Origin of the sequence: Moraxella lacunata (assembly GCF_900453205.1) — a bacterium.
In the GTDB taxonomy this organism is placed as follows: domain Bacteria; phylum Pseudomonadota; class Gammaproteobacteria; order Pseudomonadales; family Moraxellaceae; genus Moraxella; species Moraxella lacunata_B.
Map to the genome: position 1 here is coordinate 1 of NZ_UGQU01000004.1, position 54,917 is coordinate 54,917.

The window sequence follows — 54,917 nt, forward strand, 5'->3', positions numbered from 1 at the left end:
ACAAGGTAGCCGTAGGGAACCTGCGGCTGGATCACCTCCTTAACGAATTATCTGATTAGCAAGAATTCACAACAAGTTGTTCTTAGTAAAGTAAGTTAAATTGGGTCTATAGCTCAGTTGTTAGAGCACCGCCTTGATAAGGCGGGGGTCATAAGTTCAAGTCTTATTAGACCCCACCATACTTTTGGGGTTATAGCTCAGTTGGTAGAGCGCCTGCCTTGCACGCAGGAGGTCAGGAGTTCGACTCTCCTTAACTCCACCACTTACAATAAATTAGAACTAAGCAATCAAATTAAACAGCATACAATTAGATTTCTTAATTCTACTTTATGTAGATAACTTACAATTAACTGATGAAGTTAATTACATTATTTAACAACGTAACTATGAGTCTGGGTTAATTATTTAATTCCAACAAATAATTAACCATGGTGTTTGTACCCAATACAAACACCTAAAGTAAAGAGAACTGAATCAAGCGTAAACATAGGTGAATCGTTACACATTACCCTTATGACACCAAGACTACTTGGGGTTGTATGGTCAAGTAATGAAGTGCACATGGTGGATGCCTTGGCAGTCAGAGGCGATGAAAGACGTGATAGCCTGCGATAAGCGTCGGTGAGGTGGCAATATCCTGTGACCCGGCGATTTCTGAATGGGGAAACCCAGCCAACATAAGTTGGCTATCCTAACCTTTGGTTAGGAGGCAAACCGGGAGAAGTGAAACATCTCAGTACCCCGAGGAAAAGACATCAATTGAGATTCCCCAAGTAGCGGCGAGCGAACGGGGAGGAGCCGATCGAATTTACAGTAGCAAAATGGCGTGGGAAAGCCAACCATAGTAGGTGATAGTCCTGTATGCGAAACTGTTTATGAGACATATTAAGTAGGGCGAGACACGTGAAATCTTGTCTGAAGATGGGGGGACCATCCTCCAAGGCTAAATACTCCTGACTGACCGATAGTGAACCAGTACCGTGAGGGAAAGGCGAAAAGAACCCCTGTTAGGGGAGTGAAATAGAACCTGAAACCGTGTGCATACAAGCAGTCGGAGCGGACTTGTTCCGTGACGGCGTACCTTTTGTATAATGGGTCAGCGACTTATATTCTGTAGCAAGGTTAACCGTTTAGGGGAGCCGTAGGGAAACCGAGTCTTAATAGGGCGATTAAGTTGCAGGGTATAGACCCGAAACCGAGTGATCTATCCATGAGCAGGTTGAAAGTGCCGTAACAGGCACCGGAGGACCGAACCCACTGTCGTTGAAAAGCCAGGGGATGACTTGTGGATAGGGGTGAAAGGCTAATCAAACTCGGTGATAGCTGGTTCTCCCCGAAAGCTATTTAGGTAGCGCCTCGGACGAATACCATTGGGGGTAGAGCACTGTTTCGGCTAGGGGGTCATCCCGACTTACCAAACCGATGCAAACTCCGAATACCGATGAGTACTATCCGGGAGACAGACGGCGGGTGCTAACGTCCGTCGTCAAGAGGGAAACAACCCAGACCGCCAGCTAAGGCCCCAAATTCCTAGTTAAGTGGGAAACGATGTGGGAAGGCACAGACAGCTAGGAGGTTGGCTTAGAAGCAGCCACCCTTTAAAGAAAGCGTAATAGCTCACTAGTCGAGTCGGCCTGCGCGGAAGATGTAACGGGGCTCAAACTAGGAGCCGAAGCTGCGGATTTAATTGTTTCAATTAAGTGGTAGGGGAGCGTTGTGTAAGCCTGTGAAGGTGTATCGTAAGGTATGCTGGAGGTATCACAAGAGCGAATGCTGACGTGAGTAACGACAAAACGGGTGAAAAGCCCGTTCGCCGGAAGACCAAGGGTTCCAGTCCAACGTTAATCGGGGCTGGGTGAGTCGACCCCTAAGGCGAGGCCGAAAGGCGTAGTCGATGGGAAATCGGTTAATATTCCGATACTTGTTTATGATGCGATGGAGGGACGGAGAAGGTTATGTCAGCCTGGCGTTGGTTGTCCAGGTGGAAGGATGTAGGTAGGTTTAGTAGGCAAATCCGCTAGACTATTACTGAGATCTGATAGCAAGCTGTACATGTACAGCGAAGTGGCAAATACCCTGCTTCCAGGAAAAGCTTCTAAGCGATAGTCATAAAGAAATCGTACCCGAAACCGACACAGGTGGTCAGGTAGAGAATACCAAGGCGCTTGAGAGAACTCTGCTGAAGGAACTAGGCAAAATGGTACCGTAACTTCGGGAGAAGGTACGCTGCCGATGGTGATAAGACTTGCTCTTTGAGCTGTTGGCAGTCGCAGATACCAGGCTGCTGCAACTGTTTATTAAAAACACAGCACTCTGCAAACACGAAAGTGGACGTATAGGGTGTGATGCCTGCCCGGTGCTGGAAGGTTAATTGATGGGGTTAGCGTAAGCGAAGCTCTTGATCGAAGCCCCAGTAAACGGCGGCCGTAACTATAACGGTCCTAAGGTAGCGAAATTCCTTGTCGGGTAAGTTCCGACCTGCACGAATGGCATAATGATGGCAGCGCTGTCTCCAGCAGAGACTCAGTGAAATCGAAATCGCAGTGAAGATGCTGTGTACCCGCGGCTAGACGGAAAGACCCCGTGAACCTTTACTACAGCTTTACATTGAACTTTGACCTAACTTGTGTAGGATAGGTGGGAGGCTTTGAAGTGGTGACGCCAGTTGCCATGGAGCCAACCTTGAAATACCACCCTGGTTATGTTGGGGTTCTAACTTAGATATAACAGTATCAAGGACAATGTATGGTGGGTAGTTTGACTGGGGCGGTCTCCTCCTAAAGAGTAACGGAGGAGTACGAAGGTGCGCTCAGAACGGTCGGAAATCGTTCAAAGAGTATAAAGGCAAAAGCGCGCTTAACTGCGAGACCCACAAGTCGAGCAGGTACGAAAGTAGGTCTTAGTGATCCGGTGGTTCTGTATGGAAGGGCCATCGCTCAACGGATAAAAGGTACTCTGGGGATAACAGGCTGATACCGCCCAAGAGTTCATATCGACGGCGGTGTTTGGCACCTCGATGTCGGCTCATCTCATCCTGGGGCTGAAGCAGGTCCCAAGGGTATGGCTGTTCGCCATTTAAAGAGGTACGCGAGCTGGGTTTAGAACGTCGTGAGACAGTTCGGTCCCTATCTACCGTGGGCGTTGGAAATTTGAGAGGATCTGCTCCTAGTACGAGAGGACCAGAGTGGACGAACCTCTGGTGTTCCGGTTGTTTCGCCAGAAGCATCGCCGGGTAGCTATGTTCGGATGGGATAACCGCTGAAAGCATCTAAGCGGGAAGCCCACCTCAAGATAAGATTTCCCTAAAGAGCCGTTGTAGACTACGACGTTGATAGGTTGGGTGTGGAAGCACAGCGATGTGTGTAGCTAACCAATACTAATTGCTCGTTTGGCTTGACCATACAACACCCAAGTGGTTTAAATCACTTTAAGTGTTGTATTGTAAAGTGTAATGATAACCTTAATCTTGATTTAGTAAAAACTTTAAAAAATGAAATTAAAATAAAACAGACTCATAACAGCGTTGTTAATCCTTTTACGCTGACGACAATAGCAAGATGGAACCACCTGATCCCTTCCCGAACTCAGAAGTGAAACGTCTTAGCGCCGATGGTAGTGTGGTTCGCCCATGTGAGAGTAGGTCATCGTCAGCACCTTATTTAGCCCCCTCTGTCGGATGATGGAGGGGGTTTTGGTTTTTAAAATCCTTGAATTTGTGTATAATAGCTTGACTTAACTTTACTTATAATTATTTATGTGAGTAACTTGCTTGTGCGTAGGGTGATATTAATGGGTGGGCAAAAGGCGTTTACGTTGATTGAGTTAATGGTGGTCGTGGTTGTGATTGGTGTGATTGGTATGATTGCTTATCCTAGTGTGATGCGGGTTTTGCGGGGGATGGAAGATGATCGATGAACGAAAAAATAAATATCTGATTATCGGACAGGGCGACATCGGTAAGGAAGTTGCCGAAATGTTATCCCATGTAGGGCATGATGTGGCGGGGTTAGCACGCACTGCCAAGAGTTATGATAAGCCTATTCGATTTTGGCAACAAGACGCAAGAACGCTCACTCAAGATGAACTTGCTCCATTTAGCCATATCGCCATTATCATCACACCAAACCGTGAGATGACCGATAGAGTACAAGCCTATCGTGAGAGTTATTTGGCAGTGTGTGAGCATATCGCAGGACTTAATCTGCCAAACCTCCATCGTGTGCTATTTGTCTCGTCTACATCTGTATATGGCGAGAATGCAGGCGAATGGGTGGATATCGATACGCCAACACACCCCAGTACGGATACTGCCTGTGTGTTATTACAAGCTGAGCAAGTGTTACAGCATACCTTTGGCGAGCGGTGTGCGATAGTCAGACCGTCTGGTATTTACCACAGTGAGAGTGTGCGGATGAACCGTCTTGCTCAGTCTGCCCATATCAATGGCGTGCCGTCCGCCCATTATACCAATCGCATTCATCGTGATGATTTGATACAAGTGATTTGTCAGGTATTAACTCTGAGTGCCGTCAAGCCTGTGTATTTGGTAAGTGATTGTAAGCCTGTTACCAGTCTTGAAGTGATAAACTTTTTGTGTCAAAAATATGAGTATCTCCCGCCAAAGATTATTCACACTACGCCCACGGGCAAACGCATTCGGGGTAATGTGGATGATTGGCTTGTCTTTAAGGATTATCAGATGGGTTATGGGTGTTAGTTAATTGATGGGATGTATAAAAAGGAGTGAATGTTATCACTCCTTTTTTGTGGTTCTATAATATCAATGGCTATTAACAGGCACTAAGCTCGTCGTCCCATCAGAATTTTGTATGCGACGATAAACGACACCGCCATGAGAAACATTACCATAAGAACTTTGACTAACCGACCCCCGAGAGATACTAAATGATGAGTTTGGGCTTTGGGGCAGGTTTAGGCTGTCTTGGCGGATTTGTACTGTGCCTGTTTGATTGCCGTAATTCACACTTTGTGCGGGGCTGGACACGGGCGGATGGGTTGGGCTGACATTGCCAGTATTGCCCATGATGAGACGATAGAACTTTTGTCCTGCACGTCCGTCAGTAGGCACGCCCATTTTACGCTGATAATCCCTGATGGCAATGCGAGTGTTGTCACCGATAATGCCATCAACGTTGCCAATGTTATAGCCGTTATTAATGAGTGCTTGCTGAATTTCTTTGGCTTCGCGACGACTGATGCCAGGGTCATCGGTCGGCCAAGGGGTGGCAAAATTAACATTGGTGTCGTTATTTTCAATCAAGGTAGAAAGATGAGCGATGGCAAGGGCATAGCTTTCAGAAGCATTATAAGAATAGAACGTATCAAAGTTCTTACCCACTAAGAAAGCTGGTCCTTGTCGCCCAGCAGGTAGCAGTAGTCCTGCTGATGCCATGTTGTTCGGTAGGGGACGACCGTCAGGTAGGGTAATACCCATGTTTTGCCAATGACTGATGGATTTTTTGTTGGTGCGACCACTTGACCCTGAATAGCCATTTAGTTTGACTTCATAACCCCAAGGCTCGCCAGAGCGATAGCCTTTTTTGGCAAGAAAGTTGGCAGTGCTTGCCAAAGCGTCCGCCTTGGAATTGACAAGGTCTTTGCGTCCGTCATTATCAAAATCTACCGCCAATTCCAAAAAGGTACTCGGCATGAACTGAGTCTGACCAAATGCTCCTGCCCATGAGCCTGTCATGTCCTGTGGGCGAATGTCGCCATTTTGGACGATGCGTAAGGCACTGGCATATTCGCCACGAAAATATGATTGGCGACGGTCAAAGCAAGACAGCGTGGCAAGGCTGGTAAACAAATCCTTTTTGCCAAGGGTCTGCCCAAAATTACTCTCAACACCCCACACGCCAAGCACATGTTCGGGCTTGACCCCGTAGCGGTTTTCAATGCGTCTTAGTACGTCCGCCATCTCCTGTTTGGCACGCAGACCATCCGCCACACGCTCGCTATCAACCAGTGAGGCGTGATAATCCCATGCGTCTTTTTTGAATTCAGGCTGATAGTTGAGTGAGCGAATCACCGTTGGGTCAGGGCTACTCGGTCGGTACTGCTCAAAGGTGCTGGCGACACCACGAAAGTTACTGCTGTTTTTTAGGGTGTTTAGACATTGGTCAAAATGGCTTTGGGATAGGGTGGGTAGGTCATTGGCATGGACAGTGCTGATGGTTGTCAAAGCAATAATGCTAAGTGCTAGGGGTTTAAAATAGGTCATAGGAGTATCCGATAAATTTTGGGTTTGGAAGTTATTAGGGCGTGTTGAGCATTGATAGAATTTTTTTAAAATCAAGATGAAAATTTGACAATCTTAATCAATTTTTGCATGAAAATGGCTATCCGACCACTTAATCGTGTAAATTTTCAAGATTTTACCTTAATTTCTTTAAATTAAGTGGTCGAATTGTTTTTCATCGTCAAAATCCTTGTTGATATTTCAATATCAACTGCGGACTTTTCCTTGAAAAAATGGGTGATTTTTCATTTTTCATTGTAAATACCGAAATTCAACACGCCTCAGACATCTTTATGAGATAAACTAAAATAAACCCTTGTACTTATAAATACTGGGGTTGAAATTTTAAAAAATCCGCAAAAATTGGGGTTTGAAAAGAAATCTATTTTAAAAAACAAATATAATACGACATTAGCCTATCATAACCGATTTTGTCATGATAAAAAAGTGTTTTTTGGTAACTGGGATTACTTACTCTTTGTGGTTTATTTTTATGTTGAAAAATATCGCCATTTTGTGATTTTCATTACATATACCAAAGGTAGGCAAGCCCTAAAAATTAATCATCAATGGGTGATACCCTTAAGATGACTTGTCCAAAAACTCATCGCCTGTTACCACAAGCTCTTCATGTTGCACAGTGCCGCTGATCGTTTTGCTGATATTTCGGCTGTATTTGTGTAGGTTGATCTCTTCGGCGACATGAGTCTCTTTGCTTAGCTTTGCTACTTCTTTGCTGATTAAAATCTCCACAGGCTCGCTCATGGGCGTGCCATTGATGAGTACAGCGGCAGGCGTGTCATCATCTGCCATGGCTGTATCTGCCAGTGCCATTAAATTATCATTAACAATCCGAATGCTAAGATACTCTTCGGTCAGCTCCACAGGGACATTGACCGTCTTGGTGCGGACGACTTTTTCAAGGATAACTTTGCCTACTTGCATTTTTTGGGTATCAACAACCAACCGCTCAGCAAGTAACTCTAGGGTTTGTGGATTATCAAATGTGGTGACGTCATCACGCTTATCTTTAGGGTTTGACATACATTGTCCTTAATTTTAACGAGTTTGTAGATTTTTAAGTTTTGGTTTAAAAGTTGAAAATTGGGCATGGCGGTTATTCTAATACATGTCAATTTAGCAAAGATAAATTTAAAAAATTCATTGAGTAAACATGAATCTAACCATCAAAACACCAATCAATAACGCCAAAACCCAAAAAAGCCAGAGCATTGCCCTGACTTTTTGGTGGTGGTCGGGTTACAGACCACGAGCACGGCGAACTTCATCGGCGGTAATGCCTTCATAGTTAATCACGTTGCCTTCACGATCAACTATGTTACCTAGGTCGTCCACGTTTAGCTCTTCACGCTGAATGGTTTCCAAAATGGTCTCGGTGCGAGTGCCAGTGGTCTTGCCTAGCGTTACTTCTTCGGTAACAAAGGTGTCTTTGCTCACATTAGCACGCTCTGCTTCTAGCTCAACGCTTACGGTGGCAACCCCAGCATCATCACCGATACGGCGGTCAGTTGGGCGGTTTACGGCAGTACGCTCAATGTGGGCGTGCTCTTCTTGTAGTTCAACTTCAACACGTTGCTCTTCGCTCACCACACGCTTGCCGATACTTGCCACGCCAGAGACGATGCGGTCTTTGTTCACAGACAGACGCTCTTCGAGCAACTCTAGAGTGTTGGGTGCGGTGTAGTGGTTTTCGGTCAGCTCAACACGGCTCTCAGCAGGCAGTGTCTCGGCAGCGAAGAACTCACGGTCTTTGGCATATTGTTCTTGGTAGTTATAGACATAATCACGGTCGTAAGCTTCCATAACTTCTGCTTGGTCTTTGGTTAGGCTGTCAAAGTACACATCATCGCCAACAATGCGAGATAGACCTGCTGGGATAAGCACTTCTTTTGAGCTGAACCAACCACCGACATCAACGATAAGATAACGCACACGTCCTGTTTCTACCTCTACAAGGGCATCTTCTACTTTACCGATTTTCTCTTCGCCAAGGCCATAAGCGGTTTTCCCTGCTGGGTTGTAGTAGTCTGCACCCAATACTTCACGCTCGGTGGCTTCGATGTCTTGTAAACGAACTAAACGGCTCATATATTTCTCCTAAGTGATATCAATAAATGCCTTATGGCAACTTACAAGTGCTTCATGTGCTTGACTTGATGAGTGTATTGTAGGGATGTTTTGACATGAAAAATAGGATAAGTTGGTAAAAAATAGGGGTTTTTCACGTGTGTTTGGTTCGCCAAATGTAAGACTTAGTAACTTCATGTAAACTGTGAAAAATTGTGTTGTCTTGTGTTATGGCTGGGTAATTTTTCATCAAATGATCATTCAATTTTCCTAAAAAATGGTAGATTATTTTTTAAATTATATTTAATAATTACATTAAATTATCTTAATATAGATGAAAACTAACATAACTTATTGATTTTTATAAAAATAAAATAATTAGGGCGTGCCTGCCTTTGGTATTTGCAATGAAAAGTGAGAAAATTAGCCATTTTTCATGCAAAAATTGACTAAAATGTTAAATTTTCATCTTACTTTGTAAAAATGTTATCAATGGCAGGCACGCCCTAATCATATCAATAAAAACACCGATGATGAGTGCATTGACATTAAAAATCGCCAAATTGCCAAAAATCGGCTATACTAACCTCATCAATAACCACCAAAAACCAAACAACAAGAGAGAAAACCATGAGCCAACGCTTACAACGCCTAGCCGACCAGATTCAGCGTACTTTGTCAGTACTTATCCGTGATGAGATTAACGACCCACGTCTGACGGGGTTTGTTACCATTTCTAGTGTTAAAGTTAGCCCTGATTTGGGTTATGCCGATGTTTATGTAACCATTTTGGAGCCGTCCAAAAACGGCGACACGGACGGTGGCATGAACATTGACGCCCATCGTGAGAGCTTAGAAGTTTTAAAAAACGCCTCGGGCTTTTTGCGTACCGAGCTGTCCGCCACCATGAAAACCCGCACCACGCCACGCCTACGTTTTCACTATGATGAAGTTACCGCTCACGGCAACCACATGATGAATCTGGTGAATGAAGCGATGAAAAAGACGGGCGAGAGTAGCTCTGATGACGTGGATAACAGCTAATGGCAAAACAAATCGTTTCTGGGGTGCTACTCTTAGATAAGCCAAGCGGCATCAGTTCGCATTCGGCTCTTGCCCAAGCCAAACGCCTGTTTATGTCATCAGATTTTGACAGCAAAAAAGCAGGTCATACAGGCACGCTTGACCCCATGGCGACAGGGCTTTTGCCGATTTGTTTAGGGGATGCGACCAAATTTAGCTCCTTTGGGCTAGACGCCGATAAGGGCTACACCGCCATTATCAAACTTGGCGAGCAGACCGACACAGGCGACAAAGAAGGGCAAATCATCGCCCAAAAAAATGTGCCAACCTTTGACGAGCAGGGGCTTGATGAATTGGCTTGCGATTTATTGGGCGAACAACAACAAACCCCGCCCATGTACTCCGCCCTAAAAAAAGACGGCAAAAAACTCTACGAATACGCCCGAGACGGCATTGAGATAGAGCGAGCTCCACGCCCCATTGTCATTCATCATTTGGCTTTAAATAAATTAAGCAATGATGAAATCGCCCTTGATGTCATCTGCTCCAAAGGTACTTATGTGCGAGTGCTGGGCGAGACGGTAGCCGAGCGTCTTGGCACGGTGGGGCATTTGACCGCTTTGCACCGCACCAGTACGGGCGGATTTGACGTGGCAGGGGCGATAAGCCTTGATGATTTGGCGAATTTGTCATTTGATGAGCGATTTGGCAAGCTATTACCCGTTGATGTTCTGCTTAATCATTTACCTATTATTAAACTCACCACAGACGAAACGGCACGCATAAAAATGGGGCAACGGCTAAATATCAAAGACCGCCTTGATGATGTACACTTTACTGATGAGACTGTACAAATTCGGCTATATCATGATGATGAGTTTGTCGGGCTTGGGCAAGTGGCGATGAGTGGGCGACTGCAACCTGTCAAAGTGGTGCAGGTCTAAAATATGGCTTTGGGGGTGGTGGTAAGGTGCATACCACGCACCAAGATTTGCTATTCTCAATCTTATATCAGTAATGGATTTATCAAGAGCGAATTACAATTCGCCCTTACAACCTAAAAATTACTTAATAATCAATAATTTAAAATATTTAATTTGAGATTGAAGAAGTATTTATCAACCTAAATGGTGCGTGTTACGCACCCTACGCCCAAAACTGTATGGCGGGGATTTTTAATGCTTTTTTAAAATTTTTATGCTATAATGGCAAAATTGCCTTATCTATGGGGATAGGGCTTAGGCAAACCTTAGCAATGCAATGTTTGCCTGTATGTATCCGCATTGCGTATTTTAAGGATTAGTTATGCTAACCAACCAACAACGTGAAGAGATTATCGCCAAATTCAAACGTGGCGAAAACGACACTGGTAGCCCAGAAGTGCAAGTGGCTCTATTGACTGCTCGTATCAACGACCTACAAGACCACTTCAAAGCCCACAAAGCTGACCATCACAGTCGCCGTGGTCTTATCCGTATGGTAAACCAACGCCGTAAATTGCTAGACTACCTAAAAGGTAAAGATCTAGACCGCTACACCGCTCTTATCGGTGAGCTTGGGCTACGCCGTTAATTTCAAATTAGGCTGTCTAATTTTGTCAAAAACGGTGTGCGTTTGCGTGCCGTTTTTGTTGTTTTAAGTTTATAAATTATTGATAAGGGTGAGATTTAGAACTCTAAGAGATGTTTTTTTAACGTTATAAACTGATGATTTTTTGGACGGATTTGTAGGGGTAAATTGCAACTTGCCCTGTGATAAAGTATTGATTTTGGTTAAAGTTAAATAAATTTTCCCATGCAATTTTTAAATATCCAAAAAAAACATCTCTTAGGGCTTTAAATCATCTTATCAATGACAAACCCAATCATTTAAGGAAAACCTATGTTTAACATCATTCGTCAAGAATTTCAATATGGCAATCAGCAAGTTGTCCTAGAAACAGGGCGTGTCGCTCGCCAAGCCAATAGCGTGCTTGTGCATATGGGTGATGTGTCGGTACTGGTGGCGGTTGTGGTGCGTCCCGAAGCCGTGGCAGGGCAAAACTTTTTCCCATTGACCGTAAACTACCAAGAAAAAATGTACGCTTCGGGTAAAATCCCAGGGGGCTATGGCAAGCGTGAAGGTCGTGCGTCAGAATTTGAAACTTTGACTTCTCGTCTGATTGACCGTCCAATCCGTCCGCTGTTCCCAGAAGGCTATTATAACGAAATCCAAGTAACGGCAACCGTCATCTCATCAGGCAAAACCCAAGATGCCGACATTGCAGCGATGATTGGTGCGTCTGCGGCATTGGCAATCTCTCCTGCTCCGTTTAGCGGTCCTATCGGGGCGGCTCGTGTGGGCTTTATCGGTAACGAGTATATTCTAAACCCAAGCCTTGCCCAGATGAAAGACAGCTCGCTTGACCTAGTGGTGGCGGGTACCAAATCAGCCGTACTGATGGTAGAATCCGAAGCAGACGAGCTATCAGAAGACCAAATGCTGGGTGCGGTGCTGTACGGACACGCCCAACAGCAGATTGTCATTGACAACATCAATGCGTTTGCGGCAGCGGTAGGCAATGCCAAAGCCGAATTTGTCGCCCCTGCCATTAACGAAGAGCTAAACGCCCAACTAAAAGAGCAGTTCACCGCCAAAGTCAGCGAGGCGTACACCATTACTGTCAAGCAAGACCGCTATGCTCGCCTAGATGAGCTTGCCACAGAAGCTTTGGCACTGGCAGGCGATGAGAGTGCAGAAGATTATGCCGATAAAGTCGCCCAAATCAAAGAGCTGTTTGAAACTTTAAAATACCGCACCGTGCGTGATAATATCCTATCAGGCAAGCCCCGTATTGACGGACGTGATTTGGAGACCGTGCGAGCACTCGATATCCAAGTGGGCGTGTTGCCTTATACGCATGGTTCTGCCTTGTTTACCCGTGGCGAGACCCAAGCCCTTGTAACCACCACGTTAGGCACGAGCCGTGATGTGAACTTGGTGGATACGCTGTCAGGCACCAAGCAAGACCACTTTATGTTACATTATAATTTCCCACATTACTCGGTGGGCGAGACAGGTCGTGAAGGTGGCCCAAAACGCCGTGAAATCGGGCATGGTCGTCTGGCTCGCCGTGGCGTGCAAGCGGTATTGCCTAAGGCGGAGCGTTTCCCTTATACCATTCGTGTGGTGTCTGACATCACAGAATCCAACGGTTCAAGCTCTATGGCGAGCGTGTGCGGTGCGTCATTGTCGCTTATGGACGCAGGCGTTCCACTAAAAGCCCCTGTGGCAGGTATCGCCATGGGATTGGTCAAAGAAGGCGAGCGTTTTGCGGTGCTGTCGGACATTTTGGGTGATGAAGACCATTTGGGCGATATGGACTTTAAAGTGGCAGGTTCGGTCAATGGTATCACCGCCCTACAAATGGACATCAAGATTGAAGGCATTACCGCCGACATCATGGAGCAAGCCCTAAAACAAGCGCATGCAGGGCGTATTCATATCCTAAATGCCATGAATGAAGTCATTGCCACATCTCGCACCGAGATTAACGCTCACGCTCCAAACTATGCCACCATTGAGATTAACCCTGAAAAAATCCGTGATGTGATTGGTAAGGGTGGGGCAACCATTCGTGCCTTGACCGAAGAGACAGGGGCGACTGTGGACATTGACGACAACGGTACAATCCGTATCTTTGGCGAGTCAAAGGCGTCTACCCGTGCCGCCATCGCCAAGATTGAAGCCATTACCGCCGAAGTAGAAGTGGGTAAGGTCTATACAGGGACGGTGGCTCGCATTGTGGAGTTTGGGGCATTTGTTACCATTTTACCAGGTACGGACGGCTTGGTGCATATCAGCCAAATCTCTGATGAGCGTGTTGAGAATGTAACCGACTACCTAGCCGAAGGGCAAACTGTCAAAGTTCAAGTCCAAGACATCGACAATCGTGGACGCATTAAGCTGACCATGAAAGGCATTGAGCAGTAATTGCTTGACTGGTGTAAAACCGCTCCAAATGGGGCGGTTTTTGTTGTTGGGGATTTTGAATTACAAATATCTTTTCAAGTTACCCCTTGCTTTATTTTCTAACGCTTGATAAAAATAATTGGTTAAATAAATTCGCTCCTTGTTATAAAATCCTTTTAACACCGATTTTCTTTTAACATGATAAATAAAACGATTGACCCACGCATATTCTTGATAGATTTGATGATTATATTCATCAAATCTATCAAAATCACTTCCCAATATCGCCAAATCAATATCCAATAAATAATCCAAATCTGCCTTATCATCGCCCGTTAAAGGATTGATATGGTCTTTGGTGGCAAGAATATAACGCTCAGTAATGCCAATATCTGTATCGGACAACATGCCTTGTAATTCATCCTTCATTATGACCGAGCTGTCGTATTCATTGGTGGGGCTTTTGGGATTATAAATTACGTCATGATAAAAAAGGGCAATGGCAACCAAATCGGGACGATATAAATTATCCTTTATTTCATCAAACCACATAAAACATTCAGATAAATGGGTGAGATTATGATAATGACGGTGGGGCTGTTGGTAGTGGGTGATGAGATTATCAAAAAGGGTTTGATGACCGTGAGAAAATATAAATTGCCAATGGGAATTTAGATAATTTATCATATCATACACCAAAAACTAAGCCGTTTGATGAAGCAAACGACTTAGTATAGCATAATTACGCTTGAGTACCGTACACTTTACGAATCACTCGCTTAAAGTAAGCAAAGGCATCATCTGCCCCTTTCATGGCAGATTGTTTATCATCATCACTTAAAGGCAAGGCATTGATTTTGGCTTTGGTGGCACGCCAATGAGGCATACGTCCGTCTGCATGGGCTGCTAGATGAGACGCACCGAATTCATCGGACAGGTCAATTTTGCCTGCTTCTTTGTATAAAATCGCCGCCCCCACGTTTGAGCCTTCTACGCAGTAGAGCCAGCCGATGGCTTCACTGTCGGTAAAGGTGGGGGTTTCTACGTCCCTGTCAAAAGGGGTGGCTTCTAGGTCTTTCATGTCGGATTTGACACGGTCAAGACGGGCAAGCTGTGCCAAGCCGTCAATTTGACTGGCTAGCTTTTCATTATGATAAATGGGGTTTACGGTGCTGTGAAACTCATACTGGGCTTGCAAAAATTTGCGGTAGTTGTCATGACTGGCAAAAGGCTCCATGCTCATGACAAGGTTGTCCACGGCATCGTGGGTGGTGCGTGAATGCTCTTTTAGGGCTTCGGTTAGGGTAAGTTCGCTCATAAATCACCTGTGTGAAACACATATTAAAAACCGATATAAAATAACCTATTTTTATCAATTTGTAAAGAAAAAAATAATAATCATTTATGTTTACAAACATGCCTTATTTATGCTATGCTGTATCGCCCTATAAAGGTGGGCGATTTTTATTTTCAATATTTTAAATCTCACCCTGACTGCCAAAGTGCTATAATAGGGCTTTTATGGCAAGATGAGCCTGCCTACCGTCTTGTCGATAGCAGGTACAAGCCTGCCTTGATTGTTGTATTGCCATGTCCGACCACACTGACCCTGATTATACCGACCCCAGCCATACCCCATCATCACAACTGCCCAAACACGGCATGCATCAGAATGTCTTGTTACGTTGGGCGTTTTTTATCATGGGGTTTATTTTTGTGGGGCTTGGGATTTTGGGGGCGATACTGCCCGGTATGCCGACCACGGTATTTATCCTGCTGGCAGGTTACTGCTGGGCGAAAAGCTCACGGCGGTTTCATGGCTGGCTCATCAGGCACAAGATTTTTGGTAAAATGCTCATCGACTGGGAAGAGCGACGTGCCATGCCACGCTTTGCCAAATATTTGGCGTGGGGCATGATGACGGCATCCAGTGCGTTTTTGTTTTGGCGACTGCCTGCCGATAAGCTGTGGGTGGCGGTGCTGACAAGCATACTTTGTTTGGTGACTGCCATTTGGATGTATCGCTTGCCTGATGCGTGAGAGTATTATCCTTGTTTTAATAATTGAACAATTTCTTCAAGCATTTGGATTTGTTTGTCTTTTTCTTTTAATAGGGTATTTAGGTGTTCTATTTCTTTTACTAAAACTTCATTGTTTGTACTTTGATAATAATTTGTCCCAGAACTATTGCAACCATTATTTTCATTCATATGAAATACCACACTTTTACTATCATTATTCATCAATTCAATGATATCAATATTAAAAATCTGTGCGATATTTTGTAATTTATCCAAATTTAATTTGGTTTCGCCACGCTCTATTTTAGCATAACCACTTGGCGACATATTCATACGCTCTGCCATTTCTTCTTGCGACCAATGATTTTCTTCTCGTAATTGACGTAATTTTTCGTTGATTTTCATGGGGCTATCCTACATAAAAATATCTGCTCAAAATGGACAGAAAATTACCCAATAAGTGTTGGTAAAAGGGTTTATAGTTGTGTATTCTATATCAAATACTTTATTTTGTCATCAACTTTATATAAGGAAAAGTGTATGTTTTCACTGAAAAAACTTGCCAAAGTCGCTGTACCCACTGTATTGGCTCTTACCATGTCATCTCAGGCGTTTGCATTGGATGATAACCAATGCAAGGCATTGAGCGGAGCGAGCATGGTTGTCATGATGAAATATCAGCAAGGTCTTAGCTTAAAACAAGCCAAAGCTGAAATTAGCAAAGAGTTCCCAGGGGATGATGATGCGTTTGCCATGATTTTATCAATCGTTTATACGACAGATGAATATCCTGTTGAGAAAACCAAAGAGAAAAAAGATGAGGCTGTTAGAAAATTTGGAAAGCAAATGTATGAAATGTGTACAAATAGCTAAAAGGCTTTCATATATTGCTTTTGGTTTTTTTGCTCTTGGGTTTTTACAAAATGCTAGGGCAAATGACGTGGTTGAACTTTGTGAAACTCTTCAAAATAGTTCTGAAAATATCTTAACAAATAGACATTTGGGTGATAGTTATCAAGACCAAAGTAAACGTTATTCAGGTCTGAATAGTGTCAAATCTTACCCATTTGTTCAAAATTATATGAAATCTATTTTGGATAGAGCTTATCAAAAGCAAATCCCCAAAAGTCCATCGCAACAATTAGACCAAGTTATTGCTTTTGGTGAAGAAATTTATAAAGAATGCTTACCGAAAATGCAAGCCTTTAAAGCACAATTGGAAAATCAACCCAAAAGAGTTATTAACGTTGAAGGGCGTGGCGTTTGTGGTTTGGCGAACAGTTGTTTGGTTAAAAAAATAACCATCACACCGCCAAACAGCACAGTACAGGCAAGCAGTTCTGGTAAATATGCAACCTTAACAACCGTTAGCGGTGGCGGTATTCCTGCGGGCAACTATGGCTATACCATTTATTTTGATAACAAGGTATGTTCGGGCAATGTCTATCTTGATGGCACAAAGTCCAACGTCCAAATCAATGTATATAGCGACAGTTGCAATCAGTCGTCCGTTTCAGCTTATTGATTGATTGCACCCAAAACACCAAACAGTTGTTTGGTGTTTTTTGTTGGTCTAACAATTTGTCTAAGTCCACCACCTTGCCCCGCCCCCATTTTATGCTATAATAAAACCTTATCATCGATAAGGAAATCATCAAGGAAGTTATCATGGACAGATTTAACTTCAACTTTGCCCCCTACAATACCCTAAACCCCGCCGAACAAAAACTTTTGCAAAAACAAGTGCAAATCGTCTTTTTTGACGACAACACCCCCATCATCAAGGCAGGCGAGCCGATGGACGCTCTGTATGTCGTCATCAAAGGCGTGGTCAAAGAACTTGGTGATGATGGCGAAGTGGTGGCACTGTATCGCACCAATGACAGCTTTGAGGCTCGTGCTTTGTTTGAAGCGACTTCCGCCCACAGCTTTATTTCTGCCGAGCAGTCTTTGGTGTATGCCATTCCTAAGTCTCTGATTTTACAATTAATTGGCTCAAATGTCCGCTTTGGAGCATACTTTTATACGGGCATTGCCGAACGCTTTAACAGCCTTGCCCCCCACGATGGGCAGGACATCTCTGGGCTATTTCACGCCAAAGTCGCTGACGCTTACCACCACAGCACCCTAAGTGCAGAAGGCACACTGACCCTTGCCGAGCTTGCCCGCCTGATGCGTGATAACAAAAGCAAATCGGTGCTGGTCAATTATGACAACAAAATCGGACTGATTACCGAATCGGCGTTTCGTGATGTCATCGCCACAGGAGCAAGCACAGACGCACCCATTCACACTTATGCCAATTTTAATATCATTGGCATTGATGGCGAAGATTTTTTGTTCAACGCCTTACTCACGATGATGAGCCACCGCATTCAGCGTTTGGCGGTCAAAGATGGCGGACGCATTGTGGGTCTTTTGGAGCAGATGGACATTTTGGCGTATTTGTCCAGCCACAGTCATTTGGTCGCCGAACGCCTACACCGTGCCGATACTTTGTCCGAGCTTGCCCAAATCGCCCAGCAAATGACCGATTCGGTATCGTCTTTGCAAGCAGGCGGTATGAGTGCGGTGCAACTTGCCAAACTCATGCAAGTCTTAAACGGGCAACTCTTTGAAAAGGCGTGGGGGCTGATTGCACCGCCCGAGATGGTTGCCAAAACTTGCCTGATTGTGATGGGTTCAGAAGGACGGGGCGAGCAGGTATTAAAAACCGACCAAGACAACGCCCTAATTGCCGATGACGATGTGGACATGACCGCCTTGCATGAATATGCCGTCAAGTTCTCCGAGACGCTTGCCAAATTTGGCTATCCGCCTTGCCAAGGCGGGATTATGGTATCCAACGCCAAATGGTGTCAGACCATCAGCGACTTTAAACGCACGGTCGCCCATTGGTGTAAAAGTGCCGATGGCGAGAGCCTTATGGATATGGCGATATTTTTGGACGCACGAGCGGTGGCAGGCAAGGCGGATTTGCTTGATGGAGTTAAACGCCATCTGAACGCCCATTTGGATAAAGACGTGGGCATGCAGATGAATTTTGCCCGTGCGATTATGCAGTTTGACGAACACAATCGGGGCTTTTTTGCCAAGATTTTGGGTAAGGGCGAAACGCACAAAATGGACATCAAAAAAATGGGGCTATTCCCTGTGGTGCATGGCGTGCGTGCGTTGGCACTAAAAGCCCGCCTTGATGAAACTTCCACCTTTGACCGCCTAATTACCCTTAAAAATCAAGGGGTTATCAGCGAACAACTTGCCAAAGACACGGCAGATGCATTGGCGTATTTGATGAATTTACGCCTAAAAGCAGGGCTGTTTTATGTGCGAAATGGCGAGCCGATTAGCCCCAATCAGGTGGATACCGAACTGCTTTCTACCTTGGAGCGGGATTTGTTAAAAGATGCGTTGGCGGTGGTTAAGCGCTTTAAACACGAAGTCAAATCGCAGTTTGGACTGCATAATGTGTGATGATAAATTGACATAAGCACTCATCTAAATACAACACATAGGCAGGGCGGGCTATTATCCATCCTAACCATGCCTTGAGAATAACATCTTTAACATCATTTCTTTTAACGTTATTCCTTGGGCTGTATTACCACCGGCAACACCAAACCACGCCCGAACTCATCGGCAAAGACATAATCAAACTTATCCGCCACGACATCGGGGGTGGTCGTGATAACAAGCGTCATGTCCGCCCCATCGGTGAGCTGATGGGCGATGTATTTGCCGTCTCTTAATTGGTCTAGGATTTTGCTTAGCACTTCGGGGCTTGCCATGGCGATGACCATGCTGTGTTGGGCTTGTTTGTCCGTGATGTTATAGGCTTTGGCATAGTTTTTGACCGCCATGCTGTCAAGGGCGAGCGGATATTCATACGTTGCCGTGTCTGCCTTAGGCGAGTCGGTGAGAATGTGGGTCTTGTCAAGGGCGATTTTGCCATCAGCGGTGGTTAGTGGCTGTACATCAGGCAGGACAGATGGGTCGGATGTGCTAAGCTCACTGGCAAGGGTTTGTAGGTCGTGGGGGTTCTCGGGGGTGGACGGCTTGCTCGGTTGCTCGGCAGACGACCGACTTGTGGCAGGGGCAAAGTTATGCTCAGTGGCGGATTTGTCGCAGGCACTCAAGGCAAGCATGGCAATGAAAAGGAAGGTGTATTTCATGATAATCCTTAGGAATTAAAGCGTGATTTTGGTGCTTGATTTGACAAAATTCATGATAAATTGGCTGTTAAAATGGGCGACATTATTCTCGGCAGTTAGCACCGCTCGGGTAAAGGCGTGGTAGGCTTGCATGGACGGGCTATGTACCATGAGAGCAAAATCATAATCGCCTGAAATCTCATAACACGCCACAATCTCGCTGTGGTGCTGACTGATGCGTTCAAAACGCTGTTGCATGGACACGCTAGACTGTGTCATTTTTACCAGTACGATGACGCTTAGGGTTTGACCGACTTTAACAGGGTCGATGATGGCGACTTGTTTGGTGATGATTTTGTCTTGGCAAAGCTGACCGATACGCCGTTGTACGGTGGCAGGCGATGTGCCTGTATGCTCGGCAAGGGTTTTAAGTGGTAGGGTGCAGTCGTCTTGGAGTAGGTTTAGTAGGGTTTTGTCGGTGTCATCTAGGTTTTGGGTCATGGTTGGCAAGCAAAATTTTTGATAAATTTTATCAAAAATAGCCAATTTTTGCAAAAATTAATCATCATGATGATAAAATATAAAAATTTTTATCAAACAAACCTTTTATAATACGTCATCTTTTATTAATGTATCAGCCAAGCCATGAACCTTGCTCTACCTGCCCAATTTGCCCTACCCAAAAACACCTTTGCCTTAGGCGTAATTCTTGCCATTTTATCCAATGTCATGTTTGCCATGGTCTATGCCTATGGCAAATGGCTACCGCCTCTGACAGGGACGGCGGTGTTTTTGTGGCGAATGGTCATGATGTGGGGGTGTTTGGTGGCACTCATCAGCGTGCTTGGCAAATGGGACGCTGTACTGGGCGGATTGTCTCGGGTCAAGGGGATTTGGGGCTGGGTGTGGCTACTCGCCCCCACGCCAATTTTCGCCAGTCAGTTGTGGCTGTTTGTCTATGCACCCCTAAACGGTCATGGCGTGGCGGTGTCTATGGGCTATTTCTTGTTTCCGCTGGTGATGGTGCTGGTTGGCTTTGTCATGGGTGAGAGACTGACTCGTTTGCAGTGGCTGGCGGTGGCGTGTGCAGGCGTGGGCGTGGGCATGGAGATTATGCGGACAGGGCAGGTCAGCTGGGCGACGTTTTAGGTGTGTTTGACCTATCCGATTTTTTATGTGATGAGACGGCGACAAAATATCCCTGCCTTGACGGGGCTGTTTGTGGATTTGAGCATCATCGCCCCCATTTGCCTTGTGGCGTTGTGTTTTCATGCGTCTGCGATGTCGGCGGTCATCGGCTCGCCCATGATGATATTAAAAGTCATTGGCTTGGGGCTTATCAGCGTGTTATCACAACAGGCGAACCTAGAAGCCAACCGCTTATTGCCCACGTCCTTGTTTGGATTGCTTGGTTATCTTGAACCTGCATTGCTGTTTATCCTTGCCATTACGGTGCTCGGAGGGGTGTTTGAATGGCAGATGCTGACAAGTTTTGGGCTGATTTGGGTGGGGATTATTTGTTTGTTGACACAGGGTGTGGCGAAGCGGTGGGGGCGGTAACATCAGGCTAAATGTGTTTAATCAGTACCTTGGAATTTCGCCCGTTTTGCCACTGTTTAAACCGCTCACAAGGTAGCTCGTTTGGGGCGGTTTCGCTAAATCCATGTTCAATAAACCAATGCAAGGTGCGTGTGGTCAGGGCAAACAGACGGGATTTGCCCCTGCGTTTGGCACTTTGTTCGGCAAATTTTAAAAGGTTTGCCCCACGCTCGCCACTGCGATAGTCGCCATGCATGGCAACGCTGGCAATCTCCACACTACTCTCATCTAGCTCGTGCATGGCGATACAGCCGATGATTTTACCGTCTCGCTCCATGACGCTAAATTCATCTATCATCTCTTCTAGGCGTTCACGACTGCGGGCGATGAGTATGCCTTGCTCTTCTAGGGGGCGAATGATTGCCATGATGCCGATGATATCAAGAGCGGTGGCTTGCCTAATGTGGTCGTAGTCGCTTTGGCTTATCATCGTGCCACGCCCGTCTGTCGTGAACAGCTCGCCCAGTAAGGCATCATCTTTGTCAAAGTCAATGAGCTGAACACGCCCCACGCCATGCTGGCAGGCGTGAATGGCATGCGTGAGTGTGGGGGCGAGCGTGGATGTTTCGATAAGCTCTTGGGCTTCTGTGGCGGTCAGCTCCTTGATGAGAGAGCCGTGCGAGTCGGTCAGGCTTTTGTCCAAGATGATGAGCTTGTCCGCCACCAGCGATGTGGCGATGTGCGTGGCGACATCTAAGGCATCAAGGTTAAACAAATCGCCCGTTGCCGAAAAGCCGATGGAGTTGACGATGACGATGTGATGATTGTCAAGGCTGTGTTTGATGGCTTTGGTGTCGATACGGCGGACTTCGCCCGTCTGCATAAAGTCCACGCCATGACGCACGCCGAAGGGTTTGGCATTGACAAAGTTGCCTGTTACTGTGCTGATTTTTGCCCCAAACAGGGGAGTGTTGGCAAGCCCTTTGGAAAACTCGCCTTGGATTTTTAGGGTGAGCTGTCCGACCACCGCCAAAATGGTCGGCATGGCAGATGTGGGGGTAACACGCACGCCATGGCAAAAGGGTGTGTCATTGGACAGTCTCGCCTGTGCTAGGGCGTCATTTATCTGCACCCTTGCCCCATGCACCAGCACCAAGCGAATGCCCAAACTGTGCAACAGTGCCAAATCCTGCACCAACGTGGCAAAGCTGTCATGGGCGAGTGCTTCACCAGTCATCATGACGACAAAGGTCTTGCCCCTGTGGGTATTGATGTAGGGCAGAGAGTGGCGAAACCAATGGATGGGGTTTGGGTGAGTCATGGCGTGCTGTTGTGATGTGTTTGGCAAATTTTACCATAAAATCACATCAAAACTGTCAAATTATTATCGCTCATTTTTTATCTTTGCCTTTTGCTGTTTTTGCCATGCCATAAAAACAAAAACAAGTGATGTGTGATATGCCAAATCATGGCAAAAGTTACCATAAATAAACGCACGCTTAACGCATGTAACAGCTTTTCGTGTTATCATGAGCAACGTTTATTATTTGTGTCATTTATTGTGATGAAGGAATGCTTATGACTATCCAAATGTTGCGTGGCGGTGTTGCTGTGTTGTCCTTGACTGCTTTGTCAGTTGCCATGTCGGCTCATGCCATGCTACCCACCCCGACCGAGACCCCCGCCCTAAATCAGACAAATGCAGGGGGCGAGATTAGCTATACTGCCAACCCCCAAGCCAATCCGAATGCCCCAACGCTAAACACCCCAACAGCAGGCAGGGTGGTCACGGTCGCCCCGCAAAGCACCCCCATTTATAACCCATTGGGTCAAAACCCTGCCCCTGCCGTGATTCCGATGGCGGTTAGCCCCTTGCAAGCCCCTGTGACATTCCCTGCACCCAATATCCCTGCCAGTCCTGCCACGCCTGCGACTGCTTCGACAGCTTATGCAACTGGCATTCAAAACCCAGTCCAACAAGCCTCTGCTCAAACCCAAGCTCCCCAACGCCAAGGCTCATCAGCAGGGATTCAAAGCGTGGTGAATGCGTTCATCGTGCAAAACATCAACGGTCAAGAAACACTAACCCCCATTAATGCCGGTACGCCCGTCAAATCAGGCGACATCTTAGAATATCAAGGCCTATTCACCAACAACAGCTCGGAGCGAGTGCGTTCGATGGACGTTACCCTAAGCATTGCCGATGGTTTGGAGTTGGTTGGCGGTATTCATCCTAGATTTCCCCATGCGACCATTGATGGCAGTCGCTTTGTCCGCTCGCCCATCCGTGCCAACATTGGCGGACAAGTCCAAGAGTTACCCCTGTCGGATTATAAAGCCCTAAGATGGACGCTAGAAGACATCGGTCTTGGTGGTACGAGCGTGGTTAAATACCGTGCCAAGGTAAAATAAACCACAAACAAATACATTTCTAAAACCTTAAAATGACGGCTTTGGGTCGTCATTTTTGTGTGTGTTTGTTTTTAAAAATCATGGCTTAAAAAGTATGATGTTAAAAAATGGTTTTAAAAAGATGGTTTTTAAAAGACCATCTTTTTAAAAGTTATGGCGTATTAGCGAGACAAAGCTGTTTTTACTGCTGTTTTGATAAAAGTTGCTTTTTATAAAAAATGCCTTTAATATAAGCCCATCACTCACATTAAGGATTATCATGACCGACCTTAGCACCTACATGAATGACGTGGGCGTGCGTGCCAAAACTGCGTCCGCCACGCTTGCCCGAGCCAACACCAAGACCAAAAATCATGCCCTAGCTTGTATCAAATCGGCTCTTATCGCCCAAAAAGATGAGATTTTATCCGCCAATGAGATAGACGTACAAAACGGCAAGGATAAAGGACTAGATAGTGCCTTGCTTGACCGTCTTATCATCAGTGATAAGGTGTTTAATGGCATATTAAGCTCGCTTGATGACGTGATAGCCCTTGCCGACCCCATTGGCGAGATGAGTCAGATGACCTACCGCCCCAGTGGCATACAGCTTGGCAAAATGCGAGTACCGCTTGGCGTGATTGGTATGATTTATGAAAGCCGTCCCAACGTAACCATAGAAGCAGGGAGCCTTGCCATCAAATCAGGCAACGCCATTATTCTGCGTGGCGGTTCAGAAGCCTTCCACTCCAACCAAGCCCTAGCCCATGCCGTGCATACAGGTTTGGAGCAGGCAGGGCTACCAACCGACTCGGTGCAAGTGCTGACCACGACCGACCGTAATGCGGTGGATAAGCTCATCGCTATGGTGGGCGTGGTGGACGTGATTGTTCCACGGGGTGGGCGTGGACTGATAGAGCGTATCGCCAACAACGCCCGTGTGCCAGTCATCAAGCACCTAGACGGCAACTGCCATACTTATGTGGACAGTCTGGCAGACATGGACATGGCGGTCAAGGTGTGCGTCAATGCCAAAACGTCTCGCTACTCGCCGTGTAACGTCATGGAAACCTTACTTGTTCATGCGGACATTGCCGATACCGCCTTGCCACAGATTGCCCAAGCCATGCATGACGTGGATAATGCCATGACGTTTCGGGTGTGCGATAAATCCAAAGAGATTTTGGCAAATACTGGCGTAAATACAGAGCCTGCCACTGATGACGACTGGTACACCGAATACCTTGCTCCCATGCTGGCGGTCAAAGTCGTGGACGACCTAGACCACGCCATCGCCCACATCAACCACTACGGCTCGCACCATACGGACGTGATTATCACAAATAGTTATGAGAACAGTCAGCGTTTTATCCGTGAAGTGGATTCAAGCTCGGTCATGGTCAATGCGTCCAGCCGTTTTGCGGACGGGTTTGAGTATGGACTGGGGGCGGAGATTGGTATCTCCACGGACAAAATCCACGCTCGGGGGCCTGTGGGGCTACATGGACTGACTTCCCAAAAATGGGTGGTGTTTGGGCATGGAGAGATTAGAATATAAATCAAAAAAACACATTTCATTTTCAACTTAAAATAACAACTTGCAGATTATTTGATAACTATTTTTCGGGTTGTAGGGGCGAATCACATTTGCCCTTGATAAGTTAATCACTTATATAAAGTTGAGAATGGGGGTGTAATCTAGCTCATTTTATCGCCACTGCCAAAGCAAGTAACGCACAAGTGTGTTACTGCATAATGCGTTTGTGCTTTTAAAGGTACAAAATAATGTTATCGTGAATGTATGGGTACACCATGAATAAAGAATTTGCTATTGAGATAAAACAGCACGCACTTCATTGTGTGGAGCATTTGATGTCCATTTTGTATACCGAACAATTTGCCGAATGCTCGCCAGAAGTGCAAGAGCGGTTAAAGCGTAACATTGGTATCTTGATTGGTGAAATCCAAATGACTGTTTTGGAGGAAGTGTATCAATCTTTTCCAGAGTTAGATGATTTAAAATAAAAAGAGTGGGCTAGCCTAACTTGAATTGATAATCATGCTAAATATTGATTGATAATTATTACTTTTTAGGATATAGTGTGCGGTGGAATTGCTCATTTTGGGCAATTTCGCCCTTTCATTTTTATAAGGAATTATCATGAAAAAACTTATCGCAATCTCCGCCCTAAGCCTTGCCATGTTTGGTATGACCGCTTGTCATCACACCGCACAAGCCCAAACCAAGCCTACCGCCACCGCCCTTGCCACCACCAACACCAACTACAAAAACGAACGCCACATGACCATTGACGGCGTATCTTTCCCTGTTAGCGAAACGTCTGCACGCATTTTGGTGGGGGCGGACGGTCAGCCCTTGCTCGTGGACGATATTTTTGACGGTAAGGCGGACACCCCTGTGGCAGGCTATCGTATCATGGTGATGAACCGTGCGTCATCGCTGGCAGTAGAGGGTCGCACCCTAAAAGACGGCAAGGTCATTGATAGCCGCATGATTCATCGTGGTTCAAAAGCCCGTATCGGCATTCCTGTGGTGGGCGGTAAAGTGGCGTTGGATAAGGCGGTACTGCTTGATTTGGACATTATCTATGACGACCCGACCAAACCCCTTGCCGAAGGTCAAGCATTCAAGCCCCGTGGCGAAAAACTCACCAAATCAGATGTACCTGTCAATGACAAAAAAGTCGTGGTACGTTCATTTACTCTGCCAAATCTAGCCACAGGCGAAAATGCAGGCGGGGGCATTGACTTTACCGCCACAGCAACCATTGAAGGCAAACAGGTCAGTACAGGAGCAAACTCGGCGTTTCAAATCTTTGAAGGTGGTACGGACGAAAAGCGTTTTTGATAAAGGCAAGTAAGGCAAGCCATGAATAACAAAGGTGTGTAGAAACGCCTTTGTTATCATTATTACCCATAAGTCATTGTCTATTGTATCAATCACTCACACAACGCCCGCCAAATCTCATCTACCCCATGTATGCCCGTCATGCCAAGCCCAATCCCGCCTTGGGGTGTGGCAGGTTCTCGCAGGTTAATGCGAATCAGACGTGGGGCAAAGTCATCGCCAAAGCGTCTAACCGTCGGTATCGCTGTCCCTGCCCCAATCTCGATGACGACAGGGTTTTGGTGGGTTGTCAAAAACTTGTGCAGGCGGGTTTCTTGCTCGTCCGTGCGATGAGATCGCCAAGCAAAATCGCCAAACATCAAGATATTAGGACGAGCCAACCCGCCACAATCAGGGCAAGTGGGTAGCTCCCCAAGCCACTCGCATTTGTCATTGTCAATCACAGGCGTTAAGTCGTCCGCCGTCCAAATTTTATCAGAGCAGGGTATGACACATTGCAAATGATGAATAGAGCCGTGGCATTCATAAACTTTGTCAGCGTCAAACCCTGCCTTGACAAATTGCCCGTCCACATTGCTGGTAAAGATAAAATAAGGCAAATCAAGGCGGTCAGCAAGTGCCAATAACTTGCCAAAGCCTGCGTGGGGCGTGGTGGCTTTGTACAGTGCCAAACGGTGTCCATAAAATCCCCAAGCAAGGCGTGGATTTTGGGCGAAGGCTTGGGGGTTGGCGATGGCGGTAAAGTCCATCTGTCGTCTGCCAAGCTCGGGATAGGCTTGCCACATACCAGTATTGCCCCGAAAATCAGGCAAGCCAGAATCCACGCCCATGCCTGCTCCTGCGGTGATGAGTAGGCTATCGGCGGAGTGGAGTAGGGTTTTGATGGTGGGCATTTTAGTGTTCATAGTGCTGTAAAATTTGCAAAATCTTTTTCATCTCAACTGCTTTCATCATATTTTCCATATACGCCCAATTTGGCTCACCGTTATCATCGGTGGGTAGCATAATGGTTTGTTTACTCATTCGTTGGGCATTAAATTTATAACCGTATTGATATTTTTCTTTTTGTTGCAAAATAGCGGTTTTTAAAAATAAATATACCCATTTATTGGCATAATCTTTATTTTTTAATTCCAGTCTTTTGACATCATCAGAAAAGATACAGTCATAAGGGTGATAAAAATTTTCTACCACACTCCCATTATAATTAACGCCCAAAATATTTTTATCAAGACTGGCGTTGGTATTACTCACAAATTCGGTAATACCATTATTAAATTCAGTCGCTCCGATAAATGGCATATCGCCTGTTATCATATCAGATTTGGTTAAACGCACACCAGATTTAATAAAAAATATTTGACTTAATTTAAATCTTGCCCATACTATTTCGGCTCGGCTCGGCTCGGCTCGGCTCGGCTCGGCTCGGCTCGGCTCGGCTCGGCTCGGCTCGGCTCGGCTCGGCTCGGCTAAGGCATTGTATTGATTGAGATAAGAAAGTAAAGTTTCTATTTTATCTTTTTCAATATTTTTAATAAAATCTTCCATAAATCGCCAATTTGGGTTGCCATTTTTATCTATGGGTAATCTTAACTTTTCTTTGTTAAGTCTTGATTGGTTTCGTTTATAACCAAAATTATATTTTCCACGAATTTTATCAGCAATGGTGGTAATAAATAATCCGCTATATTCTGTCAAATTTGGATTATAACCAACAGAAACATCTTGCGTGGCAATAAATGGTTCTTTTTTATAAACAGAATAACCCATTGCACCTTCGCCATTTCTAATAAAAACAATGGCATTTCCATCATAAGTTAATTTTTCATTATTTTCAACATATTCAAGAACGCCGTTATTTCGGTTGGTTGCACCGACATAGTTTGTACCTTTTTCGGATAGTTGTAGATGATTTAAGCCCTTTGATGGCTTATTGATAAATTCAAAAAGTTCACCGATTTCAAAATAGCTCCATTGAATATCTTGATGATTTGTATCGCTAACAATTTCTAATAATTTATTGGAATAATAGTTTATTAAATCAGATTTCTGATTTTGTTCAATCTGTTTAATATAATCTTCCATAAATTGCCAATCGGGATTTCCTTGATTGTCAATGGGTAATATCATCTTAGATTTTTTTATTCTTTTTGGTCGCCACTTTTTGGCATATTCAAAACTTTCTCCACTTTTTCTAAGTAAGGGGATAAGAAATTTAGCAAGTTGGGGTGTTAGAGCTCTATTTTTTAAATAGATTGGACTAATGTCGTGACTACAAGTAAATTCTGTAGGTTGAAAATATATATGCCCTACTGAACCGTTGTTGGTTATAGCTAGGCAATTTCCTTTAAAAACTCTTTTGTTTTTATCTTTGGAGTTTAATTCCCCAGTCTTGTTATAATTTTCTATATCTTTAATATCACAAAACCCAGTAATGCCATTATTGTATTGAGTGGCACCAAGAAAAGGAATTTTTCCTTTTTCCGACATAGGTGGTTTTTTATTATAATAACCATCTTTAATATCAAATATGTCAGATATATTGAATGTTTTCCAGTTTTTATCATTTAATGTTAATTTACTCATCATTATTCTCCCCAATACCAAACAAATACCCACGCCCGTGCGTAATCATATTCACTTCAAAAGTCAAATAATCCGCCACCGTTTTTTCAAAATCGGCTTCACTGGGAATCTCATCATTAAAATAATAAAAAGAGTGTAGCCATTCATCATCGGCTTCAATGGTGGTCTCGACACAAAATTTGGTTGGGGCGGTAATTTCATCACGCCAGACATTAAGCAGATGTTCTTTTTTATCTTTGGCGGATTCGGTTTCTATCAAGCCTTTGTGCTTTTGGACTTCAAAACCATCATCTTCAAAGTTAATAAATTTGACCAGTTTTTCTTTATCGTGCGGTACGCCTGCGGTAAATACGGCAATACACGGATTTGTGCCGACACCATAAAAAGTATTTTTATTTAAAGTAATCACGCCTTCTAAGGTATGATGTTTTAGGATATTGGCTTTGATGGCTTGTTCTTCTTTGGTTTTGCCTGTCATTGATGACTGCGGAACAATAACAACCGCCTTGCCATCAGGTGTTAAGCTGTTTAATAAATGCTCGGTAAAGGCAATTTCATAAAGATTGGGATTTTGTTTTGAGCCTTGTGAATAAGGCGGATTCATCATACCAATATTACAGCTTTTTAATTGTAATTTGGCGGGATTTTGTTTTAAAAAATCTTCTTGGTCTAAATTGCTTTTGCCATCGCCACGCAAAATCATATTGGTGGTGGCAATGGTAAACATATAAGGTTGCAATTCAATGCCGTGCAGTTGATTTTTACGAATGTTATTTTTCTGTTTATCGCTGGTCGCTTTTTGGAGCATATAATGCATACCTGCAATCAAAAATCCAGCCGTACCACAGCAAGGGTCAAGAATACAATCATCGGGCGATAAATTAACAAGTTCGCAAAAAATCTCGGTAATGTGTTTTGGGGTCAAAACAATACCCAGCGTTTGCCCATCACCGCCAGAATACGACATAAACTCGCCATAAAACCGCCCCAAATAATCTTCGGCGGATTGGGTGTATTTGATATTTTGGTAGATGTGTCTGTATAAAAATTCGGTATAATGTTTTAGGGGTGTTTTCTTTAAGTTGTCATTAATTTCATTGATGATTTTGGTATCTTTGATGACCGAAAATTGATTAAGCAATTTGTCTTTTTTGACTTCTGGCGATACTTTGACTCTTTTTAAATGATTTTCAATGGCGGTATAAATTTTTTCGCCATCGGTTGTTATATCATCGCCAATCAAATCATCAATGGAGAAGTTTTTGTATTCCATTTCTCGTAAAGCCAATAAAATCCCAGAGACAAGTAATGGCTTGTCTTTGTCTTGAATGCTCCCATAATTACGCAAATCTTCGTGCAGGTCTTTGGCGTTTTTAAGAATTTCTGCGGTGGTTTTTTCTTGGGGTGTTTGTTCTTTTAGGATTTCTTTAATATAATATTCGTCAATATTGTTTTCATTAAAAGAAATAAAGGTTTCAATATTGTTTAATTCTTTATATTCGCCACGCTCGTTAATAAAAATGGGCGTGATGTGATGGCGTTTTTCATCGCCAGAGACACCAATGGCAATAATCTTTTTATAAGTTGTGTGCTGGCTTAGATGAATGCCATAATGTATTGCACCATTGACGGCATAATTTTTTATGCTGTCTGTTTCTTGGCAAATGAGATTTTGTTCATTGTGTTTTTGATGAAGGGCAACCTCTTTTTTATCTTCAATGACAATCAAAAAATCTTTAATCACACCGACAAATTCAGGCATGCCTACTTTGCCTGTTTTGGCTTTTGATGCACTTTTTAGGGCGGTATCTATTTCCAAAATAGAACTCCCCTGTGCGTCAAAATTATCTGCAATATCAGCATTTTTTAATAAATCATATACCCAAAAATCGGTAGATTTTTCTTTCTTTGCCATTGTTTATCCAAAATTTAATAGAAATAAATGCCTTATTTTAAGATAAGGCATTTATAAAAGTTTACCTAACTTTAACCAATCAACTTCTTCAACAATTCATTAACTTGTGCTGGATTGGCTTTTCCTTTACTGGCTTTCATTACCTGACCGACCAGTCCATTAAAGGCTTTTTCTTTTCCGCCTTTATATTCGTCCACCATGGTTTGATTGTTAGCAAGGACTTCTTTAATAATCGCTTCAATCGCCCCTGTGTCGGTCTCTTGTTTTAGCCCTTTTTCATCGATAATCTCATCGGCAGATTTGTCGGACTCCCACAGATAGCCAAACACTTCTTTGGCGATTTTTCCGCTAATGGTATTATCCAAAATGCGAGCAATCAACCCTGCCAAGCGTTCAGCAGAGATCGGCGATTTATCAATGGTTAGCTCGTTTTTATTGAGTGAACCTGACAGCTCGCCCATGACCCAGTTTGCCCCAATTTTGGCGTTATTTTTGCCAATGATTTCTACCACTTGCAAGAAATAATCCGACAGCTCACGGCTACCATTTAGCACGTTGGCATCATAAGCGGTCAAGCCAAACTCACTGGCAAATCGCTCTTTACGCACGCTCGGTAGCTCTGGCATATCGGCACGCACTTTGGCAAGCGTCTCATCAGAGATGACAACAGGCAACAGGTCGGGGTCTGGGAAGTAGCGGTAATCGTTGGCTTCTTCTTTGGTGCGCATGGCACGGGTTTCGTCTTTTTCGGGGTCGTATAGGCGTGTGGCTTGCACGACTTTACCGCCGTCTTCGATGACGTCAATTTGGCGTTCAATTTCGGATTTAATGGCTCGCTCAATAAAGCGGAACGAGTTTAGGTTTTTGAGTTCACAGCGAGTACCAAAAGGCGTGTTTGGCTTATGTACCGACACGTTGATGTCCGCACGGAAGCTACCTTCTGCCATAATCGCGTCTGAGATACCAAGCCAAGTAACCAGCTCATGAATGGTCTTGACATAGGCGACCGCTTCGCCCACCGAACGCATATCAGGCTCGGAGACGATTTCGATGAGTGGCGTACCAGCACGGTTCAAATCCACGCCCGTCATCTGTGGCACAGCGTCATGCACCGATTTGCCAGCGTCTTCTTCTAGGTGGGCTCGTGTGATACCGATACGTTTGGTGTATTCGTCTTTTTGCCCTGCGTTTACAAGGATGTCAATGTAGCCACGTCCGACAATGGGGTTTGCCATTTGCGTGATTTGATAGCCTTTGGGCAGGTCGGGGTAGAAGTAGTTTTTGCGGTCAAAGGTGTTGTATGTGCCAAGCTCGGCATTGACACCCATGCCAAATTTTAAGGCACGTTCAATCACGCCTTCATTGAGTACAGGCAACGCCCCTGGAAAGCCCAAATCCACAATGGTGGCTTGGGTGTTTGGCTCTTGCCCAAAGGCGGTGGGGGCGTTTGAAAAGATTTTACTGTCGGTGTTTAATTGGCAATGGATTTCAATACCAATCACGACTTCATAGCCGTCAATTAGGGGGGCTTGTTGGGTCATAGGGTTTTCCTTGGGTTTAAATTGGTTTATTAAATCAGTTGCTTTTTTATTTAAAAATATTAGAAAAAATATGTATAAAAAAGCAACAAATACAAAAAATTAAAAACATCATGGAATAATATAAACATGCTTTTGCGATATTGGCAAAGCTTTCATTTTTACCAAAAATAAACAGCAGTATAAACAATACCAATAAGGATATGCTGTTTAATAAGATAAAAGCGTATATTAGACCAAAGAGATTTATCTTGGCAAAATAAGTTAATATGATAAATAAAACCAAAGAAATGGCAAAACAAGATTTTGTACGATGTTTTGATATTTCATGTAGTTTTATTTGGTGATTATCTCTTAAATATAACAAAAATAAATAGCAAAAAAATATCAGTAAAAACAGCAATACAGGTAGAATAAATATCCCGTACACAAAAACACCGTATATCCACATATTTTTCACCAGTTTTTAAAAAGATGTTTTGCTACTTATATTTTTTATCATTTGCCAAACGTTCGGATAAAATTTGTTGATGTGCTTGGCTAAGTTCTTCATCAGATGAGTTTGATTTTTGCTTTAACCATAAATAAGGCTCAGAAATTTTTTGAAAAAACTCCGCCAAATTATCCTTACCGACTTGGTTAATTAACTCTTGATAATAAACATCATCAAATTGTAAAGTAACAGTTTGCATGATTACTCCTTAATTCTCGCCATGGTATAAGCATTGACAAATTTGCCATGTCTAAATGCAAATTTTTGATGCTCGCCTTCAATGACAAACCCAAATTTTTGATAAAGGGCAATGGCTTTTTCGTTGTCGGTATAAACGGTCAATTCCACTCGCTCCAAATTTAGCCAATTATCCGCCAAATCCAAAATCGTCTGCATAAGCTGACTGCCCACGCCTTGCCCTTGATGACTTTCGCTCACGGCAATCACAAAGTTGCCAATATGCCGTCTTCTGGGGTTGGTTTCGGTGCGTAGGGCGATATTGCCAACAACGTGTTCTGTGTCATTATCACAAACAACCGCCACAAATGAATGAGCGTGTTCTGGGATATTGCCAAGCCACTTTTTCCAATTGTCTACCGATTGACTGGGTAAGTGCAAAGTTTGACTATATACGCTTTGATTGGTATAGAGCTTTTGTACGCCTTCTGCGTGTTTTTGTTCGGTACGGCAAATAATCACAGTCATGGGTTGTCCTTAATATTTTGGTGGTGTGATACTATCAATCCATACTTTAATGAAATTGTCGGGTAAATCGTGGATTGGTGGCAGGGTGCGTATGACGCACCAACATACCCTTTATTAAAAGGTGCGTGGAACGGCACCCTACGATTTACCCAGTGATTGATACGGCAATCTCATCTTAGTCCAAATTCGGCGTATCCTTATGAAACTCGGTATTCGCCTGATAAATATGAGCGGTTTTTAATAGTTCACTTTCCGCCCAATGCTTGCCAATAAGTTGCAAGCCCACAGGCAAGCCGTTCGCTTGTCCCACAGGGTGCGATAGGGCGGGCAGACCTGCCAAGTTTACACCAATGGTATATACGTCAAGCAGATAAATGCTGGCAGGGTCAAGGCTTTCGCCCAATTTATAGGCAACCGTTGGGGCGGTGGGGCTTGCGATGATGTCGCATTTTTCAAACGCCTTTTTAAAGTCGTCCACAATAAGACGGCGAACCTTTTGGGCTTTGGTATAATAAGCGTCAAAATACCCTGCCGATAGGGCATACGTTCCCATGATGATACGGCGTTGCACTTCCGCCCCAAAACCTTCGGAGCGTGAACGGGTGTATAGGTCATGCAAATCTTTGGGGTTTTCACAGCGATAGCCAAAACGCACGCCGTCATAGCGAGACAGGTTTGAGCTGGCTTCGGCAGGGGCAAGCAGATAATAAGTGGCAAGCGTTACGGCAGGGTCGGTGATGTCCACTTCTACAATCTCTGCTCCCAGCTCTTCATATTTGGCTAGGGCGGTGCGAATGGATTTTTCTACTTCACTATCAAGACCTGCCCCAAAATACGCCTTTGCTACACCGATTTTTTTGCCTGCTAGGGGTTTGCCGTCTGTCTTGGTCGCCAAAATGTCCGCCACATAATCTTCGGTGGGGCGGTTGATAGACGTTGCGTCTTTGGGGTCGTGTCCTGTCATGGGAGCGAGCAGGTAGGCACAGTCTAGGGCGGATTTGCCAAAAGTGCCTGCTTGGTCAAGGCTTGACGCATAAGCAATCATGCCATAGCGAGATACACGTCCATAAGTGGGCTTAATGCCTGTAATGCCACAAAATGACGCAGGTTGGCGAATAGAACCGCCCGTATCTGAGCCTGTCGCCACAGGCACAAAACCGCTTGCCACCGCCGCCGCTGACCCACCAGACGACCCCCCTGGCACACGAGCGGTATCCCAAGGGTTGTGTACCGCCCCAAAGTATGAGCTTTCGTTGTCCGAACCCATGGCAAATTCGTCCATGTTGAGCTTACCTAGGCTGACAAATCCAGCGTTGGCGATGTTTTCCACCACAGTTGCGTCATAAGGCGAGACGAAATTGGATAGGATTTTTGAGCCTGCCGAGGTTAGCACGCCTTTGGTGCATAGGTTGTCTTTGTGAGCCATTGGCACGCCAAGCAGGGGGCGAGTGTCGCCTTCGGCACGCAGTTTGTCGGCAAGTTCGGCTTGTTTTAGGGCGTTGTCAAAATCTTTGGTAATAAAGCTGTTGATTTGCCCGTCTAGGCTGTCAATGCGACTGGCAAAATGTTTGACCAGTTCTTGACTGCTAAATTGTTTGTTTTTTAAGCCGTCTGCTAATTCATGGACGGATAGGTGGTGTAGGTCTGTCATAAAATGCCTTTTTTGTGTGTCGTTTTAATATTGAGTGCTTTAATCTTAACTAAATTGTAGGGGCGAATCACATTCGCCCTTCATAAACCAACAATAATATTAAAGCTGATAATGGGGAATTGTTTAAATTATTGATATTATTCAATCACCTGTGGCACAAGGTATAAGCCATCTTGTACCGCAGGGGCGACCGTCTGAAAGCCGTCTCGGTCAATATTAGGGTTGGCGACATCGGCACGCAACTCGGTACAGGCTTCGTGAATGTTGGCAAGGGGCTTGATGTCATCGGTATTGACATCAGACAAGACATTCATCATGGCAAGGATTTTGTCAAGACCGCTAGCGTAGCTTTGGGCGGTGGTGTCGTCAATGGCAAGACGAGATAGGTTGGCACAATTTTGCACATCTTGGGCGGTGATTGTCATAAATTTTCCTAAAATAACAGTTAAAATGTTAATGCTTGATAAAAGCGAATAGACTGGCTAATTTTACCATAAAGTTAATGATTTCAAAAAATTAAAATTTACTCAGTTATACTCTTACGTTTATCTTAATTTTTGGTAAAATTTAGTAACTTTGGTTAAAAATCGGCAAATTTAACCCATTTTGTAAAAATTTCTTGCAAATTAGGCAAAATTTTTCATAAATCCTCATGATTTTTTTGTCATAAATCGGTATAATTTACCACAATTTTTTAACTATTTGGCATTTGGCTAATTTTTAATCATATTTTCACTCATGGATTAAGATGAGTGATGCCTTGCCACTCTTATTTTTTGGAATCATGCGTTATGAACCTGCTGGGATTTTTATCGACCAACATTGCCATTGACCTAGGTACTGCCAACACCTTGATTTATGCCCCTGGTAAGGGCATTGTGCTTGATGAGCCAACGGTGGTGGCACTGCGTTCTAACCGTACCCAAAACCCAACGGTGGCGGCGGTAGGTATCGATGCCAAGCAGATGCTTGGGCGTACCCCTGATAACATCACTGCCATTCGCCCCCTAAAAGATGGTGTGATTGCTGACTTTGAAGTTACCCAGCAGATGTTAAAGCATTTCATCAAAAAAGTAAAAGTCAAAAAATTCTTGGCTGACCCGAATGTGGTTGTGTGTGTGCCATGCAAATCCACGCTGGTAGAGCGACGTGCCATTGAAGAGGCGGTGCGTTCGGCAGGAGCGAACAGCGTGCATATCTTAGAAGAGCCGATGGCGGCAGCGATTGGAGCGGGTCTGCCTGTGCATGAAGCCAGTGGTTCAATGGTAGTGGACATCGGCGGTGGTACGACTGAGATTGCGGTGATTGCCTTGTCGGGCTGTGTGTATGCAGATTCTATTACCATCGGCGGTGATAAATTTGATGAAGCCATCATCAATCACGTCAAAAAGACGCACGGCTGTTTTATCGGTGAGACGACCGCTGAGCGTATCAAAAAAGAAGTGGGTACGGCTGTCTTTGATGAAAAAGAAAACCTAGAAGTTGAAGTGCGTGGACGCTCGATGGCAGAAGGTGTGCCAAAGACTTTTACCGTCAATTCCAAAGAAATCCAAGAAGCACTTGCCGAGCCTGTATCAGGCATTGTTGATGCGGTCAAACTTGCCTTGGAGCAGACCCCGCCAGAGTTGTCATCGGACATCGCCGAGCATGGCGTGGTGCTGACAGGGGGTGGGGCGTTACTGCGTAACCTAGATAAGCTCATCTCCAAAGAGACAGGATTGCCTGTGTTTGTCGCCGAAGACCCCTTGACCTGCGTGTCTCGTGGCGGTGGTAAGGCACTTGACTTTATCCATGATAAGTCGCTCTCGATGATTTTTGTCTAAATCCACGAAATCATGAGCGGTGTTCACGCACCGCTTTTTGTGTTTTGGGCTTGTGAAGTTATTTGTTCATAAGTAGGACGTGTTGAACATTGATAACATTCTTATAGATATGGCAAAATTTGACAATTTCAACCAATTTTTGCATGAAAAATGGCTAAATCTTGTGGCTCGAAGTCAAAAACTTGTCCGATAGAATGACTATCAGCCTCAAGTTCTTTCCTTGAAAAACGTGCGATTTTTCTCATTTTTCATTGTAAATACCAATATTCAACACGTCCTACATAAAAAAGGTCTGGCAATGCTCCCAAGTATATTTTCACAAAAACCTGTATTTGCACGCATGACGGTTGCGTTTTTGGTGTTTGCCTTGATTTTTATGTTGCTTGACAGCAAAAACCCCCAATGGTTTGATGGCATTCGTCGCCTAAGCCATGCATCCATGCAACCCATTTATCAAGCGTCCCTAGGGCCGTCTTATGCCATGGAATATGCCAGCCATGCCGTCCACACCAAAGAAGCCTTGCGTCGTGAGAATATCCGTTTGCAAACCGAGCTACTCCAAGCCCGTGCCAAGCTCCAAACCCAAGATTATCTACTCGCCCAAAACGCCCGTCTAAAAGGCGTACTCAGCACCACGCAATCCAGCGAACATCATCTACTGCTGGCACGCATTATCGGCACGGATTCTAACCCCCTAAAACAAGTGGTGGTGCTTAACAAAGGCACCAATGATGGCGTGCAAATCGGGCAGACGGTCATCGATGAGCATGGCATCATCGGACAGGTGCTAAACGTCTACCCAAATACATCTCGCCTACTACTCATCACCGATGAACAGCAGTCGGTGGCGGTCGTGGTGGCACGCACAGGACAACGTGCGATGGTCTCGGGTGGGGGTAAGCCTGACAGTCTGAGCCTAGATTATATCTTTAAGACTGCCGATGTTAAAGTGGGCGATGAGCTTATCTCGTCAGGGCTTGGTGAGCGTTTCCCTGCGGGCTATAAAGTGGGGAAAGTCTCGGACATTGACACCACTCGCACCGATAATTTTGCCGACATTCGTGTCAATCCCGCCGCTGATTTTCTAAACAGCAGTTATGTGCTGATTTTGCAGCCCAAAGATAACCCTGCCCCAAAAAAGAACAGCTAATCACGCCATATAGGACTCATAAAGCCCACTTATGAACTCAAAACCCTTTTTAATCATCGGTATCATCATCAGCTTTGTGGTGGCATCCATGCTGAGTGTCTACCCTTTGGGGCATGACATGGCAAGTGTTCGCCCCATGTTTTTGGCGATGGTGCTTGCCTTTTGGGTGATGTATCGCTCGCCCATGATGGGGGTGTGGGTGGTATTTTTGGTGGGACTGGTCTCGGATTTGCTCTTGGGTACGCATTTGGGGCATCAGGCATTTAGTGCGGTGCTCATGGCGTTTGTCATACGGGTACTACTGCTGTATGCCAAAGAGCTTGCCCTGTCGCAGGCGTGGGTATTGGGGGCGATTGCTCTGAGCGTCTATCAGGTGTCGCTGTGGATATTACAGGCATTCTCTCATGCTCAGTTTGTGTGGACAGGCATGGGGTCGCTCATGAGTAGCATTGTGCTGTTTCCTGTGATGTGGTATCCGCTGTACTGGATAAACCGCCAACTAAAAGAGCGAGCCTATTGATGAACACGCCCCTTATCCTAGCGTCCACATCGCCTAGACGACATGAGTTATTGACGCAGTTGCAGATTCCCTTTACGGTCAAATTGGTGGAGATTGACGAGCGTTTTTATGCCCACGAAAGCCCTCACGACTATATCATGCGTATGGTGAAGACCAAAGCGGAAAAGGCGTGTGCGGACGTGTCATCGGCTATCGTTATCGCGGCAGATACCATGGGTGTGGCAGAGAATGAGATTTTAACCAAACCTGCCGATAAAGCCCATGCTTTTGCCATGTGGGATAAATTATCAGGTGGTACGCACGAGATTTGGACGGCGGTGTGTGCCAGCACTGTCAAAGATGGGCAAATCATTTTTCAAAAAGTCATCAAAGTCACCACCCAAGTCACCTTCATCAAGCTCACCGACCACCAAAAAGATGAGTACTGGGCAACAGGCGAGCCTGCCGATAAAGCAGGGGCATACGCCATTCAAGGCGGAGCGATGGCATGGGTGCGGTCTATCAATGGCAGTTATACCAACGTGGTGGGCTTGCCCCTTGCCGAGACGGCAGAGCTGATTGATGACTGTTTGCAAATATTGGCGGATTGATGATTTAAATGATGATAAAATCAGCCCATTAGCATAGTCAAGTGACTTCCTTCTAATTTACCCAATCAGCGCTCAATCAGTCTACCAAGCCAGCTTATCTTAAACCAACTTACCCTAACTTAATTCATCTAGCCCACACCATCTTTATGTCAAAACACGCCCTAATCAACGCCACGCCCTTTGAGACTCGCCTTGTTATCGTTGATGACGGTAGGCTTGATGAGGTGTTTATTGAGCGGGTACAGGCACGCAGTTTGGTGGGAGATGTCTATTTGGGGACGGTGGTGCGGGTACTGCCTGCCATGGGGTCGGTGTTTATTGACATCGGGCGTGAGCGTTCGGCATTTTTGCACCAAAGCGACATCATGCTACCGACTCGCCCATCATCCCAAGATGATGTTGCCACGCCCACACTCATCACGACATTGCCCATGGCTCATCAGGCAAAAGATGAAAGCCTTACGCAGTCCCAGTCTAGACCTAAGCCTAAGCCTGCCAAGCCCAAACTTGACCCCAAACTTCTGCCCAAGCTCCTACCCAAAGTTGGTGAGCGAGTCGTCGTCCAAGTCACCAAAGATGAGTTTGGCACCAAAGGGGTGCGTGTGACCATGCACATCGCATTGGCAGGGCGGTATTTGGTCTATCTGCCCACATCGCCACAGTCGGTCGGTGTGTCCACTCGCATCGGCACAAAGGCTTATCGCACCAAGCTAAAAGCCTATTTGACGACCCTACTTAGCCAATCATCGCATGCAGGTGGGCTCATCGCTCGTAGTGCATGCAAGCAGGCATTTGGCGATGATGAGACATTGGCGGGCATGGGCGAGCGTATGCAGGCAGAGCTTGACCATCTAGGTGCATTGTGGGCGGACATTAGCCAAGTACGCACACAGGCGAGCCTGCACAAAGCCAAGCACGCCTTGCTCCACCAAGAGCTACCTTTGGCCGAGCGTGCCTTGCGTGACATTATCACTGACGATATCCAAAGCGTGTGGATTGACGATAGGGCGACTTATGAGCGAGTACGGCATGCCAGTTGCACACTCATGCCGTCCATCACATCTGTCATTTATCATCATGATAAGCCGACCCCACTGTTTGCCCAGTCTGTGCCTGATGAGCGTCGCTCGTCCACACCTGACATTGAGACTCAGCTGACACACGCCTTGTTGCGGCATTGCCCGTTGCCGTCGGGCGGTTATCTCATCATTGAGCATACCGAAGCGATGACGACCATCGATGTCAATACAGGCTCGTATGTAGGGCAGGGCAAGGCAGGCGTGGATGTGGCATATGAAACCAACAAAGAAGCGGTGACTGCCATCGCTCGTGAGTTAAAAGTGCGTAACATTGGCGGTATTATTATCCTAGATTTTATTGACATGGACAAATCCGCCCATCGGCAAACAGTGCTAGACATGCTCGCCCATGCATTAAAAGCCGACCCTGCCACGACCAACATTACCCAAATCAGCGAATTGGGCTTGGTTGAGATGACTCGTAAACGCACCCGCCCCAGTCTGTCTGATGAGCTGCGTGAGCCTTGCCCTGTCTGTCATGGCACAGGCAAAATCAAAAGCGTGCAGACGGTGGCATTTGAGATTCTAAGGTCACTCATGGGTCAGTTGGCAAACAGCACTTCTTTTAAAAGGTCTAATGTGACGATAAAAGTCAGTCAGTTGGTGGCGGACTATTTGTCATCACATCAGGATTTGTCAAATTTACAAAAATTAACAAATACATCCATTCATCTATCCATAAATACATCTTATCATCAAGAGCAATATGCGATTTTGGTGGAGTAAAAATGGTTTTTTACCAATAAATCTGCCTAAAAATCAATCAATTTATTAAAATTGTAACATTTTGTAAATTTGATGAATTTTAAGGCAAAGACAGGCAAATTTAGCCACTTTTTATCCAAAAATAAAGTATGGCTCTTGCTTTATCTGATTTTTCGTGTATAATACGCACACTTTTCTTGTTTAGCGTTGCATTTAAGCAAAAGTCTGTTTTTGACTACATTTGGCTTAGATGAGTGATTATCTTCGGATACATTACAAGAGTAGTGAGTAGGGCTTGTCCTAAAGCGAATCAACGCCACAGCCGAAGCATCGATTTTGGCACTATAAACAACAGCTCTGTTGCCAACATTCATGTCTGGCGGACAGGGATTGTATTATTTTGTCCAAAGCGGTTCTAGGACAAAATTTAATCAAAATAACATGACTGAAATCCAAGCGATGGAAGTTTTATAAAGCACTTAATTTAGGAGCTTGTTGGCATGGCTAACCAGAGAATCCGTATCCGACTAAAATCTTTCGACCATCGTCTGATTGACCAGTCGGCACAAGAGATTGTCGATACCGCAAAGCGTACAGGTGCACAAGTTTGTGGTCCTGTTCCCTTGCCGACTCGTATTGAGCGGTTCAACGTATTGACATCACCACACGTCAACAAAGACGCTCGTGACCAGTATGAAATTCGCACCCACAAACGCATGATTGACATCGTTCAACCTACTGACAAAACAGTAGACGCATTGATGAAGTTGGATTTGGCGGCCGGTGTTGATGTTCAAATCGCCCTAGGCTAAGAACAACTGGTTTAATATAAACGATTATAAGTAAGAGGTCTAAAATGGCGATTGGTTTAGTCGGTATTAAGCGTGGTATGACCCGAATCTTCACTGAGGCAGGTGCATCTATTCCTGTAACAGTGGTTGAGGTTAACGCAAACCGTATCTCACAAATCAAGACAGTAGACACTGACGGTTATGACGCAATTCAAGTCACCACAGGTGAGCGTCGTGAAAGCCGTGTAACTGCTGCACAAAAAGGACACTTCGCAAAAGCTGGCGTTGCCGCTGGTCGTGGTGTTTGGGAATTTAGAGCTGACGCAAGCGAACTTGAAGGTCGTGAAGTTGGTGGCGATATTTTGGTGGATTTATTTGAAGTTGGTCAGTTGGTTGATGTCACTGGTCAGTCTAAGGGTAAAGGCTTCCAAGGTGGCGTAAAACGTCATAATTTCCGCACTCAGGACGCCACACACGGTAACTCTGTGTCGCATCGTGTACTTGGTTCTACCGGTCAGAACCAAACACCGGGTAAAGTATTCAAAGGCAAAAAAATGCCAGGTCAAATGGGTAACAAACGTGTTACTGTTCAAGGCCTTGAAATTGTGTCTATTGATACCGAAAAAGGTGTACTGGTCATCAAAGGTGCCTTGCCTGGTGCTAATGGTGGCGATGTTATCGTACGTCCGTCAGTCAAAGCCTAGTTGAGGGGATTAACGTGAATTTAAAAACTGTTACAGGTGCGGCGGTTGAACTATCAGAGACGACATTTGGTCGTGAGTTCAATGAAGCCCTAGTACACCAAGTCGTAACTGCTTACCTAGCTGGTGCTCGTCAAGGTACTCGTGCACAAAAAACTCGTGGCGAAGTATCTGGTGGCGGTAAAAAACCATGGCGTCAAAAAGGTACTGGTCGTGCCCGCGCGGGTTCTATCCGTGGACCAATTTGGGTAGGTGGTGGTCGTGCATTTGCCGCCAAACCACAAGACTGGTCTCAAAAAGTAAACCGCAAAATGTATCGTGGTGCCATGCAATGCATCCTAGCGGAGCTTGTACGCCAAGAGCGTTTGGTTTTGGTGGACTCTATCAGTGTTGATAGCCCAAAAACCAAAGGTTTGGTTGCTAAACTTGCCGAGCTAAATGCCCCACGCGCATTAATTGTTACTCACGAAGTTGATGAGAACCTATACTTGGCAGCTCGCAACATTCCACACGTGAATGTGCTAGGTACTCGTGAAGTTGACCCAGTTAGCTTGGTTTCTTTCGACAAAGTTATCATGACGGTTGAAGCCGCCAAGCAATTTGAGGAGACACTAGCATGAGTAACGCAAGACTATATCAAGTACTAAAAGCCCCTGTTTTTTCTGAAAAATCTCAACGTTTGGGTGATAGCCTAGGTGTTCAAGTTTTCAAAGTGGACAGCAGTGCAACCAAGCGTGAAATCAAACAAGCGGTTGAGCTGATGTTTGAAGGCGTTGAAGTTGTCAAAGTAAACACGCTAAATACCAAAGGTAAAACCAAGCGTTTTGGTCGTGTTGTTGGCAAGCGTTCTGACGTGAAAAAAGCGTATGTAACACTAAAAGCAGGTTCAGACGTACAAATCGGTGCTGGTGAAGAAGCCACTGGCGAAACAGCGACTAACGAATAAGGATCATAACCATGCCTATCGTAAAAGCAAAACCAACCTCACCAGGTCGCCGCTTTGTTGAAAAAGTTGTGCATCCACACCTTTATAAAGGTCGTCCTTATGCACCGCTTGTTGAATCAAAAGCAAAAACTGGTGGTCGTAATAACAACGGTCGTATCACTACCCGTCACATCGGTGGTGGTCACAAGCAACATTATCGTCTAATTGACTTCAAACGCAACAAAGACGGCATCATTGCAACTGTTGAGCGTATTGAATATGACCCTAACCGTACTGCACACATTGCTCTACTAAAATATGCAGACGGTGAGCGTCGTTATATCATTGCACCTAAAAAATTGGCAGTAGGCGATCAGGTTCAATCTGGCGAAGGTTCTCCCATCCGTCCAGGTAACTGCTTGCCACTTAAAAATATCCCAGTGGGTACCGTTATTCACAACATCGAACTAAAAATCGGCAAAGGTGCACAACTTGCACGTTCTGCTGGTGCAGCAGTTCAACTGCTTGGTCGTGACGGTGCTTATGTGATTGTTCGTTTACGTTCGGGTGAGACCCGTCGTATTCACGCAAATTGCCGTGCGGTTATTGGTGAAGTGTCTAACACTGAAAATAACCTAAAATCACTTGGTAAAGCAGGTGCAGCACGCTGGCGTGGCGTTCGTCCTACCGTTCGTGGTACGGCAATGAACCCGATTGATCACCCACACGGTGGTGGTGAAGGACGTAACTTTGGTAAACACCCAACCAGTCCTTGGGGTCAGAAAGCTAAGGGTCTTAAGACTCGTTCTAACAAGCGTACTGACAGTATGATTATCCGTCGCCGTCGTGCCAAGAAATAAAGGAAGAGTTTATGCCTCGTTCGTTAAAAAAAGGCCCGTTTATTGACGCGCATCTGTTTGCTAAGGTAGAAAACGCCCTAGAAACAAACAGCCGTAAGCCAATCAAAACTTGGTCTCGTCGTTCCATGATTCTACCACAAATGGTCGGTTTGACCATTTCTGTTCACAACGGTCGTACCCATGTACCTGTTATCGTGAGTGAGCAAATGGTTGGTCATAAACTTGGTGAATTCGCCCCAACCCGTTCATATCGTGGTCATGGCGTTGACAAGAAATCTAAGAGATAAGGTGTACCATGGAAGTAACTGCAAAATTACGTGGTGCCGCTATTTCGGCACAAAAAGTAAGATTGGTTGCGGACGAAGTTCGTGGTAAATCAATCGAGCGTGCTTTAGACATTTTGACATTTAGCAACAAAAAAGGTGCTAAGCTTGTTAAAAAATGCCTACAATCAGCAATTGCAAACGCTGAACACAACAATGGTCTAGACATTGACACTTTGCGTGTTTCTACCATTTATGTGGATGAAGGTATTACTTTGAAGCGTATTATGCCCCGTGCCAAGGGTCGTGCTGACCGTATCAGCAAACGCACTTGCCACATCACTGTTAAAGTAGGAGCATAATCATGGGTCAAAAAGTACATCCAATTGGTATTCGTTTGGGCGTTATCAAAAAGCACAACGCTAACTGGTACGCAAATCCAAAGCAATACTCTGAATACTTGCTAAATGACTTCAAAGTGCGTGATTTTCTACGCAATAAGCTAAAAGAAGCCATGGTAAGCAACATCAGCATTGAGCGTCCTACGGGTGCTGCTAAGATTACCATTCACTCAGCACGTCCTGGTGTGATTATTGGTAAGCAAGGTGCTGACATTGAAGCACTTCAAAAAGACCTAACCAAGCTTATGGGCGTTCCTGCTCAGGTAAATATCCAAGAGATTACTCAACCTGACCTAGACGCACGTTTGGTTGCTGTTGGTATTGCCAGACAGCTTGAAGGTCGTGTGATGTTCCGTCGTGCGATGAAACGTGCCGTGCAAAACAGCATGCGTGCTGGTGCTGGCGGTATCAAAGTTGAGCTGTCAGGTCGTCTAGGCGGTGCTGAGATTGCTCGTACTGAGTGGTATCGTGAAGGTCGTGTGCCACTACACACATTGCGTGCTGACATTGATTATGCAGAAGTTCGTGCAGAGACCACTTACGGTACTATCGGTGTGAAAGTTTGGATTTTCCGTGGTGAAATTCTAGACGGCATGAACAGCGTTTACAATCCAGTTGCAGAAGAGAAGACTCGTGCACCAAAACGCCGTGGTCGTACCAGCAACCGTCGTAATTCAGACAAGGGGTAAGCCATGTTACAACCAAAACGTACCAAATTCCGCAAAATGCACAAAGGTCGTAACACAGGCCTTGCCCAACGTGGTAACACCGTTGCATTTGGTGAGATTGGTCTAAAATCTATCGGTCGTGGTCGCATGACTGCTCGTCAAATTGAAGCAGCTCGTCGTACCATTACTCGTCGCATCAAGCGTGGCGGTAAAATTTGGATTCGTGTATTCCCAGACAAGCCAATTACCGAAAAGCCATTGGAAGTTCGTATGGGTAAAGGTAAAGGTCCAGTTGAGTACTGGGTAGCCGAAATCAAACCAGGCAAAATGCTATACGAAATCCAAGGTGTGAGCGAAGAGCTTGCGCGTGAAGCCTTGACATTGGCTTCTGCTAAGCTGCCTTTCAAAACCACCATTGTTAAACGGACGGTAATGTAATGAAAACAAGCGAATTACGTGAAAAATCAGTAGAAGAGCTGGCTACATTGCTTGACGAAAAGCAACTTGACGCATTTCGCCTACGCATGGCAAAAGCAACAGGTCAGCTAGGTAACACTCACGAAGTTAAAGCAAATCGTCGCACGATTGCAAAAATCTTGACTTTGCTTAACGAAAAACAAAGAGGCGACGCATGAGCGAGAATAACCAAACTCAAGAAGTCGGTGTTGTGACTGGTAAAGTTATCAGCAACAAAATGGACAAGTCTATCACTGTCCTTGTTGAACGCCAAATTCGTCACCCAATGTATGGCAAGCAAGTTCGTCGTTCTACCAAGCTTAAAGCTCATGATGAGAACAACGTTTGTCAAGAAGGTGATATCGTTCGTATCAAAGAAACACGTCCTATCTCAAAGACCAAAACTTGGACTTTGGTAGATGTGGTTGAAACTGCGGTAAAAATTTAAAGTTATTTGCATTAAAAGTCATTTGCTAGTATAATGAACGTCTTTATTGGCGTTCATCTACCAAATTTGTGCAAAATAGCATAAATTGGAGCGAATGGCTTTTATTGTATTATTATTTATGGAGTAATGCGATGATTCAGACTGAAACAATGCTGGAAGTTGCAGATAACAGTGGTGCAAGACGTGTACAGTGCATTAAAGTACTGGGTGGCTCGCATCGTCGTTATGCATCAGTTGGCGATATTATTAAGGTAACAGTAAAAGAAGCCATTCCTCGCGGTCGTGTTAAAAAAGGCGACGTGATGAATGCGGTTGTTGTACGTACCAAAAAAGGTGTACGTCGTCCAGACGGTTCTGTACTACGTTTTGATGATAATGCGGCAGTTATTCTAAACAATAACAAAGCACCTATCGCAACTCGTATTTTTGGACCTGTTACCCGTGAATTACGTGGTGAACAATTCATGAAAATTGTTTCACTAGCACCAGAAGTACTGTAAACTTTTAGAGGCTATCCTATGGCAAAGTTACGCAAAGGCGATACCGTGGTTGTGATTGCTGGCAAAGATAAAGGCAAGCAAGGCACAATTTTGGCGGTTAAAGCAGACCGTGTAAAAGTTGAAGGCATTAACATTGTAACCAAACACCAAAAACCTAACCAAATGCTAGGTAAAGAAGGTGGCATCGTTAAGCAAGAAGCATTTCTACACATTTCAAACGTTGCGATTTATAACGCAGCAACCCAAAAAGCAGATCGTGTTGCTTACCAAGTAAACGAAGAGGGCAAAAAAGTCCGTATCTATCGTTCTACTGGTGAAGTAGTGGCGACTGCATAAGATACTAAGGGTATATAGTAATGGCAAGATTAAAATCTTTATACAATGATAAGCTAAAGCAACAAATCAAAGATGAGCTTGGCTTAGAAAATGTCATGCAAGTGCCAAAAATCACCAAAATCACTCTGAACATGGGTGTTGGTGGTGCAGCACAAGATAAAAAACTACTTGAAGGTGCCTTGGCAGACATGACTGTCATCGCTGGTCAAAAGCCAGTTGTTACCAAAGCACGCAAATCAGTGGCAGGCTTTAAAATTCGTGAAGAGTGGCCGATTGGCTGTAAAGTTACCCTTCGTGGTGACCAGATGTACGAATTCTTAGACCGCTTAATTGCCATTGCGATTCCTCGTATTCGTGACTTCCGTGGTTTTTCTGCAAAAGCATTTGATGGTCGTGGTAACTACTCGCTAGGTATCAAAGAACAAATCGTTTTCCCTGAAGTTGATTTTGATAAAATTGACCGTATTCGTGGTCTTGACATCACCATCACAACGACTGCTGCTAATGACGATCAAGGTCGTGCATTGCTAAAAGCATTCGGTTTCCCATTTAGATAAGGTAAACGTTATGGCTAAGAAAAGCATGATTAATCGCGAATTAAAACGCGAAAAAACAGTTGCTAAGTACGCCGAGAAGCGTGCACAGCTAAAAGCAGTCATCAGTGATGTAAATGCCAGTGATGAAGAGCGTTTAGACGCAATGCTTGCTCTACAAGCATTGCCACGTAACTCATCACCAGTTCGTTTGCGTAATCGCTGTGGCTTGACTGGTCGTCCACACGGCTATTTCCGTAAATTTGGTCTATCACGCAACAAGTTGCGTGAGCGTGTAATGCAAGGTGATGTACCTGGCGTTCGTAAAGCTAGCTGGTAAGGAGTATCGCAATGAGTATGCAAGATCCAGTTGCTGATATGCTAACCCGCATTCGCAACGCACAATCAAGAAATAAGCCAAGTGTAGAAATGCCTGCTTCTAAGCTACGCAAATCAATTGCTGATTTGTTGGTTGCTGAAGGCTATCTAACTTCTGCTGAAGTTGTTGACGGCGAAAACAACAAAAAAGTTCTAAACATTGAACTAAAATACTACCAAGGCAAAGGCGTTATCGCTGAACTTAAGCGTTATAGTCGTCCTGGTCTACGCCAATATCGTGGGAAAGATGAACTGCCAAGCGTTCAAAAAGGCTTGGGCGTTGCCATCATCTCTACCAGCAAAGGCATTATGAGCGACCGTGCAGCACGTGCAGCTGGCATCGGCGGTGAAGTTATCGCTTTGGTTGCCTAATCACTTTATTTGTTATTTTTATTTAAAGTGATAAAAATAAAAATCCTTAGTTTACTCTAAGGATTTTTTGTGTTATAATGCCCTGCTTTTTTAACCAATTTAAATTATCTTGGATGGTGAGAGTTGGTTATTATTCGTTGCCATCAATTATTGATGGTTGTTTTTATCATTAAAGGAAATTCCTATGTCTCGTGTGGCTAAAGCCCCAGTAACGCTACCTGCGGGTACCAGCGTTACTTTGAACGGTCAGCAGGTTGAAGTTAAGGGCAAGAACGGTTCTTTGTCTTTACGCCTGCATGATTTGGTCGAGCTAAAGCAAGAAGATAACGTGGTTACTCTTGCTCCTGTCAAAGACACCAAAGAAGCGTGGATGCACACAGGTACTGTGCGTGCATTGTTGAACAACATGGTTCAAGGTGTGAGTGAAGGTTTTGAACGTCGTTTGCAACTTATCGGTGTTGGTTACCGTGCCCAAGTTGCTGGCAATGTGGTAAACCTTAACTTAGGTTTCTCTCACCCGATTGCTTATAATCTCCCTGAAGGTGTGACTGCTGAAAGCCCAAGTCAAACTGAAATCGTTCTAAAATCAAACGACAAGCAAAAATTGGGTCAAGCAGCAGCTAAGATTCGTAGCTTCCGCCCACCAGAGCCTTATAAAGGTAAAGGTGTTCGTTATAGCGATGAAGTGGTTCTTCGTAAAGAAGCTAAGAAAAAATAAGTAAGGTGAGCAAACATGTTGGATAAAAAATCAGCTCGTCTTCGCCGAGCAAAAAAAACCCGTGCCCATATCCGTCAATTAGGTGCCAACCGTTTGACCGTTACTCGCACGCCACGTCACATCTACGCCCAAATCATCGCCCCAACAGGCGGTGTGGTTTTGGCTCAAGCATCAACTCTTGATTCAACCCTTCGCTCAGGTGCGACTGGCAATGTTGAAGCAGCAAAAGCTGTGGGTGCACTGATTGCAGAGCGTGCAAAAGCTGCGGGCATTACTAAGGTTGCATTTGACCGTAGTGGTTTTAAATATCATGGCCGTGTTAAAGCATTAGCTGACGCTGCTCGTGAAAACGGATTGGAGTTCTAATCATGGCAAAAGTTGAACAAACTGACGGTTTGGTAGAGAAATTGGTTGCCGTTGACCGTGTGGCAAAAGTTGTAAAAGGTGGTCGTATCTTCTCCTTCACTGCATTGACAGTAGTTGGTGATGGTAATGGTCGTGTTGGTTTTGGTCGTGGCAAGGCTCGTGAAGTGCCTGCCGCCATCCAAAAAGCACTAGAAGCTGCTAAGCGTAACATGATTACTGTTGAGCTTGCTGGCACAACACTACAACACCCTATTAATGCTCGTCACGGTGCATCAAAAGTATACATGCAACCTGCATCAGAAGGTACTGGCGTTATTGCTGGTGGTGCAATGCGTGCTGTGCTAGAAGTTGCTGGCGTTCAAGACGTATTGGCGAAATGCTACGGCTCTACCAATGCTGCCAATGTGGTCTATGCAACCTTTAAAGGTCTGCGTGACATGGTTTCACCAGAGCAAGTTGCTGCTAAACGTGGCAAATCTGTTGAAGAAATTTTGGGCTAAGAGTAGGTGAGTGTTATGAAAACAATGAAAATTACTCAAACTAAGTCTAGCTCACACCGTTTGGCAAGCCATAAGGCCTGCCTAAAAGGTTTGGGACTACGTCGCATCGGTCATACTGTGGAAGTAGAAGATACACCATCTACTCGTGGTATGGTAAATCGTGTACATTACATGGTTAAAGTGGAGGAAGCGTAATGGGTCTTCGTTTAAATGAACTTGCCCCAGCAGTGGGTGCAAAAAAGACTGCCCAACGTCGTGGTCGTGGTATTGGCTCAGGTCTAGGTAAGACTGGTGGTCGTGGTATCAAGGGTCAAACTTCACGTTCAGGCTCAAGCATTCCAGCAGGCTTTGAAGGCGGTCAAATGCCTATCTATCGCCGTTTGCCAAAATTTGGTTTTACCAGCCAACTAGCCTTGACAACAGCCGAAGTACGTTTGTCAGAGCTTAACAAGATTGAAGGCAATGAGGTAACACTTGAAACGCTAAAAGCTGCCAACATCATCCGTGGTGACATGAAGCGTGCTCGTATTATCTTATCAGGCGAGATTAGCCGTGCTTTAACCTTTAAAGGCGTAAAAGTTACTAAAGGTGCAAAAGAAGCCATCGTTGCCGCTGGCGGTAGCGTCGAGGAGTAATCCATGTCTAAATCAACGCCTAAATCAGGCATTCCATTAAATCCATTGGCTTTTATTCGTAAGTATGATGAGCTATGGCATCGCATGTTATTTTTGCTTGGGGCGTTGGTTGTCTATCGTTTAGGTTCGCACATTCCTGTACCAGGCATGAATCCCATCCGTCTTGCTCAATTTTTTGATGGCAGTCAAAATACCTTTTTGGGCATGTTTAACATGTTCTCAGGCGGTGCTTTGGAGCGTATGTCCATCATGGCACTGGGTATCATGCCTTATATCTCAGCATCCATTGTGGTACAGATGATGTCAGCGGTGATACCTTCGCTTGATGCCCTAAAAAAAGAAGGTGAATCTGGTCGGCGTATTTTAAATAAATACACGAGGCAAGGTACACTGGCTTTGGCATTTGTGCAAGCGGTTGGTATGTCAGCAGGTCTTGTTGCTGGTGGTTTGACATTAAGCTCTGGTTTGACTTTTATGATTCCTGCGGTGACTGCATTGGTCGCAGGAGCGATGTTCTTGATGTGGCTTGGTGAGCAGATTACTGAGCGCGGCATTGGCAACGGCATATCCATGCTTATTTTTGCCAGTATCATATCAAGTGCCCCTGGCATGATTGCGGGTGCATTCAGTCAAGACATGAACTTAATGGTTGTCCTTATCTTTGCGTTGTTGGGTTTGGCGGTGATGGCTGGCATTGTTTATATTGAACGTGCCCAACGCCGTGTGCCTGTTAATTATGCTCAAAAACAGCAAGAAGGGCGTAAAGTTTATGCTCAGCAACAATCACATTTGCCATTAAAGCTCAATATGGCAGGGGTGATTCCAGCGATTTTTGCTAGCTCATTGCTGATGTTGCCTGCAAGTTTGGGGCAATGGGCAGGTTCTTCGGCGAATCCAACCACACTGCAAAATATCATGCAGAACATTTCACTCATCTTACAGCCAGGCAGTCCTTTGTACTTATTACTGTTTGGCGTGCTAATCATCTTTTTCTGTTATTTTTATACAGCATTGATGTTTAACCCAGGTGAGGTGGCAGAGAATTTAAAGCGTAGTGGTGCTTATATTCCTGGCATACGCCCAGGACAGCAAACGAAACGATATTTGGATTTTGTCCTAAATCGCCTAACGTTTATTGGTGCGATGTATATGGCGATCATTTGCCTAATGCCAATGGTAATTCAAACGTCATTTGGCGTGCCTTTTCAGTTGGGTGGTGCATCTTTATTGATTATGGTGGTTGTACTTATGGACTTCATCGCACAGGTGCAAGCACATCTGATGACCCATCAATACCATGATCAAACTTTAATCCAGTCTAAATGACATTAGGAGTAGACATGAAAGTTCAAGCGTCTGTAAAAAAAATCTGTGGCAGTTGCAAAATCGTACGCCGTAAAGGTAAAGTATTGGTTATTTGCAGTTCAGAGCCACGTCATAAGCAACGTCAAGGTTAATTTTACAAATTAATACTTGCAATTTTGTAGCGGATATTGTATTATCCGCTACTTGCCATGCTGTTATCTAGGATAGCAGTAGAGTAAAACAGCAAATGCCTAGCATTTGTGCTAACGGAGAGAAATCAATGGCTCGTATTGCCGGTGTAAACATTCCGGACAACAAACACGCTGTGATTTCGCTAACTTACATTTTTGGTATTGGCCGCACTACTGCTAAGAAAATCTTGGCAACCGTAGGTATCAGCGAGACCACCAAAATTGGTCAGTTAGATGATTCACAACTGGATGCTGTTCGTGCAGAAGTTGCAAATTACGCTACCGAAGGTGACCTTCGTCGCGAAATTTCAATGAACATCAAGCGTTTGGTCGATTTGGGTTGCTACCGTGGTCTTCGTCACCGCCGTGGTCTTCCAGTTCGTGGTCAACGCACTAAAACCAACGCGCGTACCCGTAAAGGTCCTCGCAAAGCAATTAAAAAGTAACTAATTTAGGAAGCTAAAAGATGGCAAAAGACACTCGTAGCCGCAAAAAAGTGGCACGTCGTTCGGTATCTGAAGGTATCGCCCATATTCATGCGTCTTTTAATAACACCATTGTAACCATTACCGATCGTCAGGGTAATGCATTGGCTTGGGCCACCTCAGGTGGACAAGGCTTCCGTGGTTCACGTAAATCAACGCCTTTTGCTGCACAGGTTGCTGCTGAAGTTGCTGGTAAAACAGCACAAGAAACCTATGGTGTTAAAAACGTTGATGTCTTGGTTAAAGGTCCAGGACCAGGTCGTGAGTCTGCGGTTCGTGCATTAGGTGCATTGGGTTATAAAATTAACAGCATCAGCGATGTAACCCCAATTCCACACAACGGCTGCCGCCCGCCTAAGAAACGCCGCGTTTAAGGAGATAACTCATGGCCCGTTATATTGGTCCAAAATTAAAATTGTCTCGCCGTGAAGGTACTGACCTGCAACTCAAATCAGGTGTAAAAGCTTACGACGTTAAGACAAAAAAATCAGGTCGCGTACCTGGTCAGCATGGCAATAGCCAAAATAAGGCCTCTGAATACGCCCTACAACTTCGCGAGAAGCAAAAAGTAAAACGTATGTATGGTGTGCTTGAGCGTCAATTCTCAAACTACTATAAAGAAGCTGCTCGTATGCGTGGTGCTACTGGTGAAAACCTACTTGGCATGCTAGAACGCCGTTTGGATAACGTTGTTTATCGTATGGGCTTTGGTGCTACTCGTGCAGAAGCACGTCAGTTGGTGAGCCACCGTGCAATCCTGCTAAAAAAAGCAGGTCGTGATGAGTTTGTTCGTGTGAACATTCCTTCAATCCAAGTTCAAGACGGTGATGTGATTGCTGTGCATGAGAAGTCAAAAGAACAACTTCGTATTAAAAACGCAGTAGAGCTTGCGACTCAACGTGGCATTCCAGAATGGCTAGAAGTTGACCACAGCAAACTACAAGGTACGTTTAAAACTGCTCCAGATCGCAGTGACCTACCTGCTGAAATTAACGAAAGCTTGATTGTAGAACTATATTCTAAATAATCCGAACTAATCGAGGTGACTTATGACAAATGTAACTGAGTTTCTAACACCGTCTGCAATTAATGTAGATACGGTTAATGAAACGACTGCTAAGGTCACGCTCGAGCCGTTAGAACGTGGCTTTGGGCATACACTAGGTAATGCTCTTCGTCGCATTCTTTTATCTTCGTTGTCTGGTGCTGCCGTGATTGAAGCTGAAATTGAAGGCGTTGATCATGAATATTCAACACTAGAAGGTTTGCAAGAAGATGTATTAGATTTGCTTTTGAACCTAAAAGGCTTGGCAATCATTTTACATGACCAAAACGAAGCTTATTTAACATTGGATAAAAAGGGTGCAGGCATTGTAACTGCTGCTGATCTTGAACTGCCACATAATGTTGAGATCGCCAATCCTGAATTGGTGCTTGGTACGTTAAGTGAACGTGGACATTTAAAAATGCGTCTGCGTGTGGTGACAGGTCGTGGCTATGAGCCTGCCAATCAACGTCGTGAAGATGCCAATTCTAAAGCGATTGGACGTTTGAAACTTGATGCAAGTTTTAGCCCTATATTGCGTGTGGCTTATGATGTTGAGAATGCTCGTGTTGAGCAACGTACTGACCTTGACAAGCTTATCATTGAGCTTGAAACTAATGGTACGATTGACCCTGAAGAGGCGATTCGTAAGGCTGCTACGATTTTGCAACAACAAATTGCAATATTCGTTGATCTAGAAGCCGAGGAAGCCCCTGAGCCAGTTAAAGAAAAAGAAGAGATTGACCCTGTGCTATTACGCCCAGTGGACGACCTTGAACTAACGGTTCGTTCAGCAAACTGCTTGAAAGCTGAAAACATTTACTACATCGGTGATTTGGTGCAACGTTCTGAGACTGAACTTCTAAAAACACCAAATTTAGGTAAGAAATCATTAACCGAAATCAAAGACGTACTTGCGTCAAAAGGTTTGGAGTTGGGCATGCGTTTAGAGACCTGGCCACCAAGCGATTTGCGAGTTGATGACCGTTTTTC

Annotated in this window: 65 protein-coding genes, 2 tRNA genes and 2 rRNA genes (1 of these 69 running past the window's edge); 52 read left to right on the forward strand and 17 right to left on the reverse strand. The window is 44.8% G+C overall.

Annotated elements, in window-relative coordinates:
• Positions 1-102: 102 nt before the first annotated feature.
• The 6 genes from DX073_RS12365 to DX073_RS12390 all read left to right on the forward strand — a co-directional run bounded on the left by DX073_RS12365 (position 103) and on the right by DX073_RS12390 (position 4,717).
• Positions 103-175 (forward strand) — tRNA-Ile (locus DX073_RS12365).
• Positions 176-186: 11 nt separating this feature from the next.
• Positions 187-262 (forward strand) — tRNA-Ala (locus tag DX073_RS12370).
• Between the two features lie 279 nt (positions 263-541).
• A 23S ribosomal RNA gene (locus DX073_RS12375) occupies positions 542-3,401 on the forward strand.
• Between the two features lie 138 nt (positions 3,402-3,539).
• Positions 3,540-3,653, forward strand: a 5S ribosomal RNA gene (gene rrf, locus DX073_RS12380).
• Between the two features lie 136 nt (positions 3,654-3,789).
• Positions 3,790-3,915, forward strand: coding sequence for a prepilin-type N-terminal cleavage/methylation domain-containing protein (locus DX073_RS12385; RefSeq protein ID WP_115008362.1), 126 nt, complete (start codon positions 3,790-3,792; stop codon positions 3,913-3,915).
• Positions 3,905-4,717, forward strand: coding sequence for an NAD(P)-dependent oxidoreductase (locus tag DX073_RS12390; RefSeq protein ID WP_115008363.1), 813 nt, complete (start codon positions 3,905-3,907; stop codon positions 4,715-4,717). The genes DX073_RS12385 and DX073_RS12390 overlap by 11 nt, the downstream gene beginning before the upstream one ends.
• Before the next feature lie 63 nt (positions 4,718-4,780).
• Here DX073_RS12390 and DX073_RS12395 read toward each other — a convergent pair whose 3' ends face one another.
• The 3 genes from DX073_RS12395 to DX073_RS12410 all read right to left on the reverse strand — a co-directional run bounded on the left by DX073_RS12395 (position 4,781) and on the right by DX073_RS12410 (position 8,368).
• Complete coding sequence (locus DX073_RS12395; protein WP_115008364.1) at positions 4,781-6,241, reverse strand: lytic murein transglycosylase; 1,461 nt, start codon at positions 6,239-6,241, stop codon at positions 4,781-4,783.
• A 600-nt stretch (positions 6,242-6,841) separates the two neighbouring features.
• Complete coding sequence (locus DX073_RS12405; protein WP_115008366.1) at positions 6,842-7,303, reverse strand: YsnF/AvaK domain-containing protein; 462 nt, start codon at positions 7,301-7,303, stop codon at positions 6,842-6,844.
• Between the two features lie 216 nt (positions 7,304-7,519).
• Positions 7,520-8,368, reverse strand: a complete 849-nt coding sequence (locus tag DX073_RS12410; protein ID WP_115008367.1) for a DUF2382 domain-containing protein — start codon at positions 8,366-8,368, stop codon at positions 7,520-7,522.
• Between the two features lie 609 nt (positions 8,369-8,977).
• Between DX073_RS12410 and DX073_RS12415 the strand changes: the two genes are divergently transcribed.
• The 4 genes from DX073_RS12415 to pnp all read left to right on the forward strand — a co-directional run bounded on the left by DX073_RS12415 (position 8,978) and on the right by pnp (position 13,342).
• Positions 8,978-9,391, forward strand: coding sequence for a ribosome-binding factor A (locus tag DX073_RS12415; RefSeq protein WP_115008368.1), 414 nt, complete (start codon positions 8,978-8,980; stop codon positions 9,389-9,391).
• Entirely contained in the window at positions 9,391-10,314 is a 924-nt protein-coding gene (truB, locus tag DX073_RS12420) for a tRNA pseudouridine(55) synthase TruB (protein WP_115008369.1), read from the forward strand. Before DX073_RS12415 ends, truB begins: the two co-directional genes overlap by 1 nt.
• Positions 10,315-10,675: 361 nt before the next feature.
• A complete protein-coding gene (gene rpsO, locus DX073_RS12425; RefSeq protein ID WP_115008370.1) occupies positions 10,676-10,942 on the forward strand; it encodes a 30S ribosomal protein S15 in 267 nt (88 codons plus the stop codon).
• Between the two features lie 309 nt (positions 10,943-11,251).
• Complete coding sequence (gene pnp, locus DX073_RS12430) at positions 11,252-13,342, forward strand: polyribonucleotide nucleotidyltransferase (RefSeq protein ID WP_115008371.1); 2,091 nt, start codon at positions 11,252-11,254, stop codon at positions 13,340-13,342.
• Between the two features lie 60 nt (positions 13,343-13,402).
• On the opposite strand, the gene DX073_RS12435 is transcribed toward pnp, so the two are convergent.
• Complete coding sequence (locus DX073_RS12435; protein WP_115008372.1) at positions 13,403-14,008, reverse strand: HD domain-containing protein; 606 nt, start codon at positions 14,006-14,008, stop codon at positions 13,403-13,405.
• Between the two features lie 55 nt (positions 14,009-14,063).
• Entirely contained in the window at positions 14,064-14,639 is a 576-nt protein-coding gene (locus DX073_RS12440) for a biliverdin-producing heme oxygenase (RefSeq protein ID WP_115008373.1), read from the reverse strand.
• A gap of 272 nt (positions 14,640-14,911) precedes the next feature.
• Here DX073_RS12440 and DX073_RS12445 point away from each other — a divergent pair, with 272 nt between their 5' ends.
• Positions 14,912-15,361, forward strand: coding sequence for a YbaN family protein (locus DX073_RS12445; protein ID WP_115008374.1), 450 nt, complete (start codon positions 14,912-14,914; stop codon positions 15,359-15,361).
• A gap of 5 nt (positions 15,362-15,366) precedes the next feature.
• On the opposite strand, the gene DX073_RS12450 is transcribed toward DX073_RS12445, so the two are convergent.
• The gene (locus DX073_RS12450; RefSeq protein WP_115008375.1) at positions 15,367-15,747 is read right to left on the reverse strand and encodes a helix-turn-helix domain-containing protein; all 381 of its coding nucleotides are present in this window, start codon (positions 15,745-15,747) and stop codon (positions 15,367-15,369) included.
• Positions 15,748-15,882: 135 nt separating this feature from the next.
• Between DX073_RS12450 and DX073_RS12455 the strand changes: the two genes are divergently transcribed.
• From DX073_RS12455 to DX073_RS12465, 3 genes are all read left to right on the forward strand, one after another.
• On the forward strand, positions 15,883-16,215 hold the full coding sequence (locus tag DX073_RS12455; RefSeq protein ID WP_115008376.1) for a hypothetical protein: 333 nt from the start codon (positions 15,883-15,885) through the stop codon (positions 16,213-16,215).
• Entirely contained in the window at positions 16,193-16,867 is a 675-nt protein-coding gene (locus tag DX073_RS12460; RefSeq protein WP_115008377.1) for a hypothetical protein, read from the forward strand. Before DX073_RS12455 ends, DX073_RS12460 begins: the two co-directional genes overlap by 23 nt.
• A 143-nt stretch (positions 16,868-17,010) precedes the next feature.
• Positions 17,011-18,816: a DUF294 nucleotidyltransferase-like domain-containing protein gene (locus DX073_RS12465; protein WP_115008378.1), complete on the forward strand. Its 1,806-nt coding sequence runs from the start codon at positions 17,011-17,013 to the stop codon at positions 18,814-18,816.
• Between the two features lie 110 nt (positions 18,817-18,926).
• On the opposite strand, the gene DX073_RS12470 is transcribed toward DX073_RS12465, so the two are convergent.
• Together DX073_RS12470 and DX073_RS12475 are read right to left on the reverse strand one after the other, a co-directional pair.
• The gene (locus DX073_RS12470; protein ID WP_115008379.1) at positions 18,927-19,514 is read right to left on the reverse strand and encodes a hypothetical protein; all 588 of its coding nucleotides are present in this window, start codon (positions 19,512-19,514) and stop codon (positions 18,927-18,929) included.
• Positions 19,515-19,529: 15 nt separating this feature from the next.
• On the reverse strand, positions 19,530-19,994 hold the full coding sequence (locus DX073_RS12475) for an Lrp/AsnC family transcriptional regulator (protein ID WP_115008569.1): 465 nt from the start codon (positions 19,992-19,994) through the stop codon (positions 19,530-19,532).
• 144 nt (positions 19,995-20,138) lie between these two features.
• On the opposite strand from DX073_RS12475, the gene DX073_RS14790 reads away from it, so the two are divergent.
• Together DX073_RS14790 and DX073_RS14795 are read left to right on the forward strand one after the other, a co-directional pair.
• Positions 20,139-20,642 (forward strand): EamA family transporter, encoded by a 504-nt coding sequence (locus DX073_RS14790; RefSeq protein ID WP_258556957.1) that lies wholly within the window; start codon positions 20,139-20,141, stop codon positions 20,640-20,642.
• Between the two features lie 6 nt (positions 20,643-20,648).
• Positions 20,649-21,053 carry an EamA family transporter gene (locus DX073_RS14795; protein WP_258556958.1) on the forward strand — a complete coding sequence of 135 codons (405 nt, stop codon included), beginning with the start codon at positions 20,649-20,651 and terminating at the stop codon, positions 21,051-21,053.
• Positions 21,054-21,060: 7 nt separating this feature from the next.
• On the opposite strand, the gene argA is transcribed toward DX073_RS14795, so the two are convergent.
• Positions 21,061-22,353, reverse strand: coding sequence for an amino-acid N-acetyltransferase (gene argA / locus DX073_RS12485; protein WP_115008380.1), 1,293 nt, complete (start codon positions 22,351-22,353; stop codon positions 21,061-21,063).
• 257 nt (positions 22,354-22,610) lie between these two features.
• Between argA and DX073_RS14800 the strand changes: the two genes are divergently transcribed.
• The 4 genes from DX073_RS14800 (at position 22,611) to DX073_RS12505 (ending at position 26,292) form a co-directional block, all read left to right on the forward strand.
• Complete coding sequence (locus tag DX073_RS14800) at positions 22,611-23,444, forward strand: hypothetical protein (protein WP_258556959.1); 834 nt, start codon at positions 22,611-22,613, stop codon at positions 23,442-23,444.
• Between the two features lie 259 nt (positions 23,445-23,703).
• Positions 23,704-24,981, forward strand: a complete 1,278-nt coding sequence (locus DX073_RS12495) for a glutamate-5-semialdehyde dehydrogenase (RefSeq protein ID WP_115008381.1) — start codon at positions 23,704-23,706, stop codon at positions 24,979-24,981.
• A 254-nt stretch (positions 24,982-25,235) separates the two neighbouring features.
• Positions 25,236-25,448: a hypothetical protein gene (locus DX073_RS12500; RefSeq protein ID WP_115008382.1), complete on the forward strand. Its 213-nt coding sequence runs from the start codon at positions 25,236-25,238 to the stop codon at positions 25,446-25,448.
• 136 nt (positions 25,449-25,584) lie between these two features.
• Positions 25,585-26,292, forward strand: a complete 708-nt coding sequence (locus tag DX073_RS12505) for a hypothetical protein (protein ID WP_115008383.1) — start codon at positions 25,585-25,587, stop codon at positions 26,290-26,292.
• Positions 26,293-26,384: 92 nt separating this feature from the next.
• Here the strand turns inward: DX073_RS12505 and DX073_RS12510 are convergent, their stop codons facing one another.
• The 8 genes from DX073_RS12510 to gatC form a co-directional block, all read right to left on the reverse strand.
• Positions 26,385-27,185 (reverse strand): SIR2 family NAD-dependent protein deacylase, encoded by an 801-nt coding sequence (locus DX073_RS12510; protein WP_258556960.1) that lies wholly within the window; start codon positions 27,183-27,185, stop codon positions 26,385-26,387.
• Position 27,186: 1 nt separating this feature from the next.
• The gene (locus DX073_RS12515) at positions 27,187-28,878 is read right to left on the reverse strand and encodes a restriction endonuclease subunit S (protein ID WP_181814458.1); all 1,692 of its coding nucleotides are present in this window, start codon (positions 28,876-28,878) and stop codon (positions 27,187-27,189) included.
• Positions 28,871-30,793: an HsdM family class I SAM-dependent methyltransferase gene (locus DX073_RS12520; protein WP_115008386.1), complete on the reverse strand. Its 1,923-nt coding sequence runs from the start codon at positions 30,791-30,793 to the stop codon at positions 28,871-28,873. Before DX073_RS12520 ends, DX073_RS12515 begins: the two co-directional genes overlap by 8 nt.
• A 71-nt stretch (positions 30,794-30,864) precedes the next feature.
• Positions 30,865-32,334 (reverse strand): Asp-tRNA(Asn)/Glu-tRNA(Gln) amidotransferase subunit GatB, encoded by a 1,470-nt coding sequence (gene gatB / locus DX073_RS12525; RefSeq protein ID WP_115008387.1) that lies wholly within the window; start codon positions 32,332-32,334, stop codon positions 30,865-30,867.
• 479 nt (positions 32,335-32,813) lie between these two features.
• Positions 32,814-33,023 carry a hypothetical protein gene (locus DX073_RS12535; RefSeq protein ID WP_115008389.1) on the reverse strand — a complete coding sequence of 70 codons (210 nt, stop codon included), beginning with the start codon at positions 33,021-33,023 and terminating at the stop codon, positions 32,814-32,816.
• 2 nt (positions 33,024-33,025) lie between these two features.
• Positions 33,026-33,529: a GNAT family N-acetyltransferase gene (locus tag DX073_RS12540; RefSeq protein ID WP_115008390.1), complete on the reverse strand. Its 504-nt coding sequence runs from the start codon at positions 33,527-33,529 to the stop codon at positions 33,026-33,028.
• Positions 33,530-33,704: 175 nt separating this feature from the next.
• Positions 33,705-35,180, reverse strand: coding sequence for an Asp-tRNA(Asn)/Glu-tRNA(Gln) amidotransferase subunit GatA (gatA, locus tag DX073_RS12545; protein WP_115008391.1), 1,476 nt, complete (start codon positions 35,178-35,180; stop codon positions 33,705-33,707).
• Between the two features lie 137 nt (positions 35,181-35,317).
• A complete protein-coding gene (gene gatC, locus DX073_RS12550) occupies positions 35,318-35,605 on the reverse strand; it encodes an Asp-tRNA(Asn)/Glu-tRNA(Gln) amidotransferase subunit GatC (protein ID WP_115008392.1) in 288 nt (95 codons plus the stop codon).
• A gap of 366 nt (positions 35,606-35,971) precedes the next feature.
• Between gatC and DX073_RS12555 the strand changes: the two genes are divergently transcribed.
• The 32 genes from DX073_RS12555 to DX073_RS12710 form a co-directional block, all read left to right on the forward strand.
• Positions 35,972-37,003: a rod shape-determining protein gene (locus DX073_RS12555; RefSeq protein WP_078274397.1), complete on the forward strand. Its 1,032-nt coding sequence runs from the start codon at positions 35,972-35,974 to the stop codon at positions 37,001-37,003.
• 298 nt (positions 37,004-37,301) lie between these two features.
• Positions 37,302-38,153: a rod shape-determining protein MreC gene (mreC, locus tag DX073_RS12560; protein WP_115008393.1), complete on the forward strand. Its 852-nt coding sequence runs from the start codon at positions 37,302-37,304 to the stop codon at positions 38,151-38,153.
• A 31-nt stretch (positions 38,154-38,184) separates the two neighbouring features.
• Positions 38,185-38,673, forward strand: coding sequence for a rod shape-determining protein MreD (mreD, locus tag DX073_RS12565; RefSeq protein ID WP_029102626.1), 489 nt, complete (start codon positions 38,185-38,187; stop codon positions 38,671-38,673).
• Positions 38,673-39,263, forward strand: coding sequence for a Maf family protein (locus DX073_RS12570; protein WP_115008394.1), 591 nt, complete (start codon positions 38,673-38,675; stop codon positions 39,261-39,263). Before mreD ends, DX073_RS12570 begins: the two co-directional genes overlap by 1 nt.
• 146 nt (positions 39,264-39,409) lie before the next feature.
• Positions 39,410-41,068 carry an Rne/Rng family ribonuclease gene (locus DX073_RS12575; RefSeq protein ID WP_115008395.1) on the forward strand — a complete coding sequence of 553 codons (1,659 nt, stop codon included), beginning with the start codon at positions 39,410-39,412 and terminating at the stop codon, positions 41,066-41,068.
• A gap of 479 nt (positions 41,069-41,547) precedes the next feature.
• Positions 41,548-41,859 carry a 30S ribosomal protein S10 gene (rpsJ, locus tag DX073_RS12580; RefSeq protein ID WP_003656991.1) on the forward strand — a complete coding sequence of 104 codons (312 nt, stop codon included), beginning with the start codon at positions 41,548-41,550 and terminating at the stop codon, positions 41,857-41,859.
• Between the two features lie 44 nt (positions 41,860-41,903).
• Positions 41,904-42,542, forward strand: a complete 639-nt coding sequence (gene rplC / locus DX073_RS12585) for a 50S ribosomal protein L3 (RefSeq protein ID WP_029102628.1) — start codon at positions 41,904-41,906, stop codon at positions 42,540-42,542.
• Positions 42,543-42,556: 14 nt separating this feature from the next.
• Positions 42,557-43,159, forward strand: coding sequence for a 50S ribosomal protein L4 (gene rplD / locus DX073_RS12590; RefSeq protein ID WP_079326203.1), 603 nt, complete (start codon positions 42,557-42,559; stop codon positions 43,157-43,159).
• Complete coding sequence (gene rplW / locus DX073_RS12595) at positions 43,156-43,485, forward strand: 50S ribosomal protein L23 (protein ID WP_029102630.1); 330 nt, start codon at positions 43,156-43,158, stop codon at positions 43,483-43,485. Before rplD ends, rplW begins: the two co-directional genes overlap by 4 nt.
• Before the next feature lie 11 nt (positions 43,486-43,496).
• The gene (gene rplB / locus DX073_RS12600) at positions 43,497-44,324 is read left to right on the forward strand and encodes a 50S ribosomal protein L2 (protein WP_029102631.1); all 828 of its coding nucleotides are present in this window, start codon (positions 43,497-43,499) and stop codon (positions 44,322-44,324) included.
• A gap of 11 nt (positions 44,325-44,335) precedes the next feature.
• Positions 44,336-44,611 carry a 30S ribosomal protein S19 gene (gene rpsS, locus DX073_RS12605; RefSeq protein WP_062498708.1) on the forward strand — a complete coding sequence of 92 codons (276 nt, stop codon included), beginning with the start codon at positions 44,336-44,338 and terminating at the stop codon, positions 44,609-44,611.
• Positions 44,612-44,619: 8 nt separating this feature from the next.
• Complete coding sequence (gene rplV / locus DX073_RS12610; RefSeq protein WP_029102633.1) at positions 44,620-44,949, forward strand: 50S ribosomal protein L22; 330 nt, start codon at positions 44,620-44,622, stop codon at positions 44,947-44,949.
• Between the two features lie 2 nt (positions 44,950-44,951).
• A complete protein-coding gene (rpsC, locus tag DX073_RS12615; RefSeq protein WP_029102634.1) occupies positions 44,952-45,677 on the forward strand; it encodes a 30S ribosomal protein S3 in 726 nt (241 codons plus the stop codon).
• Between the two features lie 3 nt (positions 45,678-45,680).
• Positions 45,681-46,094 carry a 50S ribosomal protein L16 gene (gene rplP, locus DX073_RS12620; RefSeq protein WP_029102635.1) on the forward strand — a complete coding sequence of 138 codons (414 nt, stop codon included), beginning with the start codon at positions 45,681-45,683 and terminating at the stop codon, positions 46,092-46,094.
• A complete protein-coding gene (rpmC, locus tag DX073_RS12625; protein WP_029102636.1) occupies positions 46,094-46,291 on the forward strand; it encodes a 50S ribosomal protein L29 in 198 nt (65 codons plus the stop codon). The genes rplP and rpmC overlap by 1 nt, the downstream gene beginning before the upstream one ends.
• Positions 46,288-46,560, forward strand: coding sequence for a 30S ribosomal protein S17 (rpsQ, locus tag DX073_RS12630; protein WP_029102637.1), 273 nt, complete (start codon positions 46,288-46,290; stop codon positions 46,558-46,560). The genes rpmC and rpsQ overlap by 4 nt, the downstream gene beginning before the upstream one ends.
• 131 nt (positions 46,561-46,691) lie before the next feature.
• Positions 46,692-47,060, forward strand: coding sequence for a 50S ribosomal protein L14 (gene rplN, locus DX073_RS12635; protein WP_029102638.1), 369 nt, complete (start codon positions 46,692-46,694; stop codon positions 47,058-47,060).
• Between the two features lie 18 nt (positions 47,061-47,078).
• A complete protein-coding gene (rplX, locus tag DX073_RS12640; protein WP_029102639.1) occupies positions 47,079-47,396 on the forward strand; it encodes a 50S ribosomal protein L24 in 318 nt (105 codons plus the stop codon).
• 20 nt (positions 47,397-47,416) lie between these two features.
• Entirely contained in the window at positions 47,417-47,953 is a 537-nt protein-coding gene (rplE, locus tag DX073_RS12645; RefSeq protein WP_029102640.1) for a 50S ribosomal protein L5, read from the forward strand.
• Between the two features lie 10 nt (positions 47,954-47,963).
• A complete protein-coding gene (gene rpsN / locus DX073_RS12650) occupies positions 47,964-48,269 on the forward strand; it encodes a 30S ribosomal protein S14 (protein WP_029102641.1) in 306 nt (101 codons plus the stop codon).
• 11 nt (positions 48,270-48,280) lie between these two features.
• Complete coding sequence (gene rpsH, locus DX073_RS12655) at positions 48,281-48,679, forward strand: 30S ribosomal protein S8 (protein WP_029102642.1); 399 nt, start codon at positions 48,281-48,283, stop codon at positions 48,677-48,679.
• A 184-nt stretch (positions 48,680-48,863) separates the two neighbouring features.
• Positions 48,864-49,397, forward strand: coding sequence for a 50S ribosomal protein L6 (gene rplF, locus DX073_RS12660; protein ID WP_065255090.1), 534 nt, complete (start codon positions 48,864-48,866; stop codon positions 49,395-49,397).
• Positions 49,398-49,412: 15 nt separating this feature from the next.
• Complete coding sequence (gene rplR / locus DX073_RS12665; protein WP_036387459.1) at positions 49,413-49,763, forward strand: 50S ribosomal protein L18; 351 nt, start codon at positions 49,413-49,415, stop codon at positions 49,761-49,763.
• A gap of 2 nt (positions 49,764-49,765) precedes the next feature.
• Positions 49,766-50,263 carry a 30S ribosomal protein S5 gene (gene rpsE / locus DX073_RS12670; RefSeq protein WP_029102645.1) on the forward strand — a complete coding sequence of 166 codons (498 nt, stop codon included), beginning with the start codon at positions 49,766-49,768 and terminating at the stop codon, positions 50,261-50,263.
• Between the two features lie 15 nt (positions 50,264-50,278).
• Positions 50,279-50,458, forward strand: coding sequence for a 50S ribosomal protein L30 (gene rpmD, locus DX073_RS12675; RefSeq protein ID WP_062498703.1), 180 nt, complete (start codon positions 50,279-50,281; stop codon positions 50,456-50,458).
• Positions 50,458-50,898 carry a 50S ribosomal protein L15 gene (rplO, locus tag DX073_RS12680; protein ID WP_065255089.1) on the forward strand — a complete coding sequence of 147 codons (441 nt, stop codon included), beginning with the start codon at positions 50,458-50,460 and terminating at the stop codon, positions 50,896-50,898. The genes rpmD and rplO overlap by 1 nt, the downstream gene beginning before the upstream one ends.
• A gap of 3 nt (positions 50,899-50,901) precedes the next feature.
• Positions 50,902-52,224 (forward strand): preprotein translocase subunit SecY, encoded by a 1,323-nt coding sequence (gene secY / locus DX073_RS12685; RefSeq protein WP_115008396.1) that lies wholly within the window; start codon positions 50,902-50,904, stop codon positions 52,222-52,224.
• Positions 52,225-52,238: 14 nt separating this feature from the next.
• On the forward strand, positions 52,239-52,355 hold the full coding sequence (rpmJ, locus tag DX073_RS12690) for a 50S ribosomal protein L36 (protein ID WP_036364264.1): 117 nt from the start codon (positions 52,239-52,241) through the stop codon (positions 52,353-52,355).
• A 128-nt stretch (positions 52,356-52,483) separates the two neighbouring features.
• Complete coding sequence (gene rpsM / locus DX073_RS12695; RefSeq protein WP_029102649.1) at positions 52,484-52,840, forward strand: 30S ribosomal protein S13; 357 nt, start codon at positions 52,484-52,486, stop codon at positions 52,838-52,840.
• A gap of 20 nt (positions 52,841-52,860) precedes the next feature.
• On the forward strand, positions 52,861-53,253 hold the full coding sequence (gene rpsK / locus DX073_RS12700) for a 30S ribosomal protein S11 (RefSeq protein WP_003656963.1): 393 nt from the start codon (positions 52,861-52,863) through the stop codon (positions 53,251-53,253).
• A gap of 11 nt (positions 53,254-53,264) precedes the next feature.
• Positions 53,265-53,906: a 30S ribosomal protein S4 gene (gene rpsD / locus DX073_RS12705; RefSeq protein WP_029102650.1), complete on the forward strand. Its 642-nt coding sequence runs from the start codon at positions 53,265-53,267 to the stop codon at positions 53,904-53,906.
• 22 nt (positions 53,907-53,928) lie between these two features.
• Positions 53,929-54,917, forward strand: partial view of a DNA-directed RNA polymerase subunit alpha gene (locus DX073_RS12710; protein ID WP_065255087.1) — the 5' portion only. The gene runs 16 nt beyond the window's last position; 989 of the gene's 1,005 nt are visible here — the first part of the coding sequence; the start codon lies at positions 53,929-53,931; its stop codon lies beyond the right edge, outside the window.

Excerpts from the sequence above, each read along its gene's own strand:
- DX073_RS12385 (WP_115008362.1), top strand. The coding sequence starts at position 3,790 with ATGGGTGGGCAAAAGGCGTTTACGTTGATTGAGTTAATGGTGGTCGTG.
- DX073_RS12390 (WP_115008363.1), top strand. The coding sequence starts at position 3,905 with ATGATCGATGAACGAAAAAATAAATATCTGATTATCGGACAGGGCGAC.
- DX073_RS12395 (WP_115008364.1), bottom strand. The coding sequence starts at position 6,241 with ATGACCTATTTTAAACCCCTAGCACTTAGCATTATTGCTTTGACAACC.
- DX073_RS12405 (WP_115008366.1), bottom strand. The coding sequence starts at position 7,303 with ATGTCAAACCCTAAAGATAAGCGTGATGACGTCACCACATTTGATAAT.
- DX073_RS12410 (WP_115008367.1), bottom strand. The coding sequence starts at position 8,368 with ATGAGCCGTTTAGTTCGTTTACAAGACATCGAAGCCACCGAGCGTGAA.
- DX073_RS12415 (WP_115008368.1), top strand. The coding sequence starts at position 8,978 with ATGAGCCAACGCTTACAACGCCTAGCCGACCAGATTCAGCGTACTTTG.
- truB (WP_115008369.1), top strand. The coding sequence starts at position 9,391 with ATGGCAAAACAAATCGTTTCTGGGGTGCTACTCTTAGATAAGCCAAGC.
- rpsO (WP_115008370.1), top strand. The coding sequence starts at position 10,676 with ATGCTAACCAACCAACAACGTGAAGAGATTATCGCCAAATTCAAACGT.
- pnp (WP_115008371.1), top strand. The coding sequence starts at position 11,252 with ATGTTTAACATCATTCGTCAAGAATTTCAATATGGCAATCAGCAAGTT.
- DX073_RS12435 (WP_115008372.1), bottom strand. The coding sequence starts at position 14,008 with ATGATAAATTATCTAAATTCCCATTGGCAATTTATATTTTCTCACGGT.
- DX073_RS12440 (WP_115008373.1), bottom strand. The coding sequence starts at position 14,639 with ATGAGCGAACTTACCCTAACCGAAGCCCTAAAAGAGCATTCACGCACC.
- DX073_RS12445 (WP_115008374.1), top strand. The coding sequence starts at position 14,912 with ATGTCCGACCACACTGACCCTGATTATACCGACCCCAGCCATACCCCA.
- DX073_RS12450 (WP_115008375.1), bottom strand. The coding sequence starts at position 15,747 with ATGAAAATCAACGAAAAATTACGTCAATTACGAGAAGAAAATCATTGG.
- DX073_RS12455 (WP_115008376.1), top strand. The coding sequence starts at position 15,883 with ATGTTTTCACTGAAAAAACTTGCCAAAGTCGCTGTACCCACTGTATTG.
- DX073_RS12460 (WP_115008377.1), top strand. The coding sequence starts at position 16,193 with ATGAAATGTGTACAAATAGCTAAAAGGCTTTCATATATTGCTTTTGGT.
- DX073_RS12465 (WP_115008378.1), top strand. The coding sequence starts at position 17,011 with ATGGACAGATTTAACTTCAACTTTGCCCCCTACAATACCCTAAACCCC.
- DX073_RS12470 (WP_115008379.1), bottom strand. The coding sequence starts at position 19,514 with ATGAAATACACCTTCCTTTTCATTGCCATGCTTGCCTTGAGTGCCTGC.
- DX073_RS12475 (WP_115008569.1), bottom strand. The coding sequence starts at position 19,994 with ATGACCCAAAACCTAGATGACACCGACAAAACCCTACTAAACCTACTC.
- DX073_RS14790 (WP_258556957.1), top strand. The coding sequence starts at position 20,139 with ATGAACCTTGCTCTACCTGCCCAATTTGCCCTACCCAAAAACACCTTT.
- argA (WP_115008380.1), bottom strand. The coding sequence starts at position 22,353 with ATGACTCACCCAAACCCCATCCATTGGTTTCGCCACTCTCTGCCCTAC.
- DX073_RS14800 (WP_258556959.1), top strand. The coding sequence starts at position 22,611 with ATGACTATCCAAATGTTGCGTGGCGGTGTTGCTGTGTTGTCCTTGACT.
- DX073_RS12495 (WP_115008381.1), top strand. The coding sequence starts at position 23,704 with ATGACCGACCTTAGCACCTACATGAATGACGTGGGCGTGCGTGCCAAA.
- DX073_RS12500 (WP_115008382.1), top strand. The coding sequence starts at position 25,236 with ATGAATAAAGAATTTGCTATTGAGATAAAACAGCACGCACTTCATTGT.
- DX073_RS12505 (WP_115008383.1), top strand. The coding sequence starts at position 25,585 with ATGAAAAAACTTATCGCAATCTCCGCCCTAAGCCTTGCCATGTTTGGT.
- DX073_RS12510 (WP_258556960.1), bottom strand. The coding sequence starts at position 27,185 with ATGCCCACCATCAAAACCCTACTCCACTCCGCCGATAGCCTACTCATC.
- DX073_RS12515 (WP_181814458.1), bottom strand. The coding sequence starts at position 28,878 with ATGAGTAAATTAACATTAAATGATAAAAACTGGAAAACATTCAATATA.
- DX073_RS12520 (WP_115008386.1), bottom strand. The coding sequence starts at position 30,793 with ATGGCAAAGAAAGAAAAATCTACCGATTTTTGGGTATATGATTTATTA.
- gatB (WP_115008387.1), bottom strand. The coding sequence starts at position 32,334 with ATGACCCAACAAGCCCCCCTAATTGACGGCTATGAAGTCGTGATTGGT.
- DX073_RS12535 (WP_115008389.1), bottom strand. The coding sequence starts at position 33,023 with ATGCAAACTGTTACTTTACAATTTGATGATGTTTATTATCAAGAGTTA.
- DX073_RS12540 (WP_115008390.1), bottom strand. The coding sequence starts at position 33,529 with ATGACTGTGATTATTTGCCGTACCGAACAAAAACACGCAGAAGGCGTA.
- gatA (WP_115008391.1), bottom strand. The coding sequence starts at position 35,180 with ATGACAGACCTACACCACCTATCCGTCCATGAATTAGCAGACGGCTTA.
- gatC (WP_115008392.1), bottom strand. The coding sequence starts at position 35,605 with ATGACAATCACCGCCCAAGATGTGCAAAATTGTGCCAACCTATCTCGT.
- DX073_RS12555 (WP_078274397.1), top strand. The coding sequence starts at position 35,972 with ATGAACCTGCTGGGATTTTTATCGACCAACATTGCCATTGACCTAGGT.
- mreC (WP_115008393.1), top strand. The coding sequence starts at position 37,302 with ATGCTCCCAAGTATATTTTCACAAAAACCTGTATTTGCACGCATGACG.
- mreD (WP_029102626.1), top strand. The coding sequence starts at position 38,185 with ATGAACTCAAAACCCTTTTTAATCATCGGTATCATCATCAGCTTTGTG.
- DX073_RS12570 (WP_115008394.1), top strand. The coding sequence starts at position 38,673 with ATGAACACGCCCCTTATCCTAGCGTCCACATCGCCTAGACGACATGAG.
- DX073_RS12575 (WP_115008395.1), top strand. The coding sequence starts at position 39,410 with ATGTCAAAACACGCCCTAATCAACGCCACGCCCTTTGAGACTCGCCTT.
- rpsJ (WP_003656991.1), top strand. The coding sequence starts at position 41,548 with ATGGCTAACCAGAGAATCCGTATCCGACTAAAATCTTTCGACCATCGT.
- rplC (WP_029102628.1), top strand. The coding sequence starts at position 41,904 with ATGGCGATTGGTTTAGTCGGTATTAAGCGTGGTATGACCCGAATCTTC.
- rplW (WP_029102630.1), top strand. The coding sequence starts at position 43,156 with ATGAGTAACGCAAGACTATATCAAGTACTAAAAGCCCCTGTTTTTTCT.
- rplB (WP_029102631.1), top strand. The coding sequence starts at position 43,497 with ATGCCTATCGTAAAAGCAAAACCAACCTCACCAGGTCGCCGCTTTGTT.
- rpsS (WP_062498708.1), top strand. The coding sequence starts at position 44,336 with ATGCCTCGTTCGTTAAAAAAAGGCCCGTTTATTGACGCGCATCTGTTT.
- rplV (WP_029102633.1), top strand. The coding sequence starts at position 44,620 with ATGGAAGTAACTGCAAAATTACGTGGTGCCGCTATTTCGGCACAAAAA.
- rpsC (WP_029102634.1), top strand. The coding sequence starts at position 44,952 with ATGGGTCAAAAAGTACATCCAATTGGTATTCGTTTGGGCGTTATCAAA.
- rplP (WP_029102635.1), top strand. The coding sequence starts at position 45,681 with ATGTTACAACCAAAACGTACCAAATTCCGCAAAATGCACAAAGGTCGT.
- rpmC (WP_029102636.1), top strand. The coding sequence starts at position 46,094 with ATGAAAACAAGCGAATTACGTGAAAAATCAGTAGAAGAGCTGGCTACA.
- rpsQ (WP_029102637.1), top strand. The coding sequence starts at position 46,288 with ATGAGCGAGAATAACCAAACTCAAGAAGTCGGTGTTGTGACTGGTAAA.
- rplN (WP_029102638.1), top strand. The coding sequence starts at position 46,692 with ATGATTCAGACTGAAACAATGCTGGAAGTTGCAGATAACAGTGGTGCA.
- rplX (WP_029102639.1), top strand. The coding sequence starts at position 47,079 with ATGGCAAAGTTACGCAAAGGCGATACCGTGGTTGTGATTGCTGGCAAA.
- rplE (WP_029102640.1), top strand. The coding sequence starts at position 47,417 with ATGGCAAGATTAAAATCTTTATACAATGATAAGCTAAAGCAACAAATC.
- rpsN (WP_029102641.1), top strand. The coding sequence starts at position 47,964 with ATGGCTAAGAAAAGCATGATTAATCGCGAATTAAAACGCGAAAAAACA.
- rpsH (WP_029102642.1), top strand. The coding sequence starts at position 48,281 with ATGAGTATGCAAGATCCAGTTGCTGATATGCTAACCCGCATTCGCAAC.
- rplF (WP_065255090.1), top strand. The coding sequence starts at position 48,864 with ATGTCTCGTGTGGCTAAAGCCCCAGTAACGCTACCTGCGGGTACCAGC.
- rplR (WP_036387459.1), top strand. The coding sequence starts at position 49,413 with ATGTTGGATAAAAAATCAGCTCGTCTTCGCCGAGCAAAAAAAACCCGT.
- rpsE (WP_029102645.1), top strand. The coding sequence starts at position 49,766 with ATGGCAAAAGTTGAACAAACTGACGGTTTGGTAGAGAAATTGGTTGCC.
- rpmD (WP_062498703.1), top strand. The coding sequence starts at position 50,279 with ATGAAAACAATGAAAATTACTCAAACTAAGTCTAGCTCACACCGTTTG.
- rplO (WP_065255089.1), top strand. The coding sequence starts at position 50,458 with ATGGGTCTTCGTTTAAATGAACTTGCCCCAGCAGTGGGTGCAAAAAAG.
- secY (WP_115008396.1), top strand. The coding sequence starts at position 50,902 with ATGTCTAAATCAACGCCTAAATCAGGCATTCCATTAAATCCATTGGCT.
- rpmJ (WP_036364264.1), top strand. The coding sequence starts at position 52,239 with ATGAAAGTTCAAGCGTCTGTAAAAAAAATCTGTGGCAGTTGCAAAATC.
- rpsM (WP_029102649.1), top strand. The coding sequence starts at position 52,484 with ATGGCTCGTATTGCCGGTGTAAACATTCCGGACAACAAACACGCTGTG.
- rpsK (WP_003656963.1), top strand. The coding sequence starts at position 52,861 with ATGGCAAAAGACACTCGTAGCCGCAAAAAAGTGGCACGTCGTTCGGTA.
- rpsD (WP_029102650.1), top strand. The coding sequence starts at position 53,265 with ATGGCCCGTTATATTGGTCCAAAATTAAAATTGTCTCGCCGTGAAGGT.